General features: G+C 31.9%; 48 protein-coding genes and 5 pseudogenes (1 of these 53 running past the window's edge). 48 read left to right on the forward strand and 5 right to left on the reverse strand.

The genetic code is table 11. The features are described from left to right. Positions 1-47 precede the first annotated feature (47 nt). The 37 genes and pseudogenes from ACTTG8_RS01020 to ACTTG8_RS01200 form a co-directional block, all read left to right on the forward strand. Positions 48-1298, forward strand: a pseudogene (locus ACTTG8_RS01020) (VirD4-like conjugal transfer protein, CD1115 family); the annotation flags it as partial. 193 nt (positions 1299-1491) lie between these two features. After that, positions 1492-2649, forward strand: a complete 1158-nt coding sequence (locus ACTTG8_RS01025) for a DNA cytosine methyltransferase (RefSeq protein WP_442560295.1) — start codon at positions 1492-1494, stop codon at positions 2647-2649. A 170-nt stretch (positions 2650-2819) separates the two neighbouring features. Then, complete coding sequence (locus ACTTG8_RS01030) at positions 2820-3146, forward strand: single-stranded DNA-binding protein (RefSeq protein ID WP_442560296.1); 327 nt, start codon at positions 2820-2822, stop codon at positions 3144-3146. Further along, positions 3147-3299 (forward strand): annotated as a pseudogene (locus tag ACTTG8_RS01035) (Maff2 family mobile element protein); the annotation flags it as partial. It lies immediately after the preceding gene. A 125-nt stretch (positions 3300-3424) separates the two neighbouring features. After that, on the forward strand, positions 3425-3637 hold the full coding sequence (locus ACTTG8_RS01040; RefSeq protein ID WP_150867911.1) for a helix-turn-helix domain-containing protein: 213 nt from the start codon (positions 3425-3427) through the stop codon (positions 3635-3637). A 19-nt stretch (positions 3638-3656) separates the two neighbouring features. Further along, a complete protein-coding gene (locus ACTTG8_RS01045) occupies positions 3657-4355 on the forward strand; it encodes a response regulator transcription factor (RefSeq protein WP_025271829.1) in 699 nt (232 codons plus the stop codon). A 3-nt stretch (positions 4356-4358) separates the two neighbouring features. Further along, positions 4359-5267, forward strand: a complete 909-nt coding sequence (locus tag ACTTG8_RS01050) for a sensor histidine kinase (protein WP_025271828.1) — start codon at positions 4359-4361, stop codon at positions 5265-5267. A 119-nt stretch (positions 5268-5386) separates the two neighbouring features. Then, the gene (locus ACTTG8_RS01055; protein ID WP_316536999.1) at positions 5387-6154 is read left to right on the forward strand and encodes an ABC transporter permease; all 768 of its coding nucleotides are present in this window, start codon (positions 5387-5389) and stop codon (positions 6152-6154) included. Between the two features lie 45 nt (positions 6155-6199). Continuing rightward, a complete protein-coding gene (locus tag ACTTG8_RS01060) occupies positions 6200-6616 on the forward strand; it encodes a DUF5301 domain-containing protein (protein WP_025271826.1) in 417 nt (138 codons plus the stop codon). Positions 6617-6667: 51 nt separating this feature from the next. Then, complete coding sequence (locus ACTTG8_RS01065; protein ID WP_442560297.1) at positions 6668-7591, forward strand: ABC transporter ATP-binding protein; 924 nt, start codon at positions 6668-6670, stop codon at positions 7589-7591. Continuing rightward, a complete protein-coding gene (locus tag ACTTG8_RS01070) occupies positions 7584-8315 on the forward strand; it encodes an ABC transporter permease (RefSeq protein WP_316537001.1) in 732 nt (243 codons plus the stop codon). Before ACTTG8_RS01065 ends, ACTTG8_RS01070 begins: the two co-directional genes overlap by 8 nt. Beyond that, complete coding sequence (locus ACTTG8_RS01075) at positions 8315-9046, forward strand: ABC transporter permease (RefSeq protein ID WP_025271823.1); 732 nt, start codon at positions 8315-8317, stop codon at positions 9044-9046. The genes ACTTG8_RS01070 and ACTTG8_RS01075 overlap by 1 nt, the downstream gene beginning before the upstream one ends. 125 nt (positions 9047-9171) lie before the next feature. Beyond that, a complete protein-coding gene (locus ACTTG8_RS01080; protein ID WP_025271822.1) occupies positions 9172-9588 on the forward strand; it encodes a sigma factor-like helix-turn-helix DNA-binding protein in 417 nt (138 codons plus the stop codon). 85 nt (positions 9589-9673) lie between these two features. Beyond that, entirely contained in the window at positions 9674-10003 is a 330-nt protein-coding gene (locus tag ACTTG8_RS01085; RefSeq protein WP_037612772.1) for a DUF3847 domain-containing protein, read from the forward strand. A 245-nt stretch (positions 10004-10248) separates the two neighbouring features. Further along, entirely contained in the window at positions 10249-11883 is a 1635-nt protein-coding gene (gene mobQ / locus ACTTG8_RS01090) for a MobQ family relaxase (protein WP_442560298.1), read from the forward strand. Between the two features lie 314 nt (positions 11884-12197). Beyond that, positions 12198-13223 (forward strand): PDDEXK nuclease domain-containing protein, encoded by a 1026-nt coding sequence (locus ACTTG8_RS01095; protein ID WP_025271819.1) that lies wholly within the window; start codon positions 12198-12200, stop codon positions 13221-13223. 84 nt (positions 13224-13307) lie between these two features. Continuing rightward, a complete protein-coding gene (locus tag ACTTG8_RS01100; RefSeq protein WP_442560299.1) occupies positions 13308-14072 on the forward strand; it encodes a replisome organizer in 765 nt (254 codons plus the stop codon). Between the two features lie 128 nt (positions 14073-14200). Next, entirely contained in the window at positions 14201-15052 is an 852-nt protein-coding gene (locus tag ACTTG8_RS01105; RefSeq protein ID WP_116479660.1) for an ATP-binding protein, read from the forward strand. A gap of 61 nt (positions 15053-15113) precedes the next feature. Continuing rightward, entirely contained in the window at positions 15114-15317 is a 204-nt protein-coding gene (locus tag ACTTG8_RS01110; RefSeq protein WP_025271816.1) for a hypothetical protein, read from the forward strand. A gap of 3 nt (positions 15318-15320) precedes the next feature. Continuing rightward, on the forward strand, positions 15321-16967 hold the full coding sequence (locus tag ACTTG8_RS01115) for a recombinase family protein (RefSeq protein WP_037612763.1): 1647 nt from the start codon (positions 15321-15323) through the stop codon (positions 16965-16967). Between the two features lie 6 nt (positions 16968-16973). Beyond that, positions 16974-17054, forward strand: a pseudogene (locus tag ACTTG8_RS01120) (Maff2 family mobile element protein); the annotation flags it as partial. A gap of 1 nt (position 17055) precedes the next feature. After that, the gene (locus ACTTG8_RS01125; RefSeq protein WP_442560300.1) at positions 17056-17919 is read left to right on the forward strand and encodes a VirB6/TrbL-like conjugal transfer protein, CD1112 family; all 864 of its coding nucleotides are present in this window, start codon (positions 17056-17058) and stop codon (positions 17917-17919) included. A gap of 82 nt (positions 17920-18001) precedes the next feature. Next, on the forward strand, positions 18002-18304 hold the full coding sequence (locus ACTTG8_RS01130; RefSeq protein ID WP_442560301.1) for a hypothetical protein: 303 nt from the start codon (positions 18002-18004) through the stop codon (positions 18302-18304). Between the two features lie 2 nt (positions 18305-18306). Further along, positions 18307-18735: a PrgI family protein gene (locus ACTTG8_RS01135; RefSeq protein WP_442560302.1), complete on the forward strand. Its 429-nt coding sequence runs from the start codon at positions 18307-18309 to the stop codon at positions 18733-18735. A gap of 43 nt (positions 18736-18778) precedes the next feature. After that, a complete protein-coding gene (locus tag ACTTG8_RS01140; protein ID WP_442560365.1) occupies positions 18779-21184 on the forward strand; it encodes a VirB4-like conjugal transfer ATPase, CD1110 family in 2406 nt (801 codons plus the stop codon). A 1-nt stretch (position 21185) separates the two neighbouring features. Further along, positions 21186-22232, forward strand: coding sequence for a DNA-methyltransferase (locus ACTTG8_RS01145; protein ID WP_442560303.1), 1047 nt, complete (start codon positions 21186-21188; stop codon positions 22230-22232). 2 nt (positions 22233-22234) lie between these two features. Further along, a complete protein-coding gene (locus ACTTG8_RS01150) occupies positions 22235-24334 on the forward strand; it encodes a CD1108 family mobile element protein (RefSeq protein ID WP_442560304.1) in 2100 nt (699 codons plus the stop codon). A gap of 15 nt (positions 24335-24349) precedes the next feature. Beyond that, the gene (locus tag ACTTG8_RS01155; protein WP_442560305.1) at positions 24350-24682 is read left to right on the forward strand and encodes a DUF4315 family protein; all 333 of its coding nucleotides are present in this window, start codon (positions 24350-24352) and stop codon (positions 24680-24682) included. Then, complete coding sequence (locus ACTTG8_RS01160) at positions 24663-25508, forward strand: CD1107 family mobile element protein (RefSeq protein ID WP_442560306.1); 846 nt, start codon at positions 24663-24665, stop codon at positions 25506-25508. Before ACTTG8_RS01155 ends, ACTTG8_RS01160 begins: the two co-directional genes overlap by 20 nt. Before the next feature lie 253 nt (positions 25509-25761). Next, positions 25762-26355, forward strand: coding sequence for a PBECR4 domain-containing protein (locus ACTTG8_RS01165; protein WP_442560307.1), 594 nt, complete (start codon positions 25762-25764; stop codon positions 26353-26355). An 89-nt stretch (positions 26356-26444) separates the two neighbouring features. After that, positions 26445-28163 carry a DNA topoisomerase 3 gene (locus tag ACTTG8_RS01170; protein ID WP_442560308.1) on the forward strand — a complete coding sequence of 573 codons (1719 nt, stop codon included), beginning with the start codon at positions 26445-26447 and terminating at the stop codon, positions 28161-28163. 41 nt (positions 28164-28204) lie between these two features. After that, a complete protein-coding gene (locus ACTTG8_RS01175) occupies positions 28205-28756 on the forward strand; it encodes an NAD(P)-dependent oxidoreductase (protein ID WP_442560309.1) in 552 nt (183 codons plus the stop codon). Positions 28757-28769: 13 nt separating this feature from the next. Next, positions 28770-29708: a conjugal transfer protein gene (locus ACTTG8_RS01180; protein ID WP_442560310.1), complete on the forward strand. Its 939-nt coding sequence runs from the start codon at positions 28770-28772 to the stop codon at positions 29706-29708. 557 nt (positions 29709-30265) lie between these two features. Continuing rightward, positions 30266-30595: pseudogene (locus ACTTG8_RS01185) on the forward strand (phage NrS-1 polymerase family protein); the annotation flags it as partial. A 1108-nt stretch (positions 30596-31703) separates the two neighbouring features. After that, a complete protein-coding gene (locus tag ACTTG8_RS01190; RefSeq protein ID WP_442560366.1) occupies positions 31704-31997 on the forward strand; it encodes a TnpV protein in 294 nt (97 codons plus the stop codon). A 2453-nt stretch (positions 31998-34450) separates the two neighbouring features. After that, a complete protein-coding gene (locus tag ACTTG8_RS01195) occupies positions 34451-41314 on the forward strand; it encodes a helicase-related protein (protein WP_442560367.1) in 6864 nt (2287 codons plus the stop codon). Between the two features lie 51 nt (positions 41315-41365). Then, positions 41366-42802: a single-stranded DNA-binding protein gene (locus tag ACTTG8_RS01200; RefSeq protein WP_442560311.1), complete on the forward strand. Its 1437-nt coding sequence runs from the start codon at positions 41366-41368 to the stop codon at positions 42800-42802. Between the two features lie 47 nt (positions 42803-42849). Here the strand turns inward: ACTTG8_RS01200 and ACTTG8_RS01205 are convergent, their stop codons facing one another. From ACTTG8_RS01205 to ACTTG8_RS01225, 5 genes are all read right to left on the reverse strand, one after another. Continuing rightward, a complete protein-coding gene (locus ACTTG8_RS01205) occupies positions 42850-44220 on the reverse strand; it encodes a relaxase/mobilization nuclease domain-containing protein (protein WP_442560312.1) in 1371 nt (456 codons plus the stop codon). Continuing rightward, a complete protein-coding gene (locus ACTTG8_RS01210) occupies positions 44220-44588 on the reverse strand; it encodes a plasmid mobilization relaxosome protein MobC (protein WP_442560313.1) in 369 nt (122 codons plus the stop codon). The genes ACTTG8_RS01205 and ACTTG8_RS01210 overlap by 1 nt, the downstream gene beginning before the upstream one ends. Positions 44589-45140: 552 nt before the next feature. Continuing rightward, complete coding sequence (locus tag ACTTG8_RS01215; protein ID WP_442560314.1) at positions 45141-46181, reverse strand: tyrosine-type recombinase/integrase; 1041 nt, start codon at positions 46179-46181, stop codon at positions 45141-45143. After that, on the reverse strand, positions 46169-47143 hold the full coding sequence (locus ACTTG8_RS01220; RefSeq protein WP_442560315.1) for a tyrosine-type recombinase/integrase: 975 nt from the start codon (positions 47141-47143) through the stop codon (positions 46169-46171). The genes ACTTG8_RS01215 and ACTTG8_RS01220 overlap by 13 nt, the downstream gene beginning before the upstream one ends. Further along, a complete protein-coding gene (locus tag ACTTG8_RS01225; protein ID WP_442560368.1) occupies positions 47140-48354 on the reverse strand; it encodes a tyrosine-type recombinase/integrase in 1215 nt (404 codons plus the stop codon). The genes ACTTG8_RS01220 and ACTTG8_RS01225 overlap by 4 nt, the downstream gene beginning before the upstream one ends. A 535-nt stretch (positions 48355-48889) precedes the next feature. Between ACTTG8_RS01225 and ACTTG8_RS01230 the strand changes: the two genes are divergently transcribed. The 11 genes and pseudogenes from ACTTG8_RS01230 to ACTTG8_RS01280 form a co-directional block, all read left to right on the forward strand. Then, on the forward strand, positions 48890-50152 hold the full coding sequence (locus ACTTG8_RS01230; RefSeq protein ID WP_442554077.1) for an IS110 family transposase: 1263 nt from the start codon (positions 48890-48892) through the stop codon (positions 50150-50152). Positions 50153-50315: 163 nt separating this feature from the next. Then, positions 50316-50488, forward strand: a pseudogene (locus tag ACTTG8_RS01235) (IS30 family transposase); the annotation flags it as partial. 168 nt (positions 50489-50656) lie between these two features. Further along, the gene (locus ACTTG8_RS01240; protein WP_442554078.1) at positions 50657-50932 is read left to right on the forward strand and encodes a hypothetical protein; all 276 of its coding nucleotides are present in this window, start codon (positions 50657-50659) and stop codon (positions 50930-50932) included. A gap of 530 nt (positions 50933-51462) precedes the next feature. Further along, positions 51463-51627 carry a hypothetical protein gene (locus tag ACTTG8_RS01245; RefSeq protein ID WP_442560316.1) on the forward strand — a complete coding sequence of 55 codons (165 nt, stop codon included), beginning with the start codon at positions 51463-51465 and terminating at the stop codon, positions 51625-51627. A 225-nt stretch (positions 51628-51852) separates the two neighbouring features. Next, a complete protein-coding gene (locus ACTTG8_RS01250; RefSeq protein WP_442554103.1) occupies positions 51853-52722 on the forward strand; it encodes an ABC transporter ATP-binding protein in 870 nt (289 codons plus the stop codon). After that, positions 52715-53785, forward strand: coding sequence for a CHASE3 domain-containing protein (locus ACTTG8_RS01255; RefSeq protein ID WP_442554102.1), 1071 nt, complete (start codon positions 52715-52717; stop codon positions 53783-53785). Before ACTTG8_RS01250 ends, ACTTG8_RS01255 begins: the two co-directional genes overlap by 8 nt. Beyond that, positions 53778-54413 (forward strand): hypothetical protein, encoded by a 636-nt coding sequence (locus tag ACTTG8_RS01260; protein WP_442554101.1) that lies wholly within the window; start codon positions 53778-53780, stop codon positions 54411-54413. The genes ACTTG8_RS01255 and ACTTG8_RS01260 overlap by 8 nt, the downstream gene beginning before the upstream one ends. Then, a complete protein-coding gene (locus ACTTG8_RS01265; RefSeq protein ID WP_442560317.1) occupies positions 54410-55441 on the forward strand; it encodes a radical SAM protein in 1032 nt (343 codons plus the stop codon). The genes ACTTG8_RS01260 and ACTTG8_RS01265 overlap by 4 nt, the downstream gene beginning before the upstream one ends. A 399-nt stretch (positions 55442-55840) precedes the next feature. After that, complete coding sequence (locus ACTTG8_RS01270) at positions 55841-56239, forward strand: sigma factor-like helix-turn-helix DNA-binding protein (RefSeq protein ID WP_442560318.1); 399 nt, start codon at positions 55841-55843, stop codon at positions 56237-56239. 533 nt (positions 56240-56772) lie between these two features. Next, positions 56773-56967: a hypothetical protein gene (locus ACTTG8_RS01275; protein ID WP_442560319.1), complete on the forward strand. Its 195-nt coding sequence runs from the start codon at positions 56773-56775 to the stop codon at positions 56965-56967. A gap of 158 nt (positions 56968-57125) precedes the next feature. Next, positions 57126-57671, forward strand: the start of a protein-coding gene (locus ACTTG8_RS01280) for a recombinase family protein (protein WP_442560320.1). 1173 nt of this gene lie beyond the right edge of the window; 546 of the gene's 1719 nt are visible here — the first part of the coding sequence; the start codon lies at positions 57126-57128; its stop codon lies off the right edge, out of view.

The following is a 57671-nucleotide window of genomic DNA, read 5'->3' on the forward strand; positions in this document are numbered from 1 at the left end:
ATATAAATTTATTAAAGAAATTTTGTTTATGTCCTTGACAAATCTTCCCAAAAGGTACTGTCCTTGTTGAATGTGGAAAAATGCTTGAGAAAAACGGATATGAAATTAAGGTGTTAAACACTATAAATTTCAAAAAATCCATGCACTACAATCCTTTTGCCTATCTAAGAAGTGAAAAAGATATATTAAAACTTGTACAGACGATTATGGCAAATACAAAGGGGGAAGGAGAAAAAGCTACGGAGGATTTTTGGTGTAAAGCCGAACGCTTGTACTATACAGCCCTAATAGGATATCTGTACTATGAAGCACCGGAAGAAGAACAAAACTTTCAAACCTTACTTGCCTTTATTGATGCAAGTGAAGTAAGAGAAGAAGATGAAAGTTTTAAAAATGCAGTAGACTATATCTTTGAAGCACTTGAAAAAGAAAAACCGAATCACTTTGCAGTAAAGCAATATAAAAAATACAAATTGGCTGCGGGAAAAACAGCAAAAAGTATATTGATTTCTTGTGGTGCAAGGCTTGCCCCCTTTGATATTGAAGAACTAAGAAACCTTATGGAATATGATGAAATGGGACTTGATACCATAGGAGATAAAAAGACAGCCCTCTTTATAATCATATCCGACACTGATGATACATTTAACTTTGTGGTAGCCATGATGTATACCCAACTTTTTAATCTCCTATGTGATAAGGCAGACGATGTGTATGGTGGCAGATTGCCTGTTCATGTAAGGTGTCTGTTAGATGAGTTTAGCAACATCGGGCAGATACCCAAGTTTGAAAAACTTATTGCGACCATTCGTTCCAGAGAAATATCGGCAAGTATAATACTACAAGCAAAATCACAACTAAAAGCCATATATAAAGACCATGCGGACACGATTTTGGGAAATTGCGACAGCGAGTTATTCTTAGGCGGAAAAGAAGGAACTACCATAAAAGAGTTATCAGAAAACTTAGGGAAAGAAACCATAGACCTATACAACACAAGTGAAACACGCTCTAATCAAAAGAGTTTTGGACTGAACTATCAAAAACTCGGAAAAGAACTTATGAGTAGAGATGAACTTAAAGTAATGGACGGAGGTAAGTGCATACTGGAAATAAGAGGGGCAAGACCTTTTTTCAGTGATAAGTTTGATATAACAAAGCATAAAAACTATAAACTTTTATCCGATTACAATGAAAAAAATGCTTTTGATGTAGAGAAATACTTAAAGAGAAAGGATAAGGTAAATTTGAAAGAAAATATGCAGGCTGTTGTAATAGATGCTGATGATACGGAATAACTTTTGCTTAAAATGAGCAAAAGTTATTTTATTATAAAGATATTTTGGAGTAGAAATGAAAATAAACAGGAGGTATTCATAAAGAAGATGCTACACAAAGAAATAAAAACAGACAGCAGAGATCCGCCTAAGACTTTTGCTCATAATGAGCAGAAGTTGGAAAAAAGAAAAATGGAGCATATATAAGGATATTATGAAAATAGAAAAGAGGTGGTGTAAGTTAAAAGAGATAACACTTGGAAGTCTATTTGACGGAATAGGAGTATTTCCATTAGCAGCAAGAAATGTAGGGATAAAAACGCTTTGGGCAAGTGAGATTGATAAAAATGCAATATCTATATCCAAAAGACATTTTCCCGATGTAGAGCATTTAGGGGATATAACAAAATTAAAGGCAAGAGATATAAAACCGGTAGATATCATCACATTCGGTTCTCCTTGTCAAAATTTCTCAAAAGCAGGAGATCTGACAGGACTTAGTGGAGAAAAATCATCTCTTTTTTATCAAGCGATACGATTGATAAGAGAAATGAGGTGTGAAACAAATGGGATATATCCAGCTTTCGTTATTTGGGAAAACGTCATGGGAGCTTTTGTATCAGGAAACAGGATGGATTTTAGAGCCGTCCTCGAAGCCTTCAGTAGCACCTGCCTTCCAATGCCTGAGTCTAAATGGGCAAATGCAGGAGTGGTGCGAGGGAGAGAATTTGAGCTTTCTTGGAGAGTCTTAGACGCCCAATATTTCGGAGAGCCTAAGTTACTGCAAAGAAGAAAGAGAATATTTATTGTCTGCGATTTTGGAGGATTTCGTTCCCACAAAATACTATATAAGCCCGAAAACTTGCTCAAAAATCCTGAGAATGTCGGAAATGTCAAAAATCAGGATACCAAGTCCGATAGAAAACATTTTGATAAAACAGGGAGGCAGATACCAAACATCAGACCCTTTCAAGATAGAAAAATGCGAGGAGGAGCAAAAAGAAGAAATAAAATTCTTTTTATAAACAGCTTCGGAAAGCCGAATGAACCTTTTCCGACCCTATTAGCATCAAATCCTACGATGTTTGCATATTGGGAAGATGGAAAAGAAGAGGAGGGATTTATTCGATATTTAACACCGATAGAATGTGAAAGACTGATGGGACTACCTGATGACTACACAAAGTATGGGGCAGACGGGGATATCATACTTGACAGTGCAAGATATAAAGCACTTGGAAATGCGATTGCTCTACCTTGTGTAGAATATATTATGGCAGGAATAAAAGAAGAACTTTCAACCTCTGTTCAAAATGAGCAGAAGTTAGGAAAAAATAGGCAGGGAGATTTTTATGAAAGAGAGGATATCTAAGAAAATAAGAGGAGAACGAAGTCCGCCTAAGACTTTTGCTCATAATGAGCAGAAGTTAAAGTGAAAAAATTGAAATTAAATATAAAAAACAGATAGACCATGACAAAACAAAAAGTCTTGGTCTTTTTTAGTGAAAAAAACAAATAAATCAAGATAGCTTGGAGGGAAATATGCAAAAAGAAATGTTTAATATTAACGGAAACCTGATAGGTGATGTGGAAACAAAAGTTATTGATAGCAAAGACGGGGAAGTTATGGTAGCAAACTTTACTCTTTTTAGGAAAATGGGCAAGGAAGGAGAAAAAAAGAAAGAATATATTTACTGCAATGTTTATGGAGAAAAGGCAGAGTTTGCAAAGGAATTTGTAAAAGGGGATTTTATCCATGTATACGGATATTACAAGGAAGTACAAAAAGAAGATAAAAATTACAGAAACTTTATCGTAAAACACACAAATAAAATAGAAAAAAACAATGAAAACAAGGAGGAAAAATAAATGCAGTTTTTTACACAGGCAATAGAAGTATTAAAAATATTGGTAATGGCAATCGGAGCAGGACTTGGAGCGTGGGGAGTTATAAACCTTTTAGAGGGATATGGCAATGACAATCCCGGAGCAAAGTCGCAGGGCGTAAAGCAATTGATGGCGAAATAAAGACGGAATGACACAACAAAATCTCTAAAACAAAACAGATACTCAAATATAAATTGAATATAACCAATATTTATAGTATAATCCTTATAAATATAGTATTAAAAGAAAAGAGGATTAGTATGGCATTAAATTATAAACCGTTATGGATACAGTTAGCCAAAAAAGGCTTGAAGAAAACTGATGTAATAGCTATGGCAAATCTTACCACCAACGTTATGGCACAGATGGGAAAGAATAAGCCTATAACACTAAAAAACTTAGAAAAAATATGCAAGGCTTTAGATTGCACACCAAATGATGTATTTTCATTTGATGATAATTATATTGGATAAGTATATGGAGTTATGAGATATGAAAGAGATAATAATTATAGATGATGATATTGCGTTATGTAATTTAATTAAAAAATGTTTAAGCACAGACGGATATTCTGTAGATATTGCCAATAACGGATTGGATGGATATAAGAAAATCCGAAGTGCAAATAATCTGTGCTTGATTTTATTAGATATTATGCTTCCTGATTTTGATGGATTTCAAGTTTTGGATATGATAAGAGAAGAATACACTGTTCCAGTTTTAATGTTGACCGCAAAGTCCGATGATGATTCGAAAATTTATGGGCTTAAACAAGGTGCGGATGATTATCTAACGAAGCCGTTTAATATTAATGAACTTAAAGCAAGAGTTGAAGCTATGGTCAGAAGATTCACAGACTTTAATCAGAAAAGTACAGATCAGCTTAATGAAATCATAATAGAAGATATGAGAATAGATAAAGAGAATAGAACTGTAAAAATAAGTAATAACAGTATCGAATTAACAAGTAAAGAATTTGACTTGTTATATTTTCTCGCATCTAACAAAGGGAGAATTTTTACAAAAAAACAAATATATACGAATGTTTGGGAAGAAGATTATCTTTTTGATGATAGTAATATCATGTCCTTTATAAGTAAACTCCGAAAAAAAATAGAACCTAACCCTGAAGAACCGACCTATATTTTGACAGTAAGAGGCGTGGGTTACCGTTTTAGTAAGGGGGAATGATGTATGGATATAAAAAATATCATAATCTTGATACTTTTATGTGTGATCCTATATTTAGTAAAAAAGATCACGCATATAAAAAAGGAAATAGATAGGATTAGGGAGGTACTTGTTGATATCAAACATGGTGATTACAATCGTAGAATTTTAATTAAGAAAAATGATACTACAGAAAAAATTTGCCACGATATAAATGAGATAACACTACAAAGTCAAAATAAACTAATAGAGCAAAAACAGTCGGAGCAGGCATATAAATCACTCATGACAAGTTTATCTCATGATGTAAAAACTCCTTTAGCATCTATGGTTGGGTATTTGGAAGCAGTTCAAGAAGGACTTGTTACAGGTGATGAAAAAGATGACTATATAAAAGTTTCTTTAAGTAAAGCACATTACTTAAAGGATTTTGTAGAAAAACTTTTTGATTGGGTAAAATTGGATTCAGGAGAATGGAAGTTTTCTTTTGCGGATAAGGATTTGAACGAATTAACAAGAAATGTCATAAGTGATTGGATTCCTGTTTTTGAAGAAAAACATATAAGCTATGAAATTGAAATTCCGGAACAGGAATGTAATATAAGGATAGATGAAAATGCTTATTTTAGAAGTTTAAACAATATTATAAACAATATTATTGTTCATAGTAATTGTGATAGAGTACATTTGAAATTAGAAGAATCGGATACAAAAGTTATTTTGACGATTTTAGATAATGGAGATGGTATAAGTGAAAAGGACTTACCATATATATTTGACAGAATGTATCAGGCAGATAGTTCAAGATTAACAAAAGGTTCAGGGCTTGGATTATCAATCTCCAAAGAATTATTGCGAGTAAATAATGCTAAAATAAGCGTAAGTAGTGTGCCAAATATAAAAACTGTTTTTACTGTAGAGTTTGCAATGTAAATAGCTGATTTAGGAAGCCTCTTAGGGGGCTTTTTTTATTGAAGCAAGATAAAAACAAGAGTGTCGCAAGATTATGGCAAGGTTAATCATTTACAATATTTATTGTAAGGAGGTGCGATATGTTCTTGATAAAAGCTGAAATAAAAAAATGGAAGAGAAGTAAAATTTTGATAGGTATTATTATACTAACTGTTATCTTGAATTTGTTTGCAATTGAAAGAGCATTTTCAATTTCAAGAGAAAGTCCTATCATGGATAGTTTTGGAGACTTATATTGTTTAGCGTTTAAGAATATAACTTTTGTGTTCTTGCCAATCGTAATTGGAATGATTTCTACAATGTTATTTTTTGACGAAAGGAAGAATGACACATTAAAGAATGTACTAATAACTTCGGTTAGTAGATTTGAAGTATTTTTTGCGAAATTTATTTTGATAGAATTACTGACTATATTTTTGATGGTATTAACATATATGTCATCAGTTTTGGGTGCAGTATTAAGTGCCGGATTCGTAGATTTTAATTTAATTACATTGAAAGATGCCACTATTTTATATGTAGTAGCAGCTTTGTTAATTCCGATTGCAATGCTTCCAGTGATTTACATTGCTACTTTTTCTAAGGGTTATATTTTATCGATTTCTATGTGCTTGATTTATGTAGGCGCCTCGATATTTGGTGCATCAACTTTAATACCTATACATCCACTTGCAAGTTTATTAGGAGTCTATCAAAATGTATCATCTGCTGCTAAAGAAATGGTAGAAAATAGTATTGGAGGATATCCGCTAAATGCATCACCGTTTAGTTGTTTATCTTTTATTGCAATAATCGGAATTCTATTTTTTCTACTCGGTATAAAATCCATGAAAAAACAAAATTATTAGACTAATTTGTAAAAAAATATTATTTTTAGATAGAGGTGTGAGAGAATGAAAAAATATACTGTAATAATACTAATTGTAATTTGTTTTTTAGCTTTAACGGCATGCGGAAATAAAAAAGAAATAGTGTTGCCCGAAGTTGAAAATATAACAGAAGTAGAAATTATTGAAAATACTTCTGAAATCTTTAAGATAATTAGTGATAAAGAGGAAATATCAAAACTGATTAGTGATATAAAAGATAATTCAGAAAATGATAATACGGAAAGTGTAAACGACCAACCTACGAATGTTGATAGCTATATCATAATAAAATTCTATCACAAAGATGAGGGGAAAAATCCAAGTGTAGCATATTTATATAAGGAAAAAGGTAACTGTTATATTGAACAGCCCTATACTGGGATTTGGAAATTAAAACAGGGAATTTTTAATAATATTAGTGATTTGATTAGCAAAAAATAATATGTAATAGAGTGCAGAAAATGATGTTACAAAATAAGGAGAAAAAGTGAAATGAAAAATTATATTATCGAAACAAAGAATTTGACAAAGGTTTATAGAGAACAAATGGTTGTCAATTCTGTAAATTTACACATTGAAAAAGGTTCTATATATGGGTTGTTAGGGAGAAATGGAGCAGGAAAAACAACCATTATGAAGATGATATTGGGTCTTACGGATATTTCGAATGGTGAAGTAAGTGTTTTCAATCAAAACATAAAAGGTAACGAGAAAAAGATTTATCCAAGAATTGGTGCAATTATTGAAACACCCGGATTTTATCCTAATCTTACAGGGACAGAAAATTTGGAAATATTTGCAATGTTAAGAGGAACGGCTTTTCCTAATGCAGTTAAAAATGCTTTAGAAGTAGTTGGTCTGCCATATAAAGATAAAAAACTTTTTGGGAATTATTCTTTAGGAATGAAACAAAGACTGGGAATAGCTAATGCAATTTTACATGATCCTGAGGTTTTAATCTTAGATGAACCAACAAATGGATTAGATCCAATAGGAATAGCAGAAGTTAGAAGCTTTATAAAAGATTTAAGTGTAAAAAAAGGAAAGACGATTTTAATTTCCAGTCATATTCTATCTGAAATAACACTCCTTGCTGATACAGTGGGCATTATAGATAAAGGAGTTTTGTTAGAAGAAAACAGTATGGAAGAATTAAATAAGAAAAATAGAAAGTATATTATTTTGGAAGTATCAGATGTATCAAAATCTGCCACTATTTTGGAAAAAGAATTTGGAATAACAAATTATTCCGTTGAAGATAATAATCATATAAGGATATATAGTCATGGATTAGATATGGCAAAAATTAACAAGTTGTTGGTTATGAATGAAATATCAGTGATTTCATCACAAACATGTAATGATTCTTTGGAGGATTACTTTAAGAAAATAACCGGAGGAGAGGGAATTGCTTAATTTAGTTAAAGTAGAGTTTCTTAAATTAAAAAGGAAAAAGGTTGTTTTGATGATGTTTCTGGCAACACTCCTAATGCCATTACTTGCCACTATATACTTTGGGAATATAGACCTTTCAGACAATGTAATGAAATATTTCAAATGGACAATATTTAGTTATAATTTATGGCTGATTTTGCCAATAATATTAGGAATATTTTCTACAATGATTGTGTCGGCAGAGTATGAGAATGATACTTTTAAAGCATTATGGATTGTTCCGGTACAAAAGACGAAATTTTTGATTAGCAAATTTGTAATTGTGTTTATTTACACTTTAGTATTTATGAGTCTGTCAATTCTATTTACGCTTCTTTTTGGGAAAATTATTCATAATATAGAGATAGATTATTCTTTGTTTGCTTTTCTTATTAGAAAGTGTTTTGAGATTAGTGGACTTTTAGCAGTTTCTATGCTGCCTATTTTATCTGTCGCATTTTTGACAAAAAAATATATTTTACCTATTTGTTTGACGATTGTTTATGCTTTTTCAGGGTTTGTAATTTTGATGGTTAATATGTATGTGCATCCATTATCAAGCTCTACAGCAATTGTTTTGAGGGATGTCCCGGGAATAATATTAAATCAGGATATAAATATATTTTATTCTCTTCTTTGCATAGGGATATGGGTAGTTGGATTTTCAATAGTTACAAAATTATTATTGAAGAGGAGAGGATGGTAATGAAGACACTTTTATTTGCTGAATATAAAAAACTTTACAGGTCAAAATTGATGTTTTTGCTTGTATTTGCACTTATAATGACATTAGGGATTGTATTTCTTCAAGGACAATTTTCATTTGATGGCAAAAAGTATATAGACACATTTGGATGGTATTTTTTACAGGTTCAGTCCTTAACAACATATTTTGTATTGCCAAGTCTGATAGCGTTATTTGGAGGATATATTATTTGTCGTGAGGAACAAGAAGATGTACTTAAATCATTGAAGTTAATACCGATAGATGAAAAAAATATGATAACTGCCAAAATGATAATTACTCTATTGGGTAGCATTTTTATTTATCTAATATTGTTTATGGTATCTTTAATTATAGAAACGGTATTGCATTTACACGCAGTAAATATGAGTGAAGTAGTTCACTATTTTGTTGTATATGTATTAACTGGAATAGGCGTTTTTATGGTAATATCTCCAATTATTGCACTTATTGGACTTGTTAAAAGGAGCTACTGGATAGCTCTGATTATCGCTGAGATATACTCTTTTGTGGGAATATTTTTTGCCTCAAAGGAAATTTTAAGAGCCATTTATCCAATATCATCTGTGTTTATTTTGTCAGGAGCGTATGAAACATCAGCGATAGAAATTATGATTAGTATAATTGTAAATACTTTTTGCTGTTTAATAGCGTATAAGATATTAAATAAAATAAGTATTAGTAAAAAGTAAATAAGAAAAACAGAAGAAATCAATCTGAATTATTTATAAGAGGACATTTTACGCCAAAGTGTAGAAGTCCTCCTTTTTTATTCTCAAAAAACCAAAACAGAGAAATAAAAAGGGAGGAACGCACAATGGACAAAAGAGAATACTATATTTATATCAGAGGGAAAGCCGTAGCCGTAAGTGAAGAAATCTACAAAGCTTATTGGAAGATAACAGAGCATGAAAAATATCTCCAAAGAAAAGATTGGAAGCATAATGTAATACCATTTTCAGCATTAGACCATGACGGACACTTTGTAGATAACATCATAGATGAAAAAATAGACTTAGAAAAAATCGTAGAAGTAAAAATGCAAATTGAAGAACTAAATAAAGCATTAGCTACACTGACAAAAGAAGAAAGAGAGTTAATGGAAGCCATCTTCTACAAAGAAGAAAGTTTAAGGTCAATTAGCAGAAGAGAGAAAGTTACACATCAAGCAATCAGTGGGAGGAGGGATAGAATTTTAGAAAAGTTGAGAAAATTTTTAGAAGATAAAATCTAAAAAATGATGAAAGGTTAAGTATCAAAGAAAGGTATTTAGCCTTTCTTTATGAGAACAGAAAAAGATTAGACGAAAGGAATGAAAAATGAAGAAAGAAAAAACATTACAGGAAGTACAAGAACAAATTTCTGAACTTCAGGAAGAAAAAGAAAAGTACGATGTAAAGCTGAAACAACTACAAAATCAAGGGAAGAAATTAGAAAAGTTGGCAAATGAAAAGGAACGAAAAAGAAGAAATCATAGGCTCATACAAAGGGGCTTGATAGTAGAAAGATTGGTTAAAAATCCTCTAATGTTTACTAACGATGAGGTAGAAGAATTACTTAAAGTTGCTACTCACACAGAAGAATACAGACAAGCCTATGAAGAAATGATAAATGGGAAAGATATAGAAGATGAAACAATCATCGAGTAGATAAAATAAAAAATCTTAGTTTTTTCAGAAGCTCCCTGCAAGGGCAAAAAGCACCGCAGGTCGCAAAGCACTCTTTAGGGTGTATAATTGCGCCCTTAGTAAACTAAGGGATTTTAGCAAGTCTTTGAAAATCCAAAACTTAATAAAAACATACGGATAAAGCAGATAGGAAAATATATAAAAAATAGCCTATCTGCTTTTTCATTTACATGAAAACAAACAAAAAATGAAAGGAGCTTATACCGATGGCAGAAACATTTCACTTTAGTATTTCCATGATAAGCAGAGGTAAGAGTAAATCGGCAGTTGCAAGTGCAGCATATATCTCTTGTGAAAAGATCAAAAATGAATGGGACGGAGAAGTCCACGACTACCATAATAAAAAGGGACTTTTACATTCACAAATTTACTTGCCGGAGAACATACCAAAAGAATTACAAGACAGAAGTTTTTTATGGAACAGCGTGGAGCTAAATGAAAAGGCAAGCAATGCACAGCTTGCAAGAAACTTCATTATTGCTTTACCGAAAGAGTTATCCTTTGAGGAAAGCAAGAAACTTATTACAGACTTCATACAAGAAAATTTTGTATCAAAAGGAATGATAGCAGACCTTGCAATACATGATAGAACAAGTGAAGATAACAACAATATCCATGCACATATTATGACTACCCTTAGACCAATCAATGAAAAAGGAGAGTGGCAAGCAAAATCAAAAAAAGAATATATCCTTGATGAAAACGGAGAAAAGGTAAAACTAAAAAGTGGGAACTACAAAACAAGAAAAGTAGAGCTGACAGACTGGAACGATAAAGGAAACGCAGAGAAATGGAGAGAGAATTTTGCAAGCCTTTGTAATCAGTATTTAGAAAAAAATCATCAGGAAAAAAGAGTAGATCATCGTTCCTACAAAAGACAAGGGATAGAAGAAATTCCAACCATTCATATGGGAGCAAGTGCCAGTGCATTAGAGAAAAAAGGAATAGAAACCGACAAAGGAAACATCAATAGAGAAATCAAAAAGCACAACTCCTTAGTAAAGGCTATTAAGAGCAAGATAAAAGAAATAACTTTTTGGATAGACTCTTTACTTGGAAATCTGCAAGCAAAATATGATGAGTATAAACAGGACAAGAAAGATGAACTGGAGAACAAAGCAGAACTCTTTAACCTCTATGAGTATATTTCTATCTACAACGAGATACAGGGAGAAAAAACAAAGAATTTATCATACTATGGACAGATAAAAAAGGGAAATGCAGACCTAAAGAGATTTGTAAAAGCAATCTACTATTTGAAAGATAATCATCTTCAAACCATAGCAGACCTACAAGGAAAAGTCTTTGAACTTGCAAAGCAAAGTAAAAAGATAAGCAGTGATATTCAAGAAAAAACACAAAGAATTAAAGACTTAAATCAATGTGTAAGTTGCATAGACTCTATAAAAGAAAACAAAAAAGTCTATCAGGAATATAAGAGCAAAACCATATTCAAAGACAGCTTTTATAATTCTCATAAAAAGGAAATAGATAAGTACCAAAGAGCAAGAAAGACTATAGAAAAATTTACTGGGACTTCAGCCATAAAATTAAATGATTGGCAAAAAGAAATTACAAAACTTGAAAAAGAAATAGAAGTCTTAAACAAAGATAAAATCAAAATTCAAGATGAATTTAAGCAGATAGACCATATCAAATATGCAGTAAAGATTGTCAATGATGAGTATGGCATAGATTTATCCATAGAGATAGACAAAGCAATTAAGAGAGGAGAAAAGCCAAGTGTAATTGCACAATTGAAAAAATTCCAAGAACAACAAGAAAAAAGAGATCAGTATAGACAAAAGGCAAAAGAAAAATATACGGAACAAGAAAGATGAAATCATAAAATAGGACAACCTTTAGTAGGGAGTGAGCAAATCATTTAGTACTACAAACTGACGCACTATTTCGTTGCATAAGGCTGCGTACCCATTTTGTGAACGCAGATATAAAGATGAGTCCCTGTTTCGGGGACACATATAACTAGTGTCGTGTTTCACGATGGCAGCTATATAAGGACTTCATATTTCAGGGTGTATTAACTATAAAGGGTGTCATAAATTACTACTTCCTTTAGCTGTATAAATATTGAATACACTCAATATTTATGGTACAATTAGCAATATAGTATGATGAGTTAAGGAGTAAACTTATGAATAATTTAGTTGAAAATCTTCATGCAGATGTTTATGCAAATATAAAAAAACTAATGGATAATGCACGAACTGATGTAGCGAAGCAAGTTAATAATATATTAGTAAAAACTTATTGGGAAATAGGGAGAATTATTGTAGAAGATGAGCAAGGTCATTCAGATAGAGCTGAGTATGGGAAAACTCTACTGAAAGATTTGTCTAAAATGCTGACTAAAGAATTTGGGCGTGGATTTTCGGTTTCTAATCTACAGTTTATGAGGAGATTTTATCAAGAATATGAAATTCAACAGACACTGTCTGTTAAATTGAGTTGGTCGCATTATTGTGAGTTGTTGTCTATTGACGATATGAATAAGCGTAGTTTTTATGAGAAAGAAACGGTCAATGCAAATTGGTCTGTAAGGGAATTAAAAAGACAAATAAATACATCACTATTTGAGAGATTATTGCTATCAAGTGGAGATGAAAATAAAGAAAAAGTATTAGATTTAGCTCTAAAGGGAAACGAAATAGCTACGCCAAGTGATGTAATAAAAGATCCGTATGTATTTGAGTTTTTAGGACTACCTGAAGAAAAGCCAATGATGGAAAGTGATTTAGAAAAAGCACTTGTAACTCATATAGAAAAATTCTTATTGGAACTTGGTAAAGGCTTTATGTATGTTGGCTCACAACAAAGGGTAACACTTGGAAATACCCATTATTATGTTGATATGGTATTTTACAACAAGATACTCAGAAGCTATGTTTTGATTGAATTAAAAACAGGAAAGCTAATGCCAGAAGCAGTAGGACAGCTTAATATGTATCTTAACTACTATAAAGCAGAAGTTAATGACGAAATGGATAATGAACCTATTGGAATTATCCTTTGTGCGAACAAGGATAGCATACAGGCAGAATATGCACTTGGTAGCTTATCTAACCAGATATTTGCTTCTAAGTATACGCTATACATTCCAGACAGAGAACAATTAGAAGAACAGGTAGAAAGAGTAGTAAAAAAGTACAAGAAAAAATAATAGTAAAAATTACAGAAATATTTTAGAGAAGTAAAAGCAAAGGTGCCGATACTTCTCTTTTTATTTGAAGAAAGGTAGGAATAAATGGCAGATAAAAGAATGTTTTCATTGAAGATAGTGGATAGCGATTTATTTTTAGATATGCCACTAAGTAGCCAATGCCTATATTTTCATTTATCAATGAGGGCAGATGATGACGGCTTTGTGGATAATCCAAAGAAGATAATAAAGATCATAGGAGCAAATGACGATGATTTAAAAATCTTAATTACAAAAGGCTTTGTAATTGTCTTTGAAAGAGGAATTATAGTCATTACCCATTGGAAGATAAATAACTATATCCGAAATGATAGACGAAAAGAAACTTTGTATATCAAAGAAAAAGAATTCTTATCAGAAACAGAGAATGGAGCGTATATAAAGCTTGAAAATCTTGGTATACCAAATGACAACCACTTGTCAACTAAAAGTCAACCAACTGACAACCAAGTGTCCGTCAATTGTCCGCATAGTATAGATAAGGGTAGATTAGATAAGATTAGTATAGATAAGGGGAGAGGAGAACAAGAAAACCAATCAGCCCCCTTTTCTTTTTACGGAGAATATCAAAATGTTCGATTAACTGACGAAGAATACCATAAGCTAAAGGATAAGCTTCAAGGTCATACCGATACCATGATTGAAAAGCTATCAAGGTATCTTAAAAGTAAAGGAACAGATTATAAAGACCACTATGTAACCATTCTTAATTGGTATGAACAGGATAAAGAAAAACTAACACAGAAAAGCACTCAAAATGGAAGTTCTAAAACCTACTCAACCAACTATGAGGATAGCGATAGCCTATAAACATCATATAACAAGGTGGAAAGGTGTTTTTAGAGCATTAAAGCTAAAATAGGTATCAGAATACACCAAAGATAAAAAAACCTTAAAACGCATTCCACTAATTAACAGGAAAAAGGAGAATTAAAGTTATGAATAACAAAGAAAATCAAAATATGGTAACTACAAAAATACGAGGTACAGATTTTACCTACAACAAAGATACTCAGCATGAAAAGGACGGACATATCTATTGCAAGGCTTGTAATGAAATAATAGATGGCAAAGTAATTCAGATGTTGGATAAGCCTATGATTATCAGAACAACTTGTAAATGTGATAGAGATAGACAGGAACGAGAAAAACAAAGAGAAAAGCAAATAGAACAGGATAGGTTAAGACAAAACTGCTTTATATCCAAAAATCAAAAAGCATATACCTTTGAAAATGCTGATGAAGATACCGATAAAGAAATCATCAAAAAAGCTAAAAACTATGTAAAGCATTTTGAAGAAATGAGAAAGGACAATGTAGGCTTGCTTTTATATGGAAATGTAGGAAGTGGTAAGACCTATATAGCTTGTGCTATTTCCAATGCCATAATCACAGAGTATTCTTATACAGTTAAGATGAGAAATTTCGCACAGATACTAAATGACTTACAAAAAGGTGGCTTTAACCTTGATAGAAACGAATATATTGAGCAAATAACAAATCCAACCTTACTAATTCTTGATGATTTTGGGATAGAGAGAAATACAGAATATGCCTTAGAGCAAATCTACAATGTGATAAATGCAAGATACCTAAAGGCAAGACCGACCATTATAACTACAAACCTTAATTTTAAGGATATAGAGAAAGAACAGGAAGATATAATGCTTGGGAGGATTTATTCAAGGATAATAGAGATGTGTTTACCCCTTAGAGTTATAGGAGTGGACAGAAGAAAAATACAAAGTAAAGAAAAGCTGAAGAAAGCACAAAACTTAATAGATGAGTAGAGGCGATTAGAAAAGTAAAAAATTCTAATCGCTTTTTTAATTGCAAGGAAAGGAGCAATCGATGAAAAAAGAAAAGACAAAATATATTGTAAAACGAAACTATACAACACAAAGAACAGGAGCAGAAGCGTTTATCAAGCTGATTAAAAAAGACAACAACATTGAATATACACAATATAATATTGATAAAGATAAGAAAGTGTGCTATACTAAAGACAGTTTTAGAGAGGGTTGTGTCATTCCTAAAAATCCAAAGGAGGAATAGGAAATGATACAAACAAATTCAAATCACTTTTCATATCGGACTGCAATTTATTGCAGACTGTCTAAAGATGATGAGCAGAAAGGAGAGAGTGCCAGCATACAAAACCAAAGGGATATGCTTGAACATTATGTCAAGGCAAGAGGTTGGAATATAGCTGATGTATATGTCGATGACGGATACACAGGCTTAAATACGAACCGCCCCTCATTTCAAAGACTGATAAAAGATGTTGAGGAAAGAAAAATTGATATAGTCATTACTAAAGACTTATCAAGACTTGGAAGAAACTATCTTCAGACAGGATATTATACCGAGAATTTCTTTCCAAAAAACGGAGTGAGATATATCGCAGTCAATGACGGAGTGGATACCTTACAGGACAATAATGAGATAGTACCCTTTAAGAATGTACTAAATGAGTTTTATTCAAGAGATGTTTCAAAGAAGATGAAATCGGCATATCTTACAAGAGCAAGACAAGGTAAATTTACAGGCTGCCTTGCACCATTCGGATATATGAAAAATCCTGATGATACTTACTCTCTTATGGTAGATGAAGAAACTTCGTGGATAGTGGAAAAGATTTATGACCTTGCTATCAGTGGATATGGAGTACAGGCAATAAGGCGAATACTCTTTGATGAAAAAATTCCTACACCTACTTGGTGGAACAGGAAAAAGGGACTTAGAAATGTTTTTACCAAATTAGAAAAAACCGTAAAAGACGGCGAGTATTGGTGGGATTGTACAACAATCAAGGAGATAATTGAAAATCCTGTTTATCTTGGACACACGGCAAGTCAGAAAGCAAACTATCAATTCAAAATCGGTTGGCTATCAGACAAACCAAAAGATGATTGGATAGTTGTAGAAAATACCCACGAACCTATCGTTTCAGAAGATACCTACAAAATGGCAAATGAAAAGATAGAAAGTAGGAAGCGACCTTTTAAGACAGGAGAAGAAAGTATCTTCGCAGGACTTGTCAAATGCCCTGATTGTGGGAAAGCCTTAAATCTTGGAAGAAACAACTCAAAGAAAAAAGAGAAAATACTCACTTGTAACACTTATCGCAGATACGGAAAAAACTTGTGTACTCAGCATAGGATATACTTTGATACTCTTTATGAAATCGTACTTGCAGATATTAGAAAGAATGCAGACTTCGCTTTAAAAGATGAAAAGGAAGTCTTAAAGGCTCTTGAAAAATCAAGAGATACAGAAAATGAAGAAGAACAAATCTATATCGCAAAGAAGATTGAAGAAGATAGTAAAAGAGTGGCAGAGCTTGGTAACAAGATTGAGAAACTCTATGATGATTGGATAAATAAGAAAATCAGCGAGAGCAATTTCCAAAGAATACTTGAAAAATCTCAAGATGAGCAAGAGCTTTTAACAAAGCGAATTGAGGAAATGGAAAGAAAAGTTGTTACAAGTAGAGTAGATGAAAATGGTGTCTATAAATGGATAGAACTCATCAAGAAACACAAGAATATTAAGAAGCTGGACAAAGAAACCTTAAATGAACTCATCTCAAAAATCTATGTTCACGAAAAGGAAGTAGTGGACGGAGAAATCACCCAAATAATAGAAATACATTACAATTTCATAGGAAATACAGACAGCTTACAGGTCAGCTACAATCTCTAATTAGCCATAAAGCAGCTTATGGCAGGTGGCGGTATAGTTTTAATAGGGCTAAAACTGATTCCGCTACTTGCTAATGTGCTGAAATAAGATGTTTGATTTATTTGAAAAAATAGATGAGTATGTCAAAAATGCTTTGATAGACATAATAAAAGAAAATCTCTCCGCTATGTTAATTGATATCAATGACAAAGTAGCAACAGTAGCGGGAGAAGTGGGAAAGACTCCGAGTTCTTGGAACTCGGAGGTATTTTCCTTTATCAAGTCTATCAACGAAAATGCTGTTTTACCAATTGCAGTAATGATCCTCACCGCCATTTTATGTATAGAGTTGATACAGATTGTTATGAATAAAAACAATATGCACGATACGGATACATTTGAATTTTTTAAATACATCATAAAAATGTGGGTAGCCGTATGGTTAGTATCACACGCTTTTGAATTCAGCATGGCTATATTTGATGTGGCAAGCTTTATGATAAATAAAGCGGCGGGGGTAGTAGGAAACAGTGCCAATATCTCTCCTGCCGATTTTACTGCTATGGTGGAAGCCCTAAAAACAGAAGGCTATGGCAAACTCATTATGTTAGTTATAGAAACAAGTATAGTAAAACTCTCTTTAACCATACTTTCCATTTTGATAACGGTAATTTTATACGGAAGAATTATAGAAATATATGTATACTGTTCTGTTTGTGCAATTCCGTTTTCCACAATGGGAAATAAAGAATGGAGCGGTATCGGAACGAACTTTATAAAAAGTTTAGCGTCTTTAGGCTTGCAGGGACTTTTCATTTTAATATTTTTAGGCATTTACGCTATTTTAATAAAAACAATAAACTTTACAGATATTCATAACAGTATTCTTGAAGTTTTAGCCTATGCCCTGATATTAGGAATCATGATGATGAAGTCGGGAAGTGTGGCAAAGGCAGTTTTAAATGCCCATTAAAAGACTTTTGTTCATAATGAGCGGAAGTGAAATTTTGAACAAAATAAATGAAATATACAAAATATGAAAATAGGAGGAATTTATGAAGAAAACAGGCTTAATTTTAGGAATTGTAGCATTGGCAGGAGCCTTAATAGGCATATTAAGATATAAAAATATGAAAGAAAGAATAGTAAGCTTTGATGATGACTTGCAAGGTTGCGATTTGTTTGAAGATGAATTATCAGAAGAAAAGTCTTTACTGTATGAAATCAAGGAAGATGTTGATAAAAACAGGGAAGAAATCATCTCTCTTTGGGAGCATATGGAGGCTTTATCCTCAAATGGAGATAATAGAAACAAAGAAAGCATTGAGAAGTATATTATCAAGAAAGATAGAGGTTAATTATGGCTTATGTAAAAGTACCGAAGGATTTAACCAAGGTAAAAACTAAAGTAGCACTGAACATGACAAAAAGGCAGTTAATAGGCTTTAGCCTTGCAGGGTTACTCGGTTTTCCAATATATCTTTTTACAAAAAACTTTGTATCAACAGATGTAGCAATGATAATAATGAGTATAGTGGTACTTCCTATACTTTTTGCTACTCTTTATGAAAAGGACGGGCTACCCTTTGAAAAACATCTTTTATATATCTTAAGGTTTCATCAGAGTAGGAAAATAAGGGTGTATAAGGCAAGAAGTATATATAATACCGAAAAAGTAAATCACTTATATATAACTGAAAACACCGGGAAAATATCGAAAGCAAGGGTTAAAAATGAAAATACCAAGACTAACAACATAAAAAGGAGGAGCAAAATTGGCAAGAGATAAAAATAAAGAAAAACAGCAAATAGCCATAAAACAAAATGAACTGATGTTAAAAAAAGACAAAAAAGAGCTATCAGAGTTGAAAAAATCAAGCAAGAAAAATGGGAAACCGGCAAATAAAAAAAGCCTGTTTCCTTTTTTGATGAAAAAAGAAGTAAAAGTTACACCGCAGGACACTCTTCCCTACAAGCGAATGCTTAAAGACGGGATATGTCAGGTAGAAAAAAATAAATATAACAAGACGATTAGGTTTTTTGATATAAACTATCGCCTTATGGAAGAAGAGGATCAGGAAGGTATATTCTCGTGGTTTTCTTCTTTTTTAAATTTCTTTGACTTTAGCGTAGATGTACAGTTTTCCTATGTAAATAAGGTTGGCGAAAATGAAGAAATGAAAGCTCTAATAGATATAAAACAGCAAGATGATGAATTTAATGATATTAGAGATGAGTACAGGGATATGCTGCTTTCTCAAGGAAGTAAGGGAAACAACGGACTTGCAAAGACAATGTATGTAACCTTTGGTATAGAATCTGAAGATTTAAAACAGGCAAAAAGTAGGTTGGAAAGAATAGAAACGGATATCTTAAATAACTTTAAGCAGATGGGAGTGAAAGCTTATGTATTAGATGGAGAAGAAAGGTTAAAGGTAATCCACGATATGATGAATCCGAACGAAAAATTTATCTTTTCCTTTGATGATTTAAAATATAGCGGGCTTACTACTAAGGAATATATCGTACCGCCTTCATTTAATTTTTCAAAACCGACCTACTTTAAGACAGGAGAAGTCTTTGCAGAGGTAAATTATCTTCAAGTCTTAGCATCTGATATTAAAGATGAAATGCTGTCTGACTTTCTTGCAGTGGAAGAAAATATGGTAGTTACCTTTCATATCAAGGCAATAGATCAAATGGAGGCTATAAAAAATGTTAAGAGGAAGATAACCGACCTTGATAAGATGAAACTGGAGGAAAACAAGAAAGCGATTCGTAGCGGTTATGATATAGATATCTTGCCAAGTGATTTGCTTACCTACGGAACGGAGGCGAAAAACTTACTTGCCGAACTTCAAAATCATAATGAAAAGATGTTCCTTGTAACCATTATTTTTATGAATATGGGAGGTTCAAAAAACAAACTGGATAACACTGTATTTACCCTAAAATCCATAGCAAACAGATATAACTGTAACCTAAAAAACTTGAACTACAGACAGGAACAGGGCTTAATAAGCACATTGCCGCTTGGAATGAATTTAACAGAGATAGAAAGAGGACTTACCACAAGCAGTACGGCAATTTTTATCCCATTTACAACGGAAGAACTCTTTATCAAAGGAGAAAGTCTATACTACGGACTAAATGCACTTAGCAGAAATATTATAATGGCAGATAGGAAGAAACTTAAAAATCCAAACGGGCTTATCTTAGGCACTCCGGGTTCCGGTAAGTCTTTTTCAGCAAAGCGTGAGATTACAAACGCATTTCTAATAACGGAAGATGACATAATCATTGCAGATCCGGAATCTGAATATGGAAACCTTGTAACAGCACTAAAAGGTCAAGTAATAAAGATCTCTCCTACAAGTAAGGACTATGTTAATCCGCTTGATATAAGCCTTGATTATTCCGATGAGGACAATCCCCTATCACTAAAATCGGATTTTATTATTTCTCTATTTGAACTTGTAGTAGGAGAAAAGAAACTAAGTGCGGAAGAAATTTCAGTTATAGACCGTTGTCTGCCAATACTATATCAAAAATATTTTGAAAATCCAATACCTGAGAATATGCCAATCCTTGAAGATTTATATAACCTGCTACAAAATCAGGAAGAAAAAGTAGGCAAGCAACTTGCAGTAGAGATGGAGATTTATGTAAAAGGAAGTCTAAATGTTTTTAATCATAGAACAAATGTAGATGTCAAAAACAGAGTGCTTTGCTATGACATAAAAGAGCTTGGAAAGCAGCTTAAAAAGATAGGAATGTTAGCTGTGCAGGATCAGGTGTGGAACAGAGTTACCATAAATAGGGCAAGCAAAAAATCTACAAGGTACTATGTTGATGAATTTCACCTTTTGTTAAAAGAGCCGCAGACAGCCAATTACTCTATTGAAATTTGGAAAAGATTTCGTAAATGGGGCGGAATGCCGACAGGTTTAACCCAAAACATAAAGGATCTGCTTGCCAGTCCTGAGATAGAAAATATTTTTGATAATACGGACTTTATTTTAATGCTTAACCAAGCACCGGGGGATAGGGGAATACTTGCTAAAAAGCTAAATATCTCAGAACATCAGCTATCCTATGTAACAAACTCTAATGAGGGAGAGGGCTTAATTTTTTATGGAAATACCATAGTACCATTCGTAGACAGATTCCCTAAAAATACTAAGCTATACAGCTTGATGACAACCAAGCCGGAAGATATAAAAAAGGTAGGTAACTAAGATGGGAGTATTAGAAAAAGAAAGGAAATGGCAATCATCTGAAAATAAAACAGATATAGAAAAAAACTTAAACTTAATAAGCAAAATAAATATAACAGAAAACTTAAATTCCATAATTTGTGGAGATGCCCTTGAAGAATTGAAGAAATTTCCTGATGAAAGTATAAACTCTTGTATAACCTCGCCGCCCTACTATGGGCTAAGAGATTATCATAAAGAAAATCAGATAGGCAGAGAAACTACCGTTGAAGAATATCTTGACAGATTAGTACAAGTATTTCGTGAAGTAAGGAGAATTCTTAAAAAAGACGGAACTTGTTTTGTGGTAATTGCTGATTCTTATGCAGGAAGCGGTGCTAAAGGAAACTATGCTGATCCTAAAAATCCAAGGGGAAGAAAGGGACAAAAACAGGCAATAAATCAAAAAGTAAGGGGATACAAGTCAAAGGATTTAATGGGAGTGCCATGGAGATTGGCATTGCTTTTAAGAGAAGATAGTTGGTATCTTCGTTCAGATATCATTTGGCATAAGGAAAATGCAATGCCTGAAACTTGCAGGGACAGACCTACCCGCTCTTATGAGCATATATTTCTGCTTACTAAATCACCAAAGTATTACTATGATTTTGATGCTATGAAAGAGCCTGTAAAGGAAGTGAGTAAAAGAAGATATGTCAGGGGCAGAAGTGAGGATAACAAATACCTGAATGAAGATGCAGGGATAAGTATTCAAAACATAAACAAAGCAAGGAAGTATGGAGAGTATAAGGGAGATAATATTCCGCAGTTTAGGAACAAAAGGGATATTTGGACAATAAATACCACATCTTTTAGAGGAAATCACTATGCAGCTTTTCCTCCAAAACTTGCAGAGATTTGTATGATAGCAGGGTGTCCTAAAGGTGGAATTGTTCTTGATCCATTTATGGGAAGTGGAACGGTAGGAATGGTAGCACTTATGAAAGGACGAAAGTATGTAGGCATAGAACTGAATGAAGATTATTGCAAACTCGCAAGGCAAAGGATAAAAGAAGAAATTGGAGGTTAGATGTGAAAAAAATTCAAAAGTATTCAAAAAATGCGAATAAAGATATCAAAAAATCTTCTACTACATTCAAAAAAAGAAATATAGGAAATCATCATGGGGAAATAAAGCTTTTAGACGGCAAAGAAAGAGATAATCAATTTCATAAAAATGCTGATAGTGTTGAATTGAGGAATAATAAAACCACTTTCGGAAAAGAAAATGATGTTTCCAATAGAGATTTGTCAAAAGAAAGTGATAGAGATGTTTCTTACAAATTAAAACAAGGTAAAGAGTTATCTTCTCTTGTTAAAAAAGCTGTAAAACACACCAATATCAAGAAAAAAAGATATAAGATAAAATCCTTTAATAAAGAAAATCCTATAAAATTTAGGGCAGTCAAAGGTAAGACTTACCAAAGGAAAAATTATAAAGAAAGCGGATATACGAGAGATAGACCTAAAAAAGATGTATCTGAAAATATGGAAAAGAAAAATTTGGATAGTAAGGCTGAGAGTAAGAAAAAGCAAAGTCAAAGCAGTTTTCAAAGAGAAGAAAAAAGGAAAGAAAAATTATACCGCAAAAAAGAAAAATTGGAAAAAAGCCTGAAGAAAGCGAAAGGTAATAAACTTTCCGATTCTAAAGGTATGCTGTTGGCTACCGGTGCAGTAAATTCCTATGTAGAAAGCGGAAAAGATGATAATGCGGGAGTTGGAGCGGCTCATAAGGTAACTGATACAGTAGATAGTCTTGCAAGGAAAAAATATTATAGTAGAAATAAAAAAGTTTTAAAAAATCAAAAAAAACTGTCAAAGTTAAATAAAAGCATTGAAAAAACTGATAAAAAGATATTTTTTAAGTCCAATATGGAAGAACTGAAAAAGACGGAAGAATATCAAAACACCTCAAAATTAAAGCAGTTTTTTAAAAGAAGGGAATATAAAAAAAGACTTGCAAAAGCCTACAAAGATAAGAATAACAATAGCCTTAGTAAAAAAATCAAAAAGTTTTTTGCCGAAAAAACAAAAGGCTTTGCAGAGTATATTAAGGCAAGGAATAAAAAACTTTTATTTATAGTCCTTGCAGGTTTCCTTGCAGTTTTTATGGCTTTTCAGACGGCAACGGTATTTACTGCAATTATTACACAGATGTTTAATACAACGGTATCTTCAACCTATCTATCCGATGAAGGTGTGCTTAGCAACTGTAATCATTCCTTTTCTATGATGGAACAGGAAATAAGAGATGAACTGGACAGTGTGGAAGAAAATCGCCCCGGATATGATGAATATATCATAAAAGGAAAAGAAAAAATCGGACACGATACCCATGAACTCTTAGCATACATTACGGCTAAAAAAGGAGCAGTAAAAGAGGTATCTGAAGCAAAAGCCGAACTTGATATGCTGATAAATAAAATGTATCAGATTACCTACAAGGAAGAAACAGAAATCAGATACAAGACGGTCTACTACACCTATACCGATGAAAAAGGAAATACTCAAACAGGAAGTTATGAGGAGCCTTACGAATATAAAAAACTTATTGTTACACTGAGCAAAAAAGAACTGGATACTCTTGTCCATGAGGAATTTAAGGACTATCCTAATAACCTTTCCCATTATAAAACTTTAGTGGCAAGCAAGGGGAATATGGAGCTTGTATTTGGCAGTGGCAACTCTAACTTGTCAGAAATAGTGGATAATCCCGATTTTAAAAATCCGGGAATTGAATTTAACGAAGAAAGTGTAAAGAAAATTGTAACGGAGGCGGAAAAGCATATCGGGAAAAGATATGTATTCGGGGCAAACGGACCAAGCAACTTTGACTGTTCCTCTTTTGTTTGTTTTACTTACACGCATTCAGGGATAAAAAATATGCCAAGAACAACAGCTTGGGGAATATATAAAGACTATTGCAATCCGGTATCTCCAAATGAGGCAAAAGCAGGGGATATTATCTTTTTTAAAGGAACTTACAATAGCGGCAGACCTATCTCTCATGTAGGAATTTATGTAGGAGGTGGATACATGATACACGCAGGAGATCCAATTCAGTATGCAAAGATAGATACACCCTATTGGAGAGAACATTTTTATAGTTTTGGCAGAGTAAAAAGCAATTAAAAGAGGAGGGAGATCTTGAATAAAAAATATGAAAAAAATCTATCAAAGCAAAAGCTTATCAAAGAAAAAATTAAAGAGCTGCAAGATGATTTACAGGAATTAAAAGAGGAACAGGAGGAGATGGAAAATGTAGAAATATTAAAAAGCTATAGAAGTACGGAAATTTCCTTAGATGACTTTTTACAGATGATAAAAAATCATAAAAGAGAGGAAATGAAAGAAAAGAAAAACGAAGAAAATAGGGAGAAATCATACAACAACCCGGATACAGTTTATTATGACAACAAAAATATAATTAACCTAAATGAAGATATGGAGGAAAAAATAAATGAAGAAAACCAACAATAAAGCTATGGCAATGCTTTTATTCTTAATTCTCGCATTAAGTTTTACATCGACATTCGGAAATATAAAAGCTTATGCACAAGTAAATGAAGAAGAAGTAAAAAAGGAAGAAGTGCCGATTCCAATTAGGGAAATCAAAGAAATCAAGGAAATAAAAGAAAAAGAAGTAAGATTTCCAAATAAACTTACCCCCAAAGAGCCGGCAAATGAAGTAGACAAAGATAAAAACACAAATACAGGAGTAGCTACACCTGAGCATAATGCAAAGGCAAGTCTTACTGAAAATGTAGACAACACAAACAGTCCCTACCCTATTCATCATAAGGGAAATGGAGATGGCGAATTAAATGAGAAATATTTTGCCGATGCAAGGCAGTTTATATCCTTTAAGACAAAAAACGGCAAGACCTTTCACCTGATTATTAACCACGATGAAACAGGGGAAAATGTAATGCTCTTAACCGAAGTGTCGGAAGATGATTTATTAAACATAACAGGAACAGAAAAGCCGAAAGAAATCGTAAAAGAAGAAGTGAATGAAGAACCGAGGGAAGAAATAAAAAAAGAAGAAGTAAAACCGGAAAAAGAAGAAAAAACAGGAGCAGGAATGTATCTTTTTGTAGGTTTGCTTGTGGCAGGCATCGTAGGAGCAGGGTATTACTTTAAGGTATACCAGAAAAAACAGGAAGAAAATGAGGAAGATGAGGAGGTCTATGATGAATTTGAAGAGGATGAAACGGAAAAAGAGGATATAGAAGATGAAGAAAGAGAGGACGATAGGCAGGATATGGAAGAAATAGTTATTGACGGTTATGATGAGGAGGAATAAAATAAAGTATCATTTGTATTGATAGCTTATATGAAATTATAAATATAAAGGATATTCTTAGAAAATTTTAAGACAATTGTTGTGGCAATAGCAAAAATCTATTGCTTTTTTTTATGAAACAATATATAATGTACTTGAAAAAAAGATACAAATGTCGGAATGAAGACATTAAACTCATTCCAGTCCAGAGTAAACTGTGAAAAATCAAGGAAGGAGAATGGGAAACCATTCTCTTTCTTAATTTGGAGGAGAAATGCAAAAAAGTTTCGATGATAGAGTTGTGGGAGAAATAATAAGATGCAGCAAGTTATATAAACAAAATTTGACTTCATACGATTATTTGATAATCTCAGAGAGTTTTAAAATAAATGAATTTTACTTAATAGATTGTAAATGTGAAAATTATATGCACCTGACAGGTGTTAGAACAACATTAAAGCCAATGGATTTTTTTAATAAGTGTATAGATGAATCAATTACTACCTCGGATTTTATTTGTTCTGTTGATAAACATATAAAGGGAACGGTGAGAAGAAAATTAAAAGTTCTTGATAATATGGTAAATATATTTTCAGGAAAAGAACTCTTTTTTGAAGAAAATTTTGAAAAGAATAAAGTTATTTGCAGTTTAGCTACATCAGATTTAAAGTGTACTTTGGGTTTTATCGGTAAAAGCAAAATTAGACCAATGACTTTGCTATCAGGAAATACACTAAGGACTAACAATAAGATAGAGTTGATACTTAGAAAAGAGAAAGAACAATCAATATTTAATGAAGTAGTATATGGCGGTTGGGAACTAAAAGAAAAGTATTATGATATTTTAACCAAAAATAATTTTATATAAAAGTATTAAAAAATTATGCGATTAGAAAATAAAAGTCTAATCGCTTTTTTTATGCAAAAAAATAACAGGAAATTAACAGGAGGAAAAAAATGAGCAAATTAGTAATAGCAGAAAAACAGAGCGTAGCCCTATCCATATCAAAGGTAATAGGAGCAAAAAGTAAAAAAGAAGGATACTATGAGGGAAACGGATATATCGTATCTTGGTGTGTAGGGCATCTTGTACAGATGGCAAATCCTACCGCTTATGATGAAAGGTATGCAAGGTGGAATATGGCTGATTTACCTATTATTCCAAAAGAATACAAGTATGAGGTATTACAAAAAACAAAAAAACAGTTTACTACCCTTAAAAAGCTGATGAATGATAAAGAAATAGACATTGTTATCAATGCGTGTGATGCAGGAAGAGAGGGCGAAGCCATATTCAGACTTGTATATAAAGAGGCTAATTGTAAAAAGAAGATGAAAAGGCTTTGGATTTCATCAATGGAAGATAGTGCAATAAGAGATGGCTTTAAGTATCTAAAAGACGGAAAAGATTATGATAATCTATTTGAATCTTCACAGGCAAGAAGTGCTGCGGACTGGCTTGTAGGAATGAATATCAGTAGGCTGTATTCTCTGATATATAAGCAAAATTACAGTGTAGGCAGGGTACAAACACCAACTCTATCTATGATTGTAGATAGGGATCAGGAGATAAAAGACTTTAAAAAAGAAAAATACTATACAGTAGAGCTTGCATTAGATGGATTTACCCTTTCAACAGAAAAAATAGACAATAAGAAAAAAGCGGAAGATTTAAAAGATTTTGTAGGAGATAAAATTAAGATTACAGATGTAGTAAAGCAAGAAAAAGTAACAAAGCCAGATTTACCTTTTGACTTAACTACCCTGCAAAGAGAGTGTAATAAATATTTCGGATACAGTGCAAAGCAGACACTTGACTATGCCCAGAGTCTATATGAGAAAAAACTAATCACCTATCCAAGAACGGACAGCAGATGCCTTACTGAAGATATGATTACCAGTACAATCAACAACATCATCGGAAAGTATGATTTTGATACAGAGCGTATAAAAGTAGTATTTAACTCAAAGAAAGTAACAGACCACCATGCTATTATTCCTACAGCAAGTAGTATGAATGAAGATTTATTAACACTTCCACCAAGTGAATTAAAAGTCTATGAACTGATATTAAACAAACTACACGCAAGTTTTGGCTATCCTTTTATTGAAAATATTACAAAGATTGAGGCTGTATATGAAAGTAAGGATGTGAAATATACTTTCAAGGCAAGCGGTAAAGCACTTGTAGATGAGGGATTTATAAAATATTTAAGGGAATATAAGGCAAAGAAAAGTGAAGATACGCCTCTTCCTGATGTAAGCATTGGAGAGGTATTTAAGATAAATAAAAAAGAAGTAAGAGAAAAGTACACAGCCCCACCGAAGCATTATACGGAAGATACCCTCCTAAAAGCGATGGAAGTAGCAGGAAATGATGAACTTGACAAAAATATTGAAGTAGAAAGAAAAGGACTTGGAACACCGGCAACAAGAGCGGGGATTATTGAAAACTTAATACTTAAAGGCTATATCGAAAGAGATAAGAAAAATCTTGTAGCCACACATAAGGGGATAAGCCTTGTAACAATAGTATCAGGTACTTTTAAATCCGCAAAAACAACAGCTAAATGGGAAATGAAGCTATCTGACATAGCAAAGGGAAAGGCGGATAAAAATGATTTTTTAAGAGAAATTGAAAAAGAAATAAGAGATACGATAAAAAAATATGAATAAAATCATACAAGAGCGACACTTAAAGGGGGTGATGTAAATAGATGTTTGATACGTTAATGAAATTTGATAAAGACAGGGAAAAATTGGACTTTTATGCAACGGATAGACGAGCAATTACCGAACTTTTAGAAAGAGAAAGATTTCGGGAGAAAATATATGAGCCGGCTTGTGGCGGGGGGCATATAGGAAAGGTGCTTGAGGAGTACGGATACATTGTTAAAGCGGCAGATATTTGTTACAGAGGTTATGGAGAAGAAAAAGAAGTAGATTTTTTTACAGTAAAAGAAAATGCCTTAGACATAGTAACCAATCCGCCCTATTTTTGTGCCGGAGATTTTTTAAGACACGCTCTTGATATATCAAAAGAGGGTGTAAAAATAGCAATGCTTTTTCGTTTGGCATTTTTGGAAGGACAATCAAGATATGAAATATTTAAGAAGTATCCGCCTAAAACGGTGTATGTATTTTCAAAAAGGCTAAATTGTGCAAAAAATGCCGAGTTTGAAAAATACAAATCATCAGCCATAGCCTTTGCATGGTTTATATGGGAGATAGGCTATAAAGGAAAAACACAGTTAAAATGGATTAAATAAGGAGATATGATTTATGAGTGATAAAAAAGAAAATATAAATAAGCAGGAAGAAAAGATGGAGGAAGTATTTAGCGAAATAAAAGAAATTTATGATAATTCCACCAATCATTTAGAAGAAAATATAAAGGAGCAGTTAAATGTAGCAAGCGATTTAAAAGAAGAACTGGGAAATACCGATTTTGATAAAAATATCGAACAGCTACAGGCTTTAAGAGATGAAATTTCAAAGTTAAAATCAGAAATCGGTAAATTAAATGATATGAAAGATATAAGCTTCAGTTCCCTTATTATAAAAGATGTAAAGGCTGTAGGAGAAAAGCTGTCAAGTCTACAAACCAAGGCAGTGGACAGCATAAAAAATCTGTATGGGAATATTAAAAATCAGTTATCATATAACCTTACCAAAGTACAGGAAAAATTTGTACAGGCAAAAATAAGTATCGTAAAAGGACTTGTAAGCACTATGCAGGACTTTATAAAAAATCAGCAGCAAAAGTTAAATGACTGTATGGAAAAATTAGATGGTCTGGCGGAAGAAATAAAAAAAGATGAAAAGGAAATTGCTGATAAGGAAAGTACAGAAAAAGTAAATGCTGCTGAGGTAAAAACTGAAATTAAACCTGAGATTAAGGAAAAAGAAAAATCGGAAGAAAAAGAGGGAGAAAAACCGAAAGAAAAAGCAGAAGAAATATCCGAAAAATCCGCTAAAAAAGAGCAAAAGAAAACTATCAAAAAAGAAAAGCAGGAGAAGAAAACACCCAAAAAGACACCGCAGAAAACATCAAAACAAGTATCGGAAAAAGCAAATATAAAAGAAAAGGCAGAAGATATCAAACTGAAAAGAAAGCCCTCCGTACTACAGGCATTAAAAGAAAATCAGAAAAAGATTATGGACAGTGAAAAAACTAAGGAAGAAAAGGCAATAAAAAAAGATAAGGGAATGGAAATATAATGGCAAATGATGTCGGCAAAGCTTATATAGATGTACCGGAGGACTTAAAACAAGTAAAAAGATGGTGTCTGTATAAGATAATGGAGCGAGATGGGAAAAAGACCAAAGTTCCCCTACAGCCTAACGGAAAGTTTGCAAAATCTACGGATATATCCACTTGGAATACTTATGATACCTGTCTAAAGGCACTTAGTAAAAATATCGGCGAAGGACTCGGCTTTATGCTTGGAGATGGGTACTTAGGAATAGATATAGATAAAGTAACTGAAGATATGGCTGAATATTTTAAGGGCAATAATGCTGATTCTATGACAGCGGATTTTCTAAGAAATATATCTACTTATGCCGAATTTTCGCCATCAAAAACAGGACTACACTTTATAGGCAAAGGAAAAATTCCGGGAGAGAGAAAAAGATATAATAACCTTGAAATTTATGATAAAGATAGATTTTTTACCGTAACAGGCAATGCCATAAAGGATAACGACAGAACCGGTATAAAAAATATTGAAAGCGAACTAAAGCCCTTATACGATAAATATATGCCAAAACCTAAAATGGCAAATATAGAAAATAGAAAACTGCCAAATTTAATATTCTATGGTGGAGATAGAAATATATTAGAAAAACTATTTGATAGAGGATATTTTTCATACAGCGGAGAAGATTTAAGACAAATATATAACGGGAATTATAGGTCATATTTTAACAGTAGGTCGGAGGCTGATTTTTTTATGTTGCAAAGACTGATGTATTATACGGCAAATATAAGTGAGGCTGTATCACTGATGGAGAGTAGCGGACTAAGAAGGGATAAATGGTATAAAAGGAGGGGAGGTACAAACTATCTTAACTATGTAGCAGAGAAAGCATTTAACGGTATGAGTACATTTTATGATTGGGATAGAGAAAATAGATATAAAAGGAGCAATGAAGATAGGAATAAAACTACAACAAGTTATGAAAATTCAGACAAGGAGAAAAATGGTGATATTATGAGAAGATACGATACAGGGGATTTAAAATATATTTTAGACTATCTAAAAAAAGAAATAAAATCCGATGTTTCAAAGTATGAAGAATATTTGAAAGCATCGGGAAATAACTATAAATATTCTTACACACATCAGCTTAGCATATATAATGTGAATAAAGATGCTACGGCTTGTGCGGAGTATGATTACTGGAAAAGTATAGGGAGGGTGGTAAGAAAAAATGAAAAAGGAATCCCTCTTTTAGATGAAAAAACGGGAAAGATTAAATATATATTTGATGTAAGCCAGACTGTAAGCAGAAACCACAACATATCAGAGGTAAAACTGTGGGAATTTGACAGTAAAAAGCACATTGAAGTTTTAGATAAGCTGATAAATCAATTTAAACAAAAAGATGCAGGTTTAATCTTTTCATTAGATGAAAAAATAGATTTTTTAGCAGGACTTTATGCAAGACAGTATTTATATAAAATAACTGATGAATTATCAGATGATTTTCTACAAGAACATAGCAAACTTGATACTTTAGTATTCTTAAAGGAATCTGTCAAGGTTTCTATGTGTGCGAGAATGGGAGTAGAATATACCGCAGATAAAAATAACTTTAAGGTTTTATCGAATAACCTTAAGTTAAATGACCTTGATAAACTTCTCATATATACATCAGGCATCAGCAGACAGGTGCTTAATAATATAGGGAAAGAAATATCCGATTTTTATAGGCAGGAACAAATTGAAAAAAATTCAAAAAAGGAGCAGACAGAAAAGGATAAGGAGCGTTATAATACTTTTACAAAAGAAAATAAGTTGGAAAATGAAACCGGAGGAAAAGAAAATGGAAGAAAAAGTGATGTTGGCAGGCAAGGAATATATAGTAGAGGAAGGGATATATTATCCGATAATCAAGGAGAACTCCTTCGAGGAAATGGGGGGAGGATATACGATAGAGAAGATGTCAGGGGGAGAGCAGGTGCTTATTCCGAAGATAAAAATGCCGAAGATGGTAGACGAGAAAGCCTTAAGGAAATTTTCCAAGGCAAGACTGAAATTTTTAAGAGAAAGCAAGAAGGACTATTACGAACAAATGCTGTTGGAGGGGACTTTAGAAGAACATCTTCAGAAAAAAGAGGAGGAGGCAATGGACTTTATTATGAGGGAAAGACCGAAGATGATGGAGTCTTGGGGACTGACAGAGGAACTGCAAAACAGCGACTTTCTGAAATACGCAGGTCTGATGAAGAACCTAGATATGGAACTGGACAAGATGGCAATGCAGCAGATAATCTGGGTATAGAAAATACAGATATAAACAATGAAAAAGTCTTACAAACCGCTGAAAAAGAAGTCAAGCAGACTTCTTTTTCTTTTGCCCAAAATACAGGGCAATTAGGCTTTCAGATACCTCTAAGACAAAATCAGATAGATACAGTTTTAATATATGGTGGTAATGAGCATAATCTAAGATTAGATGTAATAGCAGAGTTTACTAAAGGTAAAACGAATGAGGAATTGGCAGATTTTTTAAAAGATACATTTAAAGGCGGCAACGGCTTTTACTTAGGCGAACAAAAAATTTGTGCTTGGTATGGAAATGACGGTATTTACTTATCAAACGATATATCGTCAAGAGAAAATTATACACAAATTTTATTTTGGAAAGATGCGGCAAGTAGAATAGGACAGCTTTTAGAGGAAGGTAGATATGCAAGCAATGTAGAACTGATTGAAGCAATAGGAAATGAAAGAGCGGAACTTGCAGAGAAACTATGGTATCTAAAAGGAGATTTAAGAGATGATGTAAAAGAGGATTTCTTGCCAATCTTAAATGAAAAGCAAATAGCAAGCTATCCTGAAAAAACGGACTACCTTGCAAAAATGCTACAAGATAAGGATTTTAGGGCAAATTTAAAAGCAGAATATACAGAATTTATTGAAGAATATAAAGAAAATCCTGATGTATTAAGATTTCATTATCATAAGTTAAATGATATATCAAATAGATTAGATGATTTAGAACTTTTAAGAAAAGAATTTACCACAAATCTTACCGAACTATCTAAAGTACAAGGTTTTATTACAGAAGATGAGATAGACGAAAACTTAAGAGGGGGAAGTGGAGTATCCGGAGGGAAAAAGAGAATATATGAATTTTTTACAAAAAATCATAACCTAAAAGAACAAGCAGAGTTCCTTAAAAATGAATATGGGGCAGGTGGAAGTTCACACGCTTTATCCGGTGCAAGAGGAAGTAGCGAGGATTATGATGCTAAAGGTATAAAACTGACAAAAGATGGCTGTAAAGAGGTTTTCTTTAATTGGAATCAGGTGGCAAAAAGGATAGAAGATTTAGTTAGAAATGATAAATACCTTACTAAAGAAGAGCAGGCTTTATTGCAAGCAGAAAAAGAAGATGTCAAAAGCATAGATATTTCTCAAAATATAGAAAATTTTGATATTGCAGAAAATAATTCTGAAAGTACCTATGTAGAAAAAGAAGAAAGTAAAGTCAAAATAACATCTGATAAAGAAGATAAAACTACAAAATTTTATTCAAAAGAAAATCCCTATGACCTTGTAACCGATGAAATGCTTGAAAGAGTGCCAAGCCTTTACGATCAAGAAGATCTATCGCTTTCAAATAAAGAAGTACACGCAGCATATATCATTCCTTTTAAGTCAAATTGGACTTGGTATATGATGGAGTATGATAAAGAAACAGGTAATGCCTTTGGACTTGTGCTTGGAGATGAAGCAGAATGGGGATATTTTAATGTAAATGAACTAAAAGAATTAAATGCACAAAGGCTAATACTTGAAGATTTTCCGACAACATTTAGAGAACTTAAAGATACAGAACTTAAAAAGCAAATGAGTGAAGAAGAATTACAAAGTGTCTTTAATGGAGAGCTTACCTTTGATGATAAAAGAGAAGAAGAAATCTTAATTTTACAAGACGAGGAGGGAATATCTCGTAGTGAAGCGGAAAAACTGTATGACCGTATGCAAAATGCCTTTCAGGATAATGTAGATAGTGAAAATCCGTCTGCTGATATAGAAAATGCGGAAAATTTAATATATGAAGAATATATGGAAGAAAAACCGGCAAATCCAAACGATTATTGGGTGGTGGAATTTAATGAGGGTATGGAGCTTATAGAAAGTTCCTATAAGGGACGAATTGTTACAAAGGAACTAATTGATGAAATTAAAGCATTAGATGAAAAAATAAAAATTCATAATAAGACAGCAGGTGAAGATGAATACGGAAATGCTACGGATAAATGGGCAGGATATTCAAAGTTTTATTTCGACCATATCGAAGATGGAGAGGTAACAGAACATTTAAGAATGGATATAGGTGATGGAAATGAGTCAAATCAAAGAGATTTTGAGTATCTATACGAACAGGTTAAGTTAGATAAGGAAAACAGTATAGAAGATAGCATAGAAGATAGACAAAATATATATAATACAATTAAAAATATCTTGGAAAAAGAATCTATTACAGTATTTTCCGATAAAGCAGATTATAAAAAACTGTTTTCATATCTTTATGATTTTTCATATAGTGACGGCTCTAAACTCAGTGAATATAGCCCCTTTGAAGATGATGAAAATATTTCAGACTTAGTAAGACTTACTCTTTTCAAAAATAGTGATGGCGAATTTAGGGTGGTGTATAACAATGCAGACAGCCTTACTTATTCAAGTAATGTAGATAGATTTATAGAAAAAATAGAATCTGAAATGAAAGCAAGAGAAATTGCAAAAAAGGAGGATATTTCAAATGTAGATAATAAAATTGCTGTGAAAGTAGGATACTACTATGCGTTAGTTGATAAAGAAAAAGTAAGTGATATTGCCCTTCACAAAACAGGGATTAAAATTTACCCAAGGAAAGATAATTTACAGGGCAAGGTTTATCCTTTATACAATGGAAGAACCTTTGGAGAAAGCCAAAAAGTAGATAAACTCTTTGATGAAATAGCGGTAGGTATGAAAGATACACCTCTTACCGACTTAAATGACTTGCTTTATATTGAAAATAAAGGTTTGTTTGAAATAGAGGAAGATACCGTAACAGAAGAAAAGTTAGGCTATGATTTTTATATATCAAGTTTTGGTGAACAGTTTCCAAACTACTATGAAGATATATACATTTCAAACAATAACTTAATGATTGATGATGCAAGGCAAAGCATAGCCTATATAAACAAGGAAAATGAATTAGAGTTTAGAGTAAATCTTCCTGATGAAGAAAAAAACAAGGTTCTTGAGATAAGGGATAAAAAGAAAGTTTTGTCAAATTTAATTAAAAAAGATATAGAAGAAAGAAAAAACTATTACTTTAATCCTATGAGTGAAGAATATATCTTAAAAACCGAGAACATAGAAGTCGGCAGACTGAAAAATATCACCCATATAACAGACAGCATTGACGGCAAACAAGGCTATGAAGCGGAGCTTATCCTGGATACCAAAAACAAAGAACTAAAACAAAATCTTAAATACAACGGCTTTGTAGTAAAAACAAATATTGCAATTAAATATGACAGCTACAATGAAATGCTTAGAAATCTTCCATACCTGCTTGACGATAACCATAGAGATGTACTTTTAACAGGCTATATAAATTCAGAAATTGAAAGACAAAATGAGAAAGATTTGTCGAAAGAGCATATATATAAAGAGGGAATGACAGTTAAATATAAAGGCAAAGACTACACTGTATCATCTATTGATAAGGTTAATGATAGTTTTAATGCAATAAAACTTGAAGATAATGAAAGTTATATGAAGGGCTTTATTACAGGAAGTGAACATTTAATCTTTAGAAATGAAAAAGATTTGGACTTGGGGATAATAGCTGAAAAAGAAATGCATATTCCTGATGATAAGTATTTGGGAAGTATTTCCCCTATAAACTATAAAATAAATAGAGAAGATGAAATATTACCTCCGTCTGAAAGGCTGAAAAATAATATTGAGGCAATCAAAGTCTTAAAAGAGATTGAAGAAAGGCATAGCTATGCTACAAAAGAAGAACAGGACACTTTAAGCAGGTATGTAGGCTTTGGAGGCTTATCCGATGTCTTTGATGAAGAAAAAGAGGGACAATGGAAAGATGCAAGGGAATTCTTAAAAGAAAATCTATCACCTTTTGAATATGAGCAAGCTCGTGAATCTACCTTAACAGCCTTTTACACACCCAATACGGTAATAAAGGCAATCTATGATAAATTAGCGGATATGGGATTTGAAAGTGGAAATATATTAGAGCCGAGTATGGGAACGGGCAGATTTATAGGCAATCTCCCGGAAGAAATGAATAAATCAACATTCTACGGAGTAGAACTTGACAGCATAAGCGGAAAGATAGCAAAATTGCTTTATCCTAATGCCGATATACAGATAAAAGGCTTTGAAGAAACAAAGTTTTCAAATAACCTATTTGATGTGGCAGTGGGAAATGTGCCTTTTGGAGAATTTAAGGTAAATGATCGTGAGTATGAGAAAAACAACTTTCTTATCCACGATTATTTTTTTGCAAAAACTTTAGATAAAGTACGCTCCGGAGGTGTAATAGCCTTTATCACCTCAAGCGGCACAATGGATAAGAAAAGTGAAGATGTAAGAAGATATATCAGTGAGAGGGCGGAATTTTTAGGAGCAGTTAGACTCCCAAATAACACCTTTAAGGGTGAAGCAGGTACAAAAGTAACAAGTGATATTATATTTTTAAAGAAAAGAGATAGACTATTAAAACTTGATGAGCCTTGGGTAAAGCTTGCTACTGATGAAAAAGGCTTAACTTACAACAAATATTTTGTAGACAATCCTAAGCAGGTGCTTGGAAGCATGGAAGAAATATCAAGTAGATTTGGAACAGCTTTAGCGTGTATAGATGACGAAAATATAAGTTTAGAAGAAAAATTATCCTCAGCAATTAAAAATATATCAGGAACTTATGAAAAAGCGGAGATAAATGAAGAATTGGAAACAGAGGCAATACCGGCAGATGATAATGTTAAAAACTTTTCATTTACAGTAATTGATGACAAGATATATTTTAGAGAAAACTCCATAATGCAAAAGGTAGTCTTAAGTAAGACGGATACAGAAAAAGTAAAGGCATATATAGGCTTGGAACAGGAATTAAGAGAAGTAATAAGACTGCAAAAAGAAGATTATCCGGAAGAAGATATAAAATCCGCACAAGGAAAGTTAAATGAGATATACGATGATTTTTCTAAAAAATACGGTCTGATAAATGAAAGAAAAAATTCCAATCTTTTCAAGGAAGATGCCAATTACTCCCTTATGTCAAGCCTTGAAAAATTGGATAAAAAGGGAAATTTTATCGGCAAATCGGACATATTCACGAAAAGAACAATAAGAAAGGCGGCAGCCATAGAGCATACGGATAATTCTCAAGATGCACTTATACTCTCCATATCGCAAAAAGGCAGAGTAGACTTTGGCTATATGGAGAGCCTGACGGACAAATCAAGAGAAGTCCTTATCAGTGAATTAAAGGGAGAGATTTTCTTAAATTTGGACGGATTTGATCCAAGTGATACAAAGCCTTTTTCTTTTGCAATAAACAACGGAGATTTTGCAAGACCTTATGTAACGGCAGATGAATATTTGTCCGGCAATATAAGGGATAAAATTGAGATAGTAGACGCATATATAAAAAATGTAAACTATGAAATAAGTGAAAATGAAAAATTACTACAAGCCGATACTACTCTTTCAGACACAGATAAAACTGATATTGTCGTTGATGACAATTCAAATAAAAAAACTGAACTGACAAAAGAAAATGAAATCCTGAAGAAAGAATTATCCTATCTTAACTTTCAAAAGCAAAAACTACAAGAGGTAATGCCGAAAGCACTTGAAGCAAGCGACATAACTGTAAAAATGGGGGCTACTTGGGTAGATACAAATTACTATAAAGATTTTATGTTCCATCTGCTTAAAACATCAGGTTCAAAAAGGTGGAATATAGACATTAAATATACTGAATTTACAGGTGAATACAATGTAGAAGGGAAAAGTATAGATAAGGGCAATGACCTTTCTGATTTTACCTATGGAACAAGCAGAGTAAATGCCTATAAGCTGATTGAAGATACCTTAAACCTTAGAGATACCAATGTATATGATCAAGTTACCGATGGAGAGGGGAAGAAAAGATCTGTATTAAACCAAAAGGAAACAATGCTTGCAAGGTCAAAACAGGAAATCATAAAAGAGGAGTTTAAGAACTGGATTTTCGATGATATAGACAGAAGAACTGCACTTGTTGAAAAATATAATAATCTCTTTAATTCCGTTAAATTAAGAGAATTTGACGGGAGCAACCTATCCTTTGAGGGAATGAATACGGAAATAGAACTAAGACCACACCAAAAAGATGCTATCGCAAGAGGCTTATTCGGAGGAAATACCCTGCTTGCACACGAGGTGGGAGCCGGCAAGACCTTTGAGATGATAGGTATTGCTATGGAATCTAAAAGGCTTGGACTGAGCAATAAGGCAATGTTTGTAGTACCTAACCATATAGTGGAACAGTTCGGAAGGGAATTTAATGAACTTTATCCGGGGGCAAATATTCTTTGTGCGACGGAGAAAGATTTTACACCGACTAATAGAAAAAGGTTTTGCAGTAGGATTGCTACAGGAGATTATGATGCAGTAATTATTGGGCATAGCCAATTTGAAAGAATCCCTATATCAAAAGAAAGACAGGAGTATGAACTTCAAAGCCAGATTGATGAAATCGTGGATTTTATAAGAGAGTATAAAAGGGATAGAAATCAGAAATTCACTGTGAAACAGCTTGAAAAGACCAAAAAAGGACTGGAGGCAAAGCTCAAAAAATTAAATGACGACTATAAAAAAGATAATGTGATAACCTTTGAAGAGCTTGGCATAGATAAGCTGTTTGTAGACGAAGCACATTCGTACAAAAACCTTTATCTATTTTCAAAAATGAGAAATGTTGCAGGAATTACAACTACCGATTCACAAAAATCAAGTGATATGCTGATGAAGTGCAGATATATGGACGAGATAACAGGAAATAAGGGGGTTGTATTCGCAACAGGAACCCCTGTAAGTAATAGTATGACGGAACTTTATACAATGCAGAGGTATCTTCAGTATGATGAATTAAAGAAAATGCACCATCAACACTTTGATTCGTGGGCATCTACATTTGGAGAAACGGTAACAGCCATAGAACTTAATCCTGAAGGTAACGGATATCGAAGCAAGACAAGATTTGCAAAGTTCTTTAATCTTCCGGAACTTATGAATACAGTAAAACAGTTTATGGATATAAAGACAGCCGATGTACTAAATCTTCCAACACCCACAGCACACTATGAAACCATAAAAACCAAGCCGACTGAGGAACAAAAAGAGATACTTGAAAGTTTTTCTAAGAGGGCAGATAGAGTAAGAAACAAAGAGGTGGATTCAAGCATTGACAATATGCTCCTTATAACCAATGACGGAAAGAAAATGGCACTTGACCAAAGACTAATCAATCCACTACTTCCGGATGATCCAAGCAGTAAGGTAAATGCCTGTATAAGCAATATATTCAGCATTTGGGATAAATACAAGGAGAAAAAATCTACACAGCTTGTATTTTGTGATATGTCAACACCGTCAAGTGAATTTAACATTTATGATGATATAAAGGAAAAGCTTATTAAGATGGGAGTGCCTGAAAATGAAATAGAGTTTATTCATAATGCAAAGAATAATAAAGAAAAAGACGCTATCTTTGACAAGGTAAGAAATGGAGAAATAAGGGTACTGCTTGGCTCTACTCAGAAAATGGGGGCAGGAACTAACTGTCAAGATAAGCTGATTGCTATTCATGATACTGATGTGCCTTGGCGTCCTGCCGATTTGGCACAAAGAGCAGGTCGTATTGTAAGACAGGGTAATGAAAATAAAGATGTTCATATTTTCAGATATATAACAGAAAATACCTTTGATGCCTACCTTTTTCAAATATTGGAGAACAAACAGAAATATATCTCTCAAATAATGACAAGCAAGACACCTGTTAGAGTAGCTGAAGATGTGGACGAAGCCACGCTGAATTATGCTGAGATAAAGGCACTTGCAACAGGAAATCCTCTTATTCGTGAGAAGATGGATTTAGATGTAGAAGTATCGAAACTAAAAATGCTTGAGGCAAACTTTAAGTCAAATTTATATAAACTGGAAGATAAGGTGGTTAAATTTTATCCTGCTGAGATAGAAAAATTAAAGATAAGAATAGAAAACCTTAAAAAGGACATTGAAAAAGTAGAGCCATACAAAGAGATAGAGGAAGATAGAAAATCCTTAGATAAAATAACCGATGAAGAAAATAAAGCGGTAAATGAGCCTATGTTTAGGGGAAATAATACCCAAACAAGTATTTTTGATATAGGGGCGGATAAAAAGGAAGACTCGATAAAAGCTGATGTAAGAGAAGAAAATAAAGAAAAAGTTTCAAAATTCACCTCTTTAACTTTAGACGGAAAGAAATATACAGACAAGAAGATAGCGGGAGAATTTTTGATAAATAGGATAAGGAGCATTAAGAAAGCAGAACTTGGCGAGAGTAAAGAAGTGCGAATAGGAGAGTATAGGAATTTTGAACTTTATGCTTTTTATGACAGTTTTTTGGGTCAATACAAATTCAACCTAAGGGGCGAAGAAAATCACTATGGAGAGTTCGGTACAGATGAAATGGGAAATATAACAAGAATGGACAATGTATTAGATAAACTCCCTGAAAGACTAGAGCAAACCATAGGAAAGCTTGAAGATATGGAAAAACAGTTGGAAACAGCGAAACTTGAAGTAAGAAAGAATTTTCCGCAGGCGGATTTGCTGAAAGAAAAGACGCTAAGACTTGCAGAGATAAATAATCTTCTTGATATGGGAAAGTCGGATGCAAAAGAAAATCAAGACGATATACTCCTTAAAGAAGTTAAAGAAGAAATAATCAAATTCATAAATGAGGAATATGAGGAAGAAAATACACTTGAAGATTTTGACGAAAGATTTCCCAACCTTTCCGATATAGGGCTTGCATTTACCACAACACCTGACGGACAGCACGAAATACAGACAAGCTTAGATTTAATCAACTTTAAGTTAAATACCTATGTAGACAGCACTCTTATTGAAAGCAATGCATATACCTATGATAAAGAGGATACAGCAAGCCGAAAAGAATTATTGCAGATTAAAAATGATGTAGGATTTTGGAACTTTGATGACCTTATATCTGTAGATGAAGAAAAGTTAAAAGAAGTACTTGGACTTGAAATAGATGATGAGGGCAACTTTTATGATCCTCTTGCTAAGGATACGGATTTAGACGGAGTAGCAGACAGATATGATGCAGACTTTAGAGATAACAAGGTAGAGAATTTTGAAGATTTTGAGAAAAAAGAAAAAACAGAAACCAAAGAAGAACGAAGTTCTGTATTAGAAAAATTAAGTTATTTTAAGGACAGGGTAGAAAGGCAAGACGGTAAAGAAAAGGAAAGCATAGATAAAAAAATGGAGTGTAAAGAAGTAATATAGGTATTTTAGGGAGGGTGTTTTTCAATACCCTCTCTTATTTATGGAGGAGATATGGAATATAGAAAAAATATCAGGGCAACAGACAGTGAGATGGAAAAACTGTTTGATAATGAGGAGTATAACTATTCTGTAAGGTATTATGAGAAGATTGGCAATGACCTTTTTAAGACAACAATCAGAGTACCTGAAACTATAAAATTTCCAAAATCGGATACGGTATCCATTTCCACAATCAGAAAAATATTAGAAACTAAGGAAAATCTCAACTCTATGTACATAGAAGATGAATTTGAGAAAATAAAAAATAAGATTAACGGTTTTAACCTAAAGAAATATCCAAACTATGAGGATATGGATATCAAACTGATATTATCTCAAATTAAGGGAATTGATGATTTTAAAAGCCTTAGCACCATTTATGATGGACTAAAAGAGAGCGGGAAAATAGAAGAATTAAAGAAAAACATAGGCATAGTTATTGATGATTTGATTCATACCGATGAAAAAGTTAGATTACAGGAGGAAACAAAAATGAAGTTAGAAAAAGGTAACATAATAAAGACGGATTTATCAGATAACACAATAGTTTTAGATATGGATAACAAGCAAAAACAGGCAGTCTTGTTTTCCGGAAACCAATTTGTAATAGCATCAGGAATAAAAGAAAATAAGGAAAAAGGCAAGTTTGAGTGGGATAACGGCAGATATGCAAATGATATAAAGACCATTTCAGATATGAAAAACAACAGTTTTGAAGCTATGAAAGATACCATATCTTTTTTGGCGGAATATAATCATAAGGATTTCATAAAAGCAGTTATATCCATTGAAACAGGAGTAGAAAATGAGGATATACTCGATAATGCTTACGATAACTATATGAATGATTCCGTTATGGGCTTGGTTGCTGAAAAATTCTATGAATATGTAGAAGATGAAAATTTGGAAAAGGGGATTGGAGAGAAAAATATAGATGATGTAAAAAAAGAAGAAAATACAGAAGAAAAAGAAAATGAAAGAGATAAGAAAGCGAAAAAAGAAACGGAGCAAAAAACTGAAAATCTTGAAATGATAGAAATAACCGGAAATATTGTAAAAGACATTGAGGTAAAGGAACTTATTTCTAAAGACGGTAAGCCTTTTAAGGCAGCAAATTTCTCGGTTGCAGAAAATAACGATGGAGAGGTTAAATATACAAACTGCTTGGCATACAACGATAGGGCGGAAGATATGAAAGACCTTAAAAAGGGAGATTTTGTTAAAGTATCGGGACAGGAAAAGAAAACTACGGGAAAAGACGGCAGGGAATATACAAACCTTAAGGTATCTTCTATAAAATTGCTAAAGGCGAAAGAGCAGATAAAAGAACAGACAAAAGAGGAGGTCAAAGAGAAATCATCGGCTATTGGCAAACTAAAGGGATATAAGGAAAAGGTTAAGGAGCAGTCAAAAGAAGATGTAAAAAAAAGTAAAAATGTAGAAAGATAGCATATAAATTTAACAGGGTGGGGCTTTTTGCTCCACCCTCTCTTTTTTTATCTTTCATTTTCCATATATTTATCAGCATTTATTTTCAGGTTTTGCAGAGCGTAAATAGTAGAATTTTCGGTAGTATACTTAGCCATTAACTCGCCTTTTTCCTCTTTTAGAGCCATATATTTATCAGATAAGGTACTTATATCAAGATTGCCGTAATCGGACTTTTTAAGGGCATTTAGGGCAGACTTATAGGCGATTATTTCTGCTTTATATTCTTCATAAAAGTCTTTATCGGATTTATTTTTTATATACATATCATAGACAAGTTTATTTTTCTTCAAGGTGTTTTTATTTTCAATAGCTGAATAAATATCTCTCATTGAGTTTTCAACTTGCTTGATTTTATTCAGTGTATTTTGTCTTTGTGTGGCAGTTTCCTGTAATTTTTTATCAAGTTCATTATAGGAATTTATGCCGTATTTTCTTATTTCATTAAGAGTATTTGCCATAGTTTTCATATTGTGCCTGTTTGCCCAGATTTTATAGCCTTTTGATGACTGTACCTTTTTATTGTTCTTGGTGTCAATGATATTATCAAAGTTTTTAGAGGAGGTTTTTTCATAATTGTATGTCTTTGAGTTAGTATTGGATCTTAGATTTTCTCTATTTTCAATCCTCTCTTTTATTCTTTCTTTCGTATAATCCGCACCCAAGGTAGATGCCTTGGCACGAGTAAATCTGCCGTTATCTCTTTTATCTTTATGTCTGAATGAAAGATACTTACCGAACTTAATTTCATATCCGAAATCTTCCATAGTCTTAATAAAATCATCGTAAGTTTCCGACTTTTCTATTGCCTTATCAATGGCAATCTGAAGCTTATTTTTCCAAGAATTTCCTTTTTTAAATTCTACATATTCCTTGTAAGACTTTCCATTTGTTCTGTACTTTGTTCTAAAAATTTTATAGTTTTCATCAATGACGGATAAGCCATTTTCTTTGCATAACTTATCACTTTGGTAGCGTATCTGATGATAAGTTCTTTTATTGCTTATATAAGCCTTGCCGGTCTTAAAATTAACGTTATTAAATATTATATGATTGTGGATATGCCCCTTATCTATATGGGTAGTAAGCACAAATTCATATTCATCTTTTAAAATTTTGTTGCACAAGTCAAGTCCTATTTGATGTGCTTGCTCAGGCGTAGTTTCATCAGGAGCAAAGGCTTGTATTAAATGTCTTGCAAGAATTTCAACCTTAGAACTACACTCCTTTTTAGTCTGTTCAAACTCAAGATGGGCTGTTTTAGGATTGCAGCCAAACGATGATATTAGGATTTTATCATCAGTTTTATCGCCATTCATAATGTAATCTAAAGCCAGATTAAGAGTATTTTTAATAGGGTGTATCTTCGTAACAGCCATTACTTTTTCTCCGCAGATGAAATTTCAGAATTGCCTAAATGAAATATTTTCTTTCTGATACTTAGAATATTTTTTCCTTGTTCAGTCAGCAATCCCTGTAAATCATCTATATCATTTTTGTATATGACAGCCGTAGAGTTTACCCTTTTTGCAATCTGGTTGATACTGTTTGCCGTTCTTCCTATGCTGACCGCTATACTTCTAAATACCTCCATATCAAGTACAAAAATATCTGAATTAAGGACACATTTCATAATGAACCCTCTTAAACTTTTACAGCCGGATAGCTTGTATTTATTTTCTAAAATCGCAAGTTCATCATCGGACAGCATTAAATATATTCCGTTTTTTCGATATCTGTTTGCCATAAAATAGTCCTCCTTTGTGAAAAGATAAAGCCAAGTAAATAAGAAAAAACCTGCAAATCAAGCATAAAACTTGAATTACAGGTTTAATTTTTAGATACTTTCTTTTAAAAGATCTCCTGTCAAGAGATGTAATATAGCGTCAAAAATTCCATATTATTACAACAAAGAGTATATCATTTTTTGGAAAAAACTTCAATGAAAAGATAGCAAAACGGCAAATATTTTAGTTTTAGGGAGAATAGAATAGGGGTAAAATAAAGGGGGTTGGGGATATTCCCCAACAAGCAAAAATTGACAAAGTAATCCTGAGCGAAAGCAAGGGATATGTCAATTTTTTCGTAAGTGCATATGCACTTACTGTGCTTGCTCATATTATCCGGAATTCCAGATAATTGTAGTTATACTGACTTTAGAGTTATACCGACTTTCAATCAGGAGTGTTATGTTTGGTAGATTACAAACATTAAAAGTCGGTATAACTTTTGTAGTTTTTGATTTGGAATAAATCAACTAACTGAAAATTCAAGTGCAAAAAGTCGGTATAACTTTTTATTAAATCAGACCATATAATTTTTTTAGAATATCTTCGTCATCAATAATATATTTAGGAATATCTATCTCACCGATAATATTTTTACCCATAGATTTTTCAATGGCTCTTCTTTTTTGATCTGTATCTGCGTGAGCGTATATTAGTGTTGTTTCCAAATTTGAATGTCCTAACCATTGGGATATTAAGGTCAAATCCATTCCATGTTGATATAAATGCATTGCTCTGCTATGTCTAAAAAGGTGCGGGTGAATTTTTTCCGGTACTTCAGGACAAATTTTTCTTGCAGAGTCTGCATACTGATTCAAAAATTTTCTGATATTATCATCTGACATAGCTTGAATTATGTTTTTTCTTTTGGTATAAAAAAGCGGTTTCTTTGAATACTCATTTTCATCTTTGTGATAGATTTGCAAGTAATTTAAATAATGACTTACTGTATATTCCATAATGGGAACTACTCTTGTTTTATTACCTTTTCCAAAAAGCATAACAGTGGGTGTTTTACCTAATTTAATATCACATACTTTAAGATTTATGATTTCTTGTATTCTTGCACCTGTATCATACATAAGAATCATAATAAATTGATTCCTAATTCCTTTTTTAGTTTTTGTATCAGCCTGATTGATAAGAGTATGGACTACTTTTTCGCTCATATATTCTACTGCTTTAGATTCTACTTTTTGTTTTGGAATCTTAGATATATTTGAATGATATATCATATACTCAGGAGTCATATCTGCAGCATAGCTTAAAAATGAAAGTATAGAGTTTAGTCTATGATTTCTTGTTTTTTGCGAAAGCCCTTGTTCCTTTACAATATTTTCAAGGTATGAATCTACAGTTTCGTAGTCTAAATCTTCAAAGCCTACTTCATTTAATTTTATGTTTTTCTTTTTTAGAATATATTCTAATAATTTATGGATAGCACTACGGTACGCTTTAATTGTGTGGATACTTGCACATCTTTGTACAGGTAAATAATGATTGAAATAATCATTAAGTGTCTGAAAAAACACTTCATCTTTTAATCTTCCCATAGCGTTACCTCCGGTAAAATTTTTTGCATATAATTCCAATCAATACCGGATGATTTCATTAAATTTTCCGGTAGAATATGAATGTAATATGCTGTAGCTGATAATGAACTATGTCCCATATATGTGCTTAAATATGGAAGTTTTGAATTTAAATCAGCTTTTTCAGATAGCCATTTGCTTAATACTGCTGTTGCAAAACGATGTCTTAAATCGTATACTCTAACGATTGGAAGAATATCAGGATCTATCTGTGATTTTGAATCTATGAAAAATTTCTTAAACCATCTTTGCAATAAGGCTTCTGAGTATGGATTATCATGTGATAAAGGAAAAAACCATTCGCAATTTTGATATGCCAAATCCCTAAGGTATAAATATTTTTTGGCTAATGAAAGCATATCATCTGACATAACAACTATACGCTCTTTATGATTTTTCGTTTGAGTTATTAAAATTTCACCCGTGTTTAGATTAATAGTTGTTCTTTTTAAGAGCCTTGCTTCTCTTGGCCTTAAACCGCAAGTATAGATAAGACGAAATATAGTAGAGAATACCAAACCCTGAAATGAATTGCGACTGTTCTTTGATTTATCTATTGTTTTAAATAATGAACTTAATTCATCATCAGTGAATATATATGGGCTAAACTTTTGTTTTATTCCATTAAATTTATTTGGTAAAACATAAGTGTTAATTCCAATATTTGATAAATACTTTCCGAATCCTCTGATGAATCCCGCTCTTGCTTGAATGATACGGCCTGATTTACATTCACTTGCACTTATCCAATCTAAAACAATGTCTTTAGTTAAATATTCATCTTTTGGATAATTTTTAAAGCAATATCTATCAAAATTTTTGCAATATGGAAGATAGGTATTTTCTGAATATCCTATAGTTTTTTTGTATTCAATCATAGATTTTAAAGAGGATGAAAAGTTACTTGAAAAAATTGTATTCATAGTAATTCACTCCTTTCAAGACGTATATTTTCGAAATTTAAGCTACACTCCTTTAAATTTTCCGAGTCTAAGGACAAATATATTTTTGTGGTTTCTATATTAGTGTGTCCTAAAACTTGGGATATAGTTGTTATAGGAATTCCTGCAGTTATCATATTTTTTGCCAAACGACATCTAAGGCTATGGAATCCCTTTCCGTCAAAAGCTACTCTTTTTATCCCTGCTTTTCCACAATATTTGTTAAACATATATGCAACTGTAACGGCAGTAATCGAAGTAAAAGGAGCTTTTTCTCTTAAAAATATTTCTTTGCACTCTGATTTTGGGCGTGAATTTAAAATATAATCTTTTATACATTCTCCTGTTTTAGGGATTATGGGAAGTGATAGAGATTTGCCTGTTTTTGATTGAAAAATATGAATTTCTCCTTTTAGCCAATCAATATCAGTAAGTTTCAAATTTACAATATCTATTGCTCTAAGTCCTGTACTTGCTCCTAATTCTATTATAGCCATATCTCTTTTTCCAATATCTGTAGAGGTATTAATATTTTTTTGTATCAGATTTAATTCATCATCAGTTATTGGATTTCTTATAGATGTTTTTCTTGGAATTTTATACGAAAATAAAGGTATCCTTTCCGGAATTTCATCATCAATAGCATGAAGAAATTTATAAAATTTTCTAAGATAACAAAATATATTATGCAAAGAACCTGATGAAACTTTACTTCCTGTATCAACAATAAATTCTCTTATGTCCTTTGTTTTAATTTCTTTTACTGAATGAATTCCTCTTTTCTCAAAGTAATGTAAATATCTACGAATTGCCCATGCAAAATCCCATTTTGTATTCAAATGAAAATCTCTGGAATTTAAAAACGAGGACAGCAATTTTGAATTTTCATCATTTAAAATAAACTTACTCTGCTTTTTATTGAAAGATAAGTCCAATTTTCCTGTATTATAGAACTCATCTAATCTGTCCCCTGCTTTACGAATTTTGAGATAGAACGAACGACTTATTTCACCTTTTTGGTATTTTAACCAGATTTCATTAATATATTTTTTTGTAACTGGAGGATCATAATATTCAAATCCTAATTTTTCATAGAATCTCATAATGGAAGAGAAATCATTATACATATTTCCCCATAAAGTATGCTTGTCATACCCACAGTTTTCCAAAAAATCCATAATTGGTGAAAGCATATCTTTCACATAAACAACGTATTGTTCCATAAAAGCTCCTTTTAATAAAATAGTCAGAAAAACTTCTGCTACTTTTATTATCTTTAGTTGATTTTATGGTTTCAATAAAAAGTTATACCGACTTTTTAAGATATACATTTTACATTCAAAAATTTAATTTATTTGGAAATGAAAAATATTATACCGACTTTTCCGTATGAAAACTCATTAAATGTCGTGGTTTCATCTAAAAATCGGTATAATAAAAAAGTCGGTATAACTCATATACTAATAGTATAAGAACAGCTCTAAGCATATTTCTTAAAAATGAACCTAATCATCTATGATAAAATTATAGATATTAGGGATGAAATGGGATTGTTTTATGTGCTTGCTGGGTTTCCAACTTAGGAATTACTCATTTCGTAGACTCCACCCTCATTCCATTACCTTTCATCTTTTCGGTTGGTTAGGTTCATTTATTGATTACCTGTAAACTTAAGATCCTGTTGTGGTTTTGGATTAACAGGGCATCCCAAATTATAGGAGGTATATTATGTCAGAAAAAATTGTTGTAGGAATTGATGTGAGTAAGGCTTTCAGTGATATCTGTATTCTATCGCCCAATAATAACATTATCAAAAGAATTAAAATTTATAATGCTGTTATTGGTATGAATTCGCTCATCTCTGTACTTGAAAAAGTAGAAGATGAATATGAATATGAAGACAGGGCAGTAATTATCATGGAAGCTACCGCACACTACCATCAAATTTCAGCTAATTTTTTTCGTAACCATAAGTACGAAGTCATTGTAATTAATCCGATTCAAAGTGGGGAATTGAAAAATATCAATATCCGAAAAATCAAATCAGATAAAACGGATGCATATAATATAGCGTTGCTATATCGTATTAAAAATTACAATGAAACAATTACACACTCAGATACCGTTAACAGTATCAAAAAGCTTTGCAGACAACACAAAGAATTGACTGATGAAATTGTGGAACACATCAACTGCTTAATCGCTTTTTTAGACATTTCCTTTCCGGATTTGCAAGGTAAAACATCTTTATCTTTGCTTGAAAAATATCCTACTGTACAGGATGTCTTATCTCCTGAAAATAAGCAAGATATGATTCAGCTGATAAAAGAGAATTCACACAAAAGCTATTCCTATGCCGAAGCAAAGTATGAAAAACTATTGCAAGCTGCTGAAAAATCTATTGAAGTTTGTATAGTAAACCTTAGTTCATCAGTACTTATTCAAACAAGGGTAAGTGTTATTTTCAGTTTACAGGAAGCTTTGAAAGCAATCAATGATGAAATCAAGAAATTATCTCTTTTAGATGAAAAGTTTCATAATGATATTATGCTTTTACAAAGTATTCCGGGCATTGGAGAATACACAGCCTGTGTTGTTTTATCAGAACTTGGATACATATCCAATTTCTCTAAACCGAAAGAATTAGTTGCCTTCTTTGGCTTGGATCCGGGAGTATCTCAAAGCGGAACATACAATAGGAAAAACAATAAAATCTCTAAACGAGGATCACCTCATGTTCGCTTAATTCTCCATATGTTGGCAAAGTCTAATGTATATCCGAATCGCAACAGAGAGTATTTAAATCCTGTTATGCGAGCTTATTTTGAAAAGAAAATAGCTGAAAAACCGTATAAAGTTGTAATGTGTGCAATTATGCGAAAGATGGTTCAAATGATTTTTGCTGTTCTTAGAAACCAAAAATCATTTGAATTAAGAACACCTGAAGAACATCAAAAACTAATTCGTGAAAATAGTAAGCAGGCTGCATAAATTATTAAAAGTGTTGCCTCAAAAAAAGAAAGTGTATGAGGCTTATTTGCTATGTGCATTTTTAGGTTTGGTAACTGAAAAATATTCTTACAATTTAAAAAAATAACTATTGACTTTCCTTAGTTGGTCTACAATTATCTGGATTCTGGATAATAAAAGTCGGTATAACTCTTATGAGAGAGGTAGCAATGAAAATAATAAACTAATAAGGTACTTTATTGAAAATGGGATAGACATAGGTAAATTCAGTAAAAAGAAATAGAAAAATTTATGAATAACTATCCTAGAAAGTTGTTAGATGGATTAAGTTCTAATGGGGTTTATAAAACTTTATAAAAAACTAACACTTAGGGTTGCGATTTATATTGTAAAGATGATTGAAACTTATATACAAAGCACTAAAAAACTGATATAATATAAATTAAGAAAAAAGTAGGAGGTAAATATGGGAGATATACCAGACAAAATAAGATTTCATACAGGGAGTAAAGCTGGATAACGAAATTGGAAAGTTATTTAAAATATAAAAGTCCTGATAATGGGCTGACAATAGATGATTTATTCAAAACAGAAGGTTATGCCTGTATGTATAAATCATTAGGCAGTACAGTAAATGAGATATATGAAAAACAAATAACAGTTTCATTATTTAGAGATATCTACCCTACAGAGCTTTTCAAATATCTACAGGAAACAGGTAGAGAAATAAAAGAAGAATATCAAGTACATTATGTTAAAGGGAATATACCATTTGATACCCAAATAGTAGTTATGAAGTAAGTTAGATGGTAGAAAATATGGTGTATTTAAAGTAATATCAAAAAATGTAAAAAAAGAAGATATAAAGAGATTTTTGACAGACCTATCTTTAGCTGATATTGATATGATAGGAAAATAGCTCAGTAATAAGGGAAATCTTTTGTTGAAAGAATATTTTATAAATAGTAAAATGGAGTGTCTGCTTTTTAGTGGAGAAAAATAAAAAAGAAGAACATAGCTAATATATGATATGAGTTTGTTGACCAAAACCAAATTATAAGGAGAGTAACTATGCAAGAGTACTATAACACAGAACGAAGAAAAGGTAAACATTTAACTTTCGGGGAAAGAAATCAGATTTTGGTAATGTTAAGAATGATTGTTATATAGTGATTTAAGTACATATAGTGAATATAGTCTGGAATACCCTAAGACATTTAAACGGAGATTTCGCAGTATTACGGTGGACAATAGGGCGGAGTTTGCGAATACAGAGGGGATAGAAAAATTAGGTGTGCAAGATGTGTATTATGCCCACAGTTATTGTTACTATGAAAGAGGAACTAATGAAAATGCAAATAAAGTTAGTAAGACGCTTTATAGCGAAAGGAAAAGAAATAGAGGATTATAGTGAAGGGCAAATAAGAGAAATAAATAATATGCCATGCAAAGTGCTTGATGGGCAAACTGGCGAAGAAGTTTATCGAAAGAGATAGTAAATATATGTATAAAAAAACGGCATGAAGGGAATAAATACTATTATTATTTATTGACGTGTTTGAGTGTAATGAAATTATATAAATTCGGAAATTTCTTTTCATAGAATGTAAACTTCAACACTCCCTTGAACATTATACCTATGTTTATATTAATATAGGTATGATGTTTTTTATTTAATAGGTAAATGCTTAAAGAGTATTGTTTTTTATTAGGAGGAATATATGATAGAACTAAAAAATATAACTAAGCAATATAAAAATAAATTAGCTCTGAATGATGTAAACCTAAATTTGAATAAAGGTGTGATAGGACTTATTGGACCTAACGGGGCAGGTAAAACTACTTTAATAAGGATTATATGTACTATAGTTCGTCAGTCTAAAGGGGAAATAATATATAAAAATGAAATAATAGAAGAAAATAACCTAAGAGTTCTTAGAGATGTCATAGGGTATATGCCTCAAGAACTTTCATTTTACGAAAGTATGACTATTTACCAATACTTAGATTATTTTGCAACTATTGATGGAATAGAAAAAGAAGAAAGAAAGAAACGAGTTGAAAATTTAATTATTGATGTTGAATTGGAAGATAAAAAGAATACAAAATTAAAACATTTATCTGGAGGGATGAGAAGAAGAGTTGGATTATGCCAGGCTTTATTAAGAAATCCACAAATCCTTGTTTTAGACGAACCAACTGTTGGATTGGATCCAGAACAAAGGAAAACTATGAGAAAAATAATCTATGAATATGGACAAGAACATTGTGTTCTTATATCGACTCATTTAACAGAAGATATTGAAAGCATTTCGGATCGTGTGATTTTATTAGAAAAAGGGCAGTTAATTGAAGATACGACTGTATCTGAAATGCTCGATAGAGCCAAGGGACATATATTTAGTTGTGAAAAGGATTCATCTTTTAAAGAGATGAAAAATGAATATGTTATCAGCGAAAAAATTTACAGGGGAAAACCATTAGTGAGATTTTTTAGTAAAGGAAAGCCACTATACATAAATTGTATAGAAGAAGTGCCAAACTTAGAAGATGCCTATTTGTATTTAAGAGGAGTTGATAGATATGAGTAAAACGATTGGAAGCGGCAATAAGTTTATACTTATCATTTTTTTAATTGGTGTATCCTTATTGACATTCATGAATGTTCACAGTTATAAGAATTATACCAAAGCATTATCAGCGGATGAATATAATGAAGTCTATATGCAGGATGCGGAGGACGGCATTTTTGGATCAAGTAATGCAAATATGCTATTACCTTTTAAAGATGAACAAGAACATATGAATCAGGCAATAGATAATTTAAAAAAATATTTAAAAGATAGTAGTGAAAACGGGAATATAGAAAAAAGTCAAGAAAAGAACGTTATTGAAAAAATAGAGCATAAATTAGCAAATAATGAAAATCTAACTGTTAATGAAGTAGAAAGTATAGTTGAAACAAATACAGGAATGACAGGAATATTTTCCTATATATTTTATGATACTGTTGGCAAGAATGCCAACTTAGAACAATACAATCAGTATGTAATTGATAATGTTGAGAAACAGGGTAAAAAACATTTTTTCTACAAATATACTGAATTCTTCTTACTATACTTAGTGATGATGATGATTATTTATGTTCCTTTTAGATTTCACGATTATAGCAATAAAAACTACATAGAACTATACAAATATAGAAATCAATTGACCATAAAAAATCTATCAAAAGATATATTACCAACCATTGGTATGATAGCACTTTTCATTACTATAAATAATATTTTTTATTTTATATTTGCTCAAACGGAATATCGGGATTTTTTATATGCGTTTATCTATCCATATATTAGTTTAGTGCCAATTATTTTTATAATTTCCTATAGTGTATTTTTAAATATTATTACCCAAAGATGGTTTATATCAAGTGTTTTTACAGCAGCCTTATTGTTATATAGTAATATGCCTATGAAAAATGGATCATTCGTGAAATGGATAGTAAAACCCTTTTCGATATTGGTAAGGTATTCTTCTAGTTTCTGGGGAGATTTCTACTTGCCATACTTATATGAAAATTTAGGATTACTTTTTATATTCAGTTTGGTTTTCATAATGCTGGCTTCTAAGAAAATGAGGAAAATAAATGCTTGATAGAATAAAAATTGAAATAAAATTATTAAATAGTTATGGAATATATATGGGATTGTTTATTTTTTTAATTATTATATCAATTTTATATAAAGAAGTATTAGGAATAAAAGCGATGGAAGTATTAAGACCATATATTAGTATATACTGTATTATTGCTATTACATATGTTTCTACAATAAGAAATAAGAATGTTAGAGAACAGGAACTTTTGTGTAAAAAAGGATTTGTCATGAAAGATACTGTTTTAGTAATTTCATTATTGCTACCTTTTCTTATTATCATATTCTTGTTTCAAATTGTTATTCGTAAAATCTATATGAGTAATGATATGAATATTGTAAAGGATTTTTATTATAATTTTGTTACAGTATTTTTCTTTTTAGCTACTAATATGTTTCTATCAAAGATTGTTAAAAACAAATGGATAGGAGCAACCTTATCATTTATATATTGTATGTATTCGATTATAAGGGGATTAAGAGTTGCTATCATATATAAGATATTTGAAATAATTGAAAACGATGATAAAATAATATCACTGTTTTTTGTTGTTATATCTGTTGGCATGATAATTATTATTGAATATCTAAATAGTAATTTCAAATATTTGAAAGAGGTGGATAGATGAATTTGACAGTATATTTTACTAATCAATGTAATTTAGAATGCAAGTATTGTTATGAAGAACACAAACAACTCAACACTAATATGAATATTGATACTATTGATAATATGATTATATTTATTGAAAAAGAATGTCTTAAGTCTGATAAGGAATCTGTAGTTCAAATGAAAATTCATGGTGGTGAACCTTTGTTAAATTATAAAAATATTAGATATATGTTAAATAAAATCAAAGAGAATAGTATTTTTTCAAATAATATATCTTATGAAATCACTACAAATTTAACAGTTTTAAATGAAGAGATTATAGATATAATGTCACAAATGAGTAGGATTTATGTTAGTATTGATGGAGATAATATTTCTCATGATAAAAATAGAGTATTTAAAAATAACGAAGGTTCATATGATGTAGTTGTTAAAAACATTAAGATACTATTGAAATATAGGCCGGATTTAGTGGCTAGAGTTACTATTTCAAAAAATACTAAAGATAGATTTATACACAATGTACTTGATATTTATAGAATTGGGATAAAAGAAATTACTTGTGAATTAAATTTTAAAGAAAAATGGAATTATGAAGAATTGTTAGAAATGTTTGAGTATAATAAAGAATTAAATAACATACTTGAAAAAGAAGAATTATCAGATTTATATTATGCAAATTTGGAAAATCCTTTGAGATTAAATGCTAATTCACTTTGCAATGGCGGAATAAATGAATTTTCAATTAATTTTAATGGAGATATTTATCCTTGTATATATGCTATAGGTATAGATAAATTTAAATTAGGAAATATAAATTCACCTGATAAAAAATTAAAAAAGCTAAATGAAAAATATTATAAAAGTAGTGCGAGGTCTGAGTGTATAGATTGTAGTCATTTGGAAATTTGTGATTCTAATCGCTGTTTATTAATTAACGAAATAAAGACAGGAAGTGTGAGTGAGCCGTGGAATTACTTCTGCACTAGACAGAATTTTAATAATTTACTTTATAAAATTAAAAAAAATAACAATCATATTTAGTGGTTATATTTATATTTTTTGCAATTTTTGGGAATATAATGTAAAAAATGAAAAAAATAATGCGATTGGTGGAAATCTCTTTGAAATTATAAAAGAGGTAAAGGTTTGGGTGTAAGAAACATTTTTGAATTATACTGCATTTGCTATAATAGGATTATAATCTTGAATTTAATGGGGTGCGAATATGCTGAAAATTTGAATTTATTTATATTTTTGATGTAAGTTAATGGTGATTTTTATGAGATGTATATAAACTTACTTTATTAAAACATAATATTAAACCATCAAAAATATTTATAATTTTAAGAGGGCTTTGTATGTCAAAATGCAGAAGTCCTCCTTTTTTTGTTCAAAAAATCAGATTTTGAAATTTTGAATAAGAAGGAGGACTTTATCATAATGACAGATAAAAGGAAATACATTTATGTTAGAGGTAAAAAGATATATGTATCTGACGAAGTGTATAGGGCATATAAAAAAGAGAGCAATCACGAAATTCATTTAAATAGACTAAACAGAAAGCATAAGGTGTACGGGTTTGACGATTACAAGGTTGACTTAAATTCCATTGCGGATGAAAATATAGATATTGAGAAAATCATTGAAACCAAAATGAGGATTGAGGATCTATACCAAGCATTAGGAAAGTTAAATGATGAAGAGAGAAAGGTGATAGATTCTTTGTATTTCAAAGAAATGACCATTCGTGATTTAGCAAAAGAACAACAAGTATCTTCCAAGAAGATTTTCAGTTTTAGAAATAAAATCTTAAAGAAGCTCAAAGAGATGCTTGAATAACAGCTAACAGGCAGGGAACAGATTAGATTTGCAGTCTGTTCCCTACTTTTTTAAAAATTTTTGAAATTTTTTTGGGAAAATGGAAACAAGAGCCTTTGAAAGTAAGGTTTATATATAGAGGGAAAATTTTACCTTGAAAAAATTGAATATATTTTTGTAGATATAAGAGCCTTGAACCTTGACAATTTCATAGACCAAAACAGGACTTTAACCGTTTATGGAGCAAATTATCTGCAAACGCTAAGACCTTTCTGCTGAGAAATAAGAGATGAGAGGAGGCAAATATAAGCCTTTTTATACTCTCGGTTAAAATGAATACTTGCAAATGCAAAGGATAAAAGAAAGTGAGCGATAAATTTGAAAGATAGAAAATAGGCATGGTAGCCTATGTGCGAAGATGTAAATGGGGATAATGATACTTCTTTAGTGAAAGCCGGCTCATCTTAAAAGAGGCGGAGGTGAAATTCCTATGTTGTCAGCCAAGACACCTGTTAATGTCATAAAACTTATATTTAGATAAGGAGAATTTTCTTATGAATGAAAACAAAAGAAATCCCACAAAAAGCAAGAAAAGTGTGGAACTGAAAGATAAAAGAAAAGTGCAAGAGCGAAAGCAGAAGATAAGTCAGATAGAGGGGTATACCGTAACAGTAAGATTTTCCGATAACGGACTTCGCTTAGAATCTTTAATTGATGCCTATATCAAAGAAAAACTTTTTGTAACTTGATGTAAAATCATAGTAAAAAAGAGGAATATAGCGGAGAGCAGAAGATTGCAGATTAAAAATCGGTATTGCAATAAAATTTAAGGAGCGGTATAATAAGCGTGTGGAAGCCTAACCTTTGTTTGGTTTATTGTATAAATCAAATGGAAGGAGGCTTTTTTATGTTTAAAAATAAGGCTTGTATGTATTTAAGATTGTCAAAAGATGACGGTATCCATAGTGAGAGCAACTCAATTACCAATCAAAGAGAATTGATACAAAGCTATGCAAGAAAAAATGAGATAGAAGTCGTCAAAGAATATGCAGATGATGGATATTCCGGCACAAACTATGACAGACCGGCACTAAAAAATATGTTGGAAGAAATCGGCAAAAATGATAGAACTTTTGACATCATTATTGTAAAGGATCTGTCCAGATTTGGGAGAGATTATATCGGAGCAGGGAAATATATTCAAAAAATATTTCCGCAGTGTGATATAAGGTTTATTTCTATTAACGATAATTATGACAGCCAAAATGCGGATATGAGCGATACCAATCTGATACTGCCTATCAGAAACTTTATCAATGACAGCTATGCCAGAGATATATCAAATAAAGTAAAAAGTTCACAAAAAGTAAAAAGAGAAAAAGGGGAGTATATCGGTTCTTTTGCCCCTTATGGCTATAAAAAATCGGAAGAAAATAAAAACAAGCTGATTGTA

This window comes from Catonella sp., from assembly GCF_052173895.1.
GTDB lineage: Bacteria > Bacillota > Clostridia > Lachnospirales > Lachnospiraceae > Catonella.

Bases quoted from the DNA above. Each gene is read 5' to 3' on its own strand.
- ACTTG8_RS01025 (WP_442560295.1), top strand. From the start codon at position 1,492: ATGAAAATAGAAAAGAGGTGGTGTAAGTTAAAAGAGATAACACTTGGA.
- ACTTG8_RS01030 (WP_442560296.1), top strand. From the start codon at position 2,820: ATGCAAAAAGAAATGTTTAATATTAACGGAAACCTGATAGGTGATGTG.
- ACTTG8_RS01040 (WP_150867911.1), top strand. From the start codon at position 3,425: ATGGCATTAAATTATAAACCGTTATGGATACAGTTAGCCAAAAAAGGC.
- ACTTG8_RS01045 (WP_025271829.1), top strand. From the start codon at position 3,657: ATGAAAGAGATAATAATTATAGATGATGATATTGCGTTATGTAATTTA.
- ACTTG8_RS01050 (WP_025271828.1), top strand. From the start codon at position 4,359: ATGGATATAAAAAATATCATAATCTTGATACTTTTATGTGTGATCCTA.
- ACTTG8_RS01055 (WP_316536999.1), top strand. From the start codon at position 5,387: ATGTTCTTGATAAAAGCTGAAATAAAAAAATGGAAGAGAAGTAAAATT.
- ACTTG8_RS01060 (WP_025271826.1), top strand. From the start codon at position 6,200: ATGAAAAAATATACTGTAATAATACTAATTGTAATTTGTTTTTTAGCT.
- ACTTG8_RS01065 (WP_442560297.1), top strand. From the start codon at position 6,668: ATGAAAAATTATATTATCGAAACAAAGAATTTGACAAAGGTTTATAGA.
- ACTTG8_RS01075 (WP_025271823.1), top strand. From the start codon at position 8,315: ATGAAGACACTTTTATTTGCTGAATATAAAAAACTTTACAGGTCAAAA.
- ACTTG8_RS01080 (WP_025271822.1), top strand. From the start codon at position 9,172: ATGGACAAAAGAGAATACTATATTTATATCAGAGGGAAAGCCGTAGCC.
- ACTTG8_RS01085 (WP_037612772.1), top strand. From the start codon at position 9,674: ATGAAGAAAGAAAAAACATTACAGGAAGTACAAGAACAAATTTCTGAA.
- mobQ (WP_442560298.1), top strand. From the start codon at position 10,249: ATGGCAGAAACATTTCACTTTAGTATTTCCATGATAAGCAGAGGTAAG.
- ACTTG8_RS01095 (WP_025271819.1), top strand. From the start codon at position 12,198: ATGAATAATTTAGTTGAAAATCTTCATGCAGATGTTTATGCAAATATA.
- ACTTG8_RS01100 (WP_442560299.1), top strand. From the start codon at position 13,308: ATGGCAGATAAAAGAATGTTTTCATTGAAGATAGTGGATAGCGATTTA.
- ACTTG8_RS01105 (WP_116479660.1), top strand. From the start codon at position 14,201: ATGAATAACAAAGAAAATCAAAATATGGTAACTACAAAAATACGAGGT.
- ACTTG8_RS01110 (WP_025271816.1), top strand. From the start codon at position 15,114: ATGAAAAAAGAAAAGACAAAATATATTGTAAAACGAAACTATACAACA.
- ACTTG8_RS01115 (WP_037612763.1), top strand. From the start codon at position 15,321: ATGATACAAACAAATTCAAATCACTTTTCATATCGGACTGCAATTTAT.
- ACTTG8_RS01125 (WP_442560300.1), top strand. From the start codon at position 17,056: ATGTTTGATTTATTTGAAAAAATAGATGAGTATGTCAAAAATGCTTTG.
- ACTTG8_RS01130 (WP_442560301.1), top strand. From the start codon at position 18,002: ATGAAGAAAACAGGCTTAATTTTAGGAATTGTAGCATTGGCAGGAGCC.
- ACTTG8_RS01135 (WP_442560302.1), top strand. From the start codon at position 18,307: ATGGCTTATGTAAAAGTACCGAAGGATTTAACCAAGGTAAAAACTAAA.
- ACTTG8_RS01140 (WP_442560365.1), top strand. From the start codon at position 18,779: ATGTTAAAAAAAGACAAAAAAGAGCTATCAGAGTTGAAAAAATCAAGC.
- ACTTG8_RS01145 (WP_442560303.1), top strand. From the start codon at position 21,186: ATGGGAGTATTAGAAAAAGAAAGGAAATGGCAATCATCTGAAAATAAA.
- ACTTG8_RS01160 (WP_442560306.1), top strand. From the start codon at position 24,663: ATGAAGAAAACCAACAATAAAGCTATGGCAATGCTTTTATTCTTAATT.
- ACTTG8_RS01165 (WP_442560307.1), top strand. From the start codon at position 25,762: ATGCAAAAAAGTTTCGATGATAGAGTTGTGGGAGAAATAATAAGATGC.
- ACTTG8_RS01170 (WP_442560308.1), top strand. From the start codon at position 26,445: ATGAGCAAATTAGTAATAGCAGAAAAACAGAGCGTAGCCCTATCCATA.
- ACTTG8_RS01175 (WP_442560309.1), top strand. From the start codon at position 28,205: ATGTTTGATACGTTAATGAAATTTGATAAAGACAGGGAAAAATTGGAC.
- ACTTG8_RS01180 (WP_442560310.1), top strand. From the start codon at position 28,770: ATGAGTGATAAAAAAGAAAATATAAATAAGCAGGAAGAAAAGATGGAG.
- ACTTG8_RS01190 (WP_442560366.1), top strand. From the start codon at position 31,704: ATGGTAGACGAGAAAGCCTTAAGGAAATTTTCCAAGGCAAGACTGAAA.
- ACTTG8_RS01195 (WP_442560367.1), top strand. From the start codon at position 34,451: ATGAAAGCAAGAGAAATTGCAAAAAAGGAGGATATTTCAAATGTAGAT.
- ACTTG8_RS01200 (WP_442560311.1), top strand. From the start codon at position 41,366: ATGGAATATAGAAAAAATATCAGGGCAACAGACAGTGAGATGGAAAAA.
- ACTTG8_RS01205 (WP_442560312.1), bottom strand. From the start codon at position 44,220: ATGGCTGTTACGAAGATACACCCTATTAAAAATACTCTTAATCTGGCT.
- ACTTG8_RS01210 (WP_442560313.1), bottom strand. From the start codon at position 44,588: ATGGCAAACAGATATCGAAAAAACGGAATATATTTAATGCTGTCCGAT.
- ACTTG8_RS01215 (WP_442560314.1), bottom strand. From the start codon at position 46,181: ATGGGAAGATTAAAAGATGAAGTGTTTTTTCAGACACTTAATGATTAT.
- ACTTG8_RS01220 (WP_442560315.1), bottom strand. From the start codon at position 47,143: ATGAATACAATTTTTTCAAGTAACTTTTCATCCTCTTTAAAATCTATG.
- ACTTG8_RS01225 (WP_442560368.1), bottom strand. From the start codon at position 48,354: ATGCTTTCACCAATTATGGATTTTTTGGAAAACTGTGGGTATGACAAG.
- ACTTG8_RS01230 (WP_442554077.1), top strand. From the start codon at position 48,890: ATGTCAGAAAAAATTGTTGTAGGAATTGATGTGAGTAAGGCTTTCAGT.
- ACTTG8_RS01245 (WP_442560316.1), top strand. From the start codon at position 51,463: ATGAAAGAGGAACTAATGAAAATGCAAATAAAGTTAGTAAGACGCTTT.
- ACTTG8_RS01250 (WP_442554103.1), top strand. From the start codon at position 51,853: ATGATAGAACTAAAAAATATAACTAAGCAATATAAAAATAAATTAGCT.
- ACTTG8_RS01255 (WP_442554102.1), top strand. From the start codon at position 52,715: ATGAGTAAAACGATTGGAAGCGGCAATAAGTTTATACTTATCATTTTT.
- ACTTG8_RS01260 (WP_442554101.1), top strand. From the start codon at position 53,778: ATGCTTGATAGAATAAAAATTGAAATAAAATTATTAAATAGTTATGGA.
- ACTTG8_RS01265 (WP_442560317.1), top strand. From the start codon at position 54,410: ATGAATTTGACAGTATATTTTACTAATCAATGTAATTTAGAATGCAAG.
- ACTTG8_RS01270 (WP_442560318.1), top strand. From the start codon at position 55,841: ATGACAGATAAAAGGAAATACATTTATGTTAGAGGTAAAAAGATATAT.
- ACTTG8_RS01275 (WP_442560319.1), top strand. From the start codon at position 56,773: ATGAATGAAAACAAAAGAAATCCCACAAAAAGCAAGAAAAGTGTGGAA.